Below are 54,485 nucleotides of genomic sequence, written 5' to 3'. Positions count from 1 at the left end.
ATCTCCCACCCGTTGTCGTGGATGCGATGGTGACAGGTCTCACACAGCAGCACCCCGTTGGAGAGATCGGTCGGCCCGCGATCGCGTGTCCACCAGCGGATGTGATGCGCCCTCGTCATCTCCGGCGGCAATCCGCACATCGCGCATCCCCCGTCACGCTCCACCAACGCCAGCCGTTGCGCCCGGGTGAACAACCGTTTCTCCCGCCCCCAATCGAGAACCTCACTGTCCCCACCGAGAACACACGGGATCACGCCACCCCCGGCCGCCATCCGCCGCGCCGCCCCGACACTGACCGGCTGATCCACACCATCCACGGTCGCCGACCCGGTCCCGGCCTCCAGATCATCCAGACCCACCCGCACGATCACCCTCGCACCCGCCACCGGAACCCGCCGCTCGCACCCGAGCACATGCGCGCAGAACACCGAAAGAGCATCTGCCTGGATCATCGGCACCGTCCGCCGATCCCCATCAGGAGCGCCCGCATCGGGAGCATCCTTCCGCGCCGCGAACACCGCCGTCACGAACCCCCGGATCGCCGTCACCACCGGCGCCGCGGTCTCCACATCGAGAACCGCGTTCAGATGCACCATCCCGTCCCGCTCGAACAGCGACAACGCCCGCCTGCCACGGCACTCTTCCTCACGCGGCTCCACCCCATCCGGGTCAAGCCACGCCTCCACCCGCACCACGAGCATGCGCACACCATCGAGCGCGAGCCCCGACGCCTTCTCCACCAGCATCCGCTCCCCCTCAGCGACGCGCTCCACCCCCGCCACAACCCGGCACCGATCCAGCGCCGCGATGATCACCGCCGCCGCCGGAGCCCCCAGCACCCCCGCATCCAACGCCGCACTCACCAACGGATACCTCGCCGGCAGACGCACCCCCAGAAGATCACTCCGCGGCGCCGTCGCCTCACCCACCCTGACAAGACGCGACGCCTCACCCGTCGACACCCCCGTCGCGGCCGCGATCAACGTCGCCGGACTACGGAAACCCTGCTGCTTCGCCAGACTCCCCGCACCCAACTCCGCACGCGACTCCCGAGCAATACACGCCGCCACCGACACATGCACCGCATCCAACCGACGCCGCAACACCCCGATCGACGCGCTCACCACGACCAACTGCTCCCGCGACAACTCCCCCGAATCCCCCACACCCGCCCACACCTCATCCAAGCGAGACATCGCCTCATGCAACGCGGTCAAATTCGACATACTCGATTTTACCGCGACCACCACCGACATTCGAAGCTTTATTCGAATGAATACCGGTGCACCGGCATCCCGAGAACACCGAGCGACGCCCGGCGGTGCCGGAGATCGTCACTGCACGTCGGCGAACAGCCCCATGATCTCCGGACCCATCTCGACCTGACTCAGCACGATCCCGAAGGAGCCGTCGGGATCGACCCAGAAGTCCGTCCCCTGCCCGCCCGACCAGCCGTAGCGACCCGCGTTCTCTCCCTCGGTCTGCACCGCGACGCCGAACCCCCAGCCCGTGCCCTCCCAGAATCCCGGGAAGAAGCTGTCGTCGGTCTTCGCGCTCGACGGCACCTGGTCAGTGCGCATCAGCGCGAGCAGTTCGGGGTCGATGATGACGTTGCCGTCATGCCGTCCCCCTGCGGCGAGCATCCCCACGAAAGCCGCATAGTCGGCCGCGGTCGACACGAGCTCCGAATGACTGAGGTCGAACGGAGCGGGCGCGACGGAGAAGCCCCCGGCGGCGGGCTCGATCTCGACCAGGGCGCCGTGCTCGTGACGATACGCGGCAGGCAGCCGGTGCGCCTGGTCGAGGGGCACCGTGTATCCGGTATCGACCATGCCGAGCGGGGCGAAGAGGTCGCGTCGCAGATGATCTTCCAACGAACCGTCGACCACCCGCGAGAGCAGGATCCCGAGGATCCCGAAGGAGTGGTGGTAACGCCATCCGGTGCCGGGTTCGAAGGCCAGCGGGAGCACGGCCAGCGCGTCCAGCCACTCCTGAGCGCCCATCGCGACAGGTTCCTGCCCTGCGGCCGTCCGGTTCCCGATCATCGCCTCCGCCAGCGGGGACGGCACGACCTGCACCCCGTATCCGGAGGTGTTCGTGAGCAGGTGCCGCAGCGTGATCGGCGTCGTCGCGGGTACGACGTCGTCGAGCGGGGCGTCCGGAGCGCGCAGCACCCAGCGGTCGGCGAGTTCAGGCAGCCACCGCTCCACAGGGTCATCGAGCCGGAGGCGCCCCTCCTGCACGAGCCTCAGCGCCGCGACCGCGAGGATCGGCTTCGTCATCGACTGGATGCGGACGATCGCATCCGCCGGGAGATCGCCGGCCGTGACGATCTCGATGGCCCCGCCAGGAGCGCCGAGCACGCCGATGATCCCCGGAGCGGTGCCCCGCGCGACGTGGTCTTCCAGGATCTGCCGGAACAAGGTCGTCATGCCCTCGATTCAACCCGGCGGCAGCACCCCGTGTCCACGCCTCGACGACGATCCGGCCGAGACGGGAAGAGGCCCCGGACGTCGCATCCGGGGCCTCTGCAGGTGCACGATCTCAGCGCTTGCCGACGATCTGACGGCCGACGAGATCGCGCATGATCTCGTTCGTGCCGCCGTAGATGCGGTGCACCCGGGCGTCGGTGAAGGCGCGCGCGATCGGGTACTCCATGATGTAGCCGTATCCGCCGTGCAGTTGCACGCCTGTGTCGAGCACCTCCCACTCGCGCTCGGTCGCCCAGAACTTGACCTTCGCCGCATCCTCCGCGGTGAGCGTGTTGTCCTTGTAGGCGAGCAGCGCGCGGTCGATGTACGCCCACATCGCATCGGTGGTCGCAGACATGTCGGCGAGCCGGAAGCGGGTGTTCTGGAAGTCGGCGATGCGCTCACCGAACGCCTCGCGATCCTTCGTGTACGCGATGGTCCAGTCGAGGGCGGCCTGTGCGGCTGCGGCCGCGGCGACGCCGATCGAGAGACGCTCGAGCGGCAGGTTCAGCATCAGCTGGATGAAGCCCTGGCCCTCCTTGCCGCTGATGAGGTTCTCGTCGGGGACGAACACGTCGGTGAAGCTGAGCTCGGCCGTGTCCCAGCCGTGGAAACCCATCTTGCTGAGCTTCTTGCCCTGGTCGAAGCCCTCCATGCCCTTCTCCACGAGCAGCAGGCTGAACGCGTCGGGACGGTTGCCCTCACCGGTCTTGACGAACGTGACGACCACGTCGGCCGTCGTGCCCGAGGAGATGAACGTCTTCGCGCCGTTGAGGATGTAGCCGCCGTCGACCTTCTTGGCGTTGGTCTTGATGCCACGCAGATCCGAACCCGCTCCCGGATCGGTCATGGCGAGTGCGCCGAGCACCTCACCCGTGGCCATGCGGGGCAGCCACTTCTCCTTCTGCTCCTGCGTTCCCATGTGCACGAGGTAGGGCACGGCCAGGTCGTCCTGGATGCCGAAGGCCCCCGCCAGCGAACCGGCACCTGCGGCGATGACCTCTTCCATGACGATCGTGCGGAAGCGGTAGTCCTGCAGCATCCCGGCGCCACCGAACTCCTCGGGGACCGACAGGCCGATCAGACCCGCTTCGCCGGCGGCGCGCATGGTCCCCCGGTCGATCTCACCGGCGGCATCCCACCGCTCGATCGCTTCGCCTGTCACGTGGCGCTTGACGAAGTCCTTGACCAGGTCCCGGAAAGCCTCGTGATCCTCGTCGTAGATGTCGCGTTCCATGCCGTCCTCCTGAACGTCTCATGCATCGTTGCTCCGGTGATTCTATGTCGCAGAGGGGACGCGGGACAGGACGTTGTGAGAATGCATCCCATAAATCGTGACACTGGGTACCGCGCTTGTCGGATGCCGCAACCGGGGCTCCAGCCCCCGATTCAGTGCGCGTAGTCCGGCGCGGCAGGAAGGCCGAAGAACTCTTCGAGCGTGTGGAATCCGCCCTCGTGATAGGCCGCGGCGAGGTCGACTCCGACGTAGCGGAGGTGCCACGGCTCCGGCGCATACCCCGTCACGGGGGTGCCGACCTGCTCGTAACGCACGATGAAGCCGTATTCCCAGGCATGAGCGGCGACCCAGTCGCTCTGCGCGGTCGCTCCGAAGCCGTCGAGGCCCCCGCACCCCGTGCCGCAGGCGACCACGTCGAGTGCGAGACCCGTCTGGTGCTCGCTGTGGCCGGGGCGCGCCGAGCCCGCATCCGCCTCGGCCTGCCCCTGTGATCGCACGTGGGATCCGTACGTCGTCACCTGCAGTCCGTAGGAACGGTAGCCGTTGTTCGCGCCGATGCGTCCCACGCCCGCGGCTGCGGCGGCATCCGCCATCCGACCGACCGCCGCGGCCACGTCGGAGCGCACGCGCCCCGAGGGTGTCGTCATCTGCAGCGGCACGGAGTCGAGATTCGCCGGCTCGTACTCGGGCGGGTTCAGCGGCAGCGACTTGTTCACCACGACCCAGAGGCGCGCAGGATCGGTGAGCGAGACGCACGGAGCGTTCCCCGCGACGACCGCCTCGCGGAAGGCAGCACCGCCGCCGAAGCCCGCGATCGCCGCCGCATCGTCGCCACTCGCGATCGCCTGCTGCACCGAAGGCTCGGCACAGGGGTCGGCCGCGGTCGTCGCGGCCACCCTGACCGGCGGAACCTGCATGACCGCGACCGGCACCGGCATCGGATCGGCACCTGAGGAGGACACCGGTCCGGAACCGATCGAGAGCAGGATGCCGATGGCAGTGAGGGCGACGCCGATCGGCAATGCGGGCCCGCGGATCGGGGACCGCGGAGCCGCATGCTGAGCGTGCGGCAGGAAGGGCATTGATCCATCTTCTCATTCGAAGATATGTTGCAGACTGTCTTGCGATATCTTCGTCTTTCTGTTCGAATGGTCGAATGAGGTGGCAGGGACAGAAGCTCGGAGAGACGGACGCGGCGGCGCTGCCCGGCCTCGAAGACCGCTCGAGTGTGCTGCGCTCGGTGACCACCCCCGAGTTCGCCGGCATGACGTTCCACGAGGTGCTGTCGAAGTCTGCTCTCAACCACGTCCCCGGTGCCTCGCGCATGCCGTTCGCGTGGACGATCAACCCCTACCGCGGATGCTCGCATGCCTGCGTCTACTGCTTCGCCCGCGGCACGCACGAGTACCTCGACCTCGACGGCGGGTCCGACTTCGACTCGCAGATCGTGGTGAAGGTGAACATCGTCGAGGTGCTCGCACGAGAGCTGCGCAAAGGCAGCTGGGAGCACGAGACCGTGGCCCTGGGCACGAACACCGATCCGTACCAGCGCGCCGAGGGGCGATACAAGCTCATGCCCGGCATCATCGAGACGCTCGCGGCATCCGGCACCCCGATATCGATCCTGACCAAGGGCACGCTGATCCGCCGTGACATCCCCCTGCTCGCGAAAGCCGCCGAGCGCGTGCCGATCGACGTGCAGATGTCGATCGCGATGTACGACGACGACCTGCAGAAGGCGATCGAGCCCGGAGCCCCGACCACGCAGGCCCGGCTCGACACCGTGCGGGCTCTGGCCGACGCCGGGTTCCCCGTGACCGTGTTCCTCATGCCGATCATGCCGCACATGACCGATTCGCTCGCCGCGATCGACAGTGCCCTCGTGCGCATCAAGGAGGCGGGGGCGCGCAGCGTCATCTACGGCGCCCTGCATCTGCGACCGGGCGTCAAGCCGTGGTTCTTCCAATGGCTCGACACTCATCGTCCCGACCTCGTCTCGTCGTACCGGGGGCTGTATCCCGGGGCTTCCGCCGAGGCGCCGAAGGGATACCGGCAGTGGCTCGCCAAGCGCACCCGTCCGCTCATCCGCATGCACGGACTGGACGGCCGCCACGAAGACGACTACCCCCGGCGCGGGCTCCGACCGGGGCAGGGCCATGTGCAGACGAGTGCTGCCGCCGCGACCGCGGTGCGGTTCACCCCCAGCGCCCGAGCCGAGGCAGCGCCCGCGCAGCCGATGCTCTTCTGACCCCGCGGTCGGGCGCGCATCCCGCAGCCGCGTAGGCTCGAGGATCATGGCGATCGGTTCGACAGTCCACACATTCGAGGTGCAGCTCGCTGACACCGATCGCGGAGTCTACGAGGACTACTCGTTGCGCGTGGCCCGGCATCCGTCCGAGACCGATGCGTACATGCTCACACGCGTGCTGGCCTACGGGCTCGAGTTCGCCGAAGGCATCGCATTCGGCGGCAGCATCTCCTCGACGGAAGAGCCCGCAGTGCTCGTGCGCGACCTCACCGGCCTCGTCACCGTCTGGGTCGAGATCGGGGCGCCCGACGCCGAGCGGCTGCACTACGGCAGCAGGCTCGCCGAGCGCACCGTGGTGTACACCCACCGCGACCCCGCCAAGGTGATGGCGCCGTGGACCGACAAGCGCATCCACCGCCGCGAGGACATCCGCCTCCACAGCTTCGACCCCGGATTCATCGAGACCGCGTCAGCCCTGATCGAGCGCCGCAACACCATGACCCTCACCGTGACCGAGAACGTGATCTATCTCGACCTCAACGGCACGAACCTGACCTCCGCCGTGCACGTGCACGAGCTGTCCTGACCGACGTTCCCGCCCCGCCCCCGCCCTGCGACGGTGCCGAGCGCACGGGTTGATGCCGAACGCACGGCTTCCACGCGCACGCATCCCGTGCACTCGGCGAGATCCCGTGCACTCGGCGAGATCCTGTGCACTTGGCGAGATCCGACGCGAAAGGCCCCACCCGCAGAAGCGGACGGGGCCTTCGTCACGAGAGTGGTCAGGAGGTGAGGTCTGCCGCGGTCGGAACGCGACCGGCGATCTCCTCGATCACGTCGTCGTCGAGACGGGCGTTCTCGAACGGCGCATCGATCTCGGCGCGCTCGAGCAGCTCACTCATGCGGCGCTGACGCTGACGCGTGATCAGCGTGACGACTCGACCTGCGCGGCCGGCACGACCCGTACGGCCCGAGCGGTGCAGGTACGTCTTGTACTCGTCGGGCGCATCGGCCTGGACGACCAGATCGATATCGTCGACATGGATGCCGCGGGCGGCGACATCCGTGGCGACGAGCACGCTCACGCGCCCCGACGTCAGACGCTCGAGGTTGCGCGTGCGCTTGGCCTGGTTCAGGTCACCGTGCAGTGAGACGGCCGGGATGCCGGCGTCGTCGAACTGCTCCGCGAGCATGTCGGCGTAGGCGCGGGTACGGGCGAACACCAGCGTCTTGCCGTCGCGATCGACGAGCGACGTGAGGATGTCGGCCTTGTCGCGGTGCTCGATCACGAGCACGCGGTGCTCGATCGTGCTGGAGTCCTGGTCTTCACCTGCGACCTCGTACACGGCCGGGTCGACGAGGAACTCGTCGACGAGTGCGGCGACCTCACGGTCGAGCGTGGCCGAGAACAGCAGCTTCTGGCTGCCGTCGGCGGTGTGACGCAGGATGCGCTGCACCGGTTCGACGAAGCCGAGCTCGCACATGTGGTCGGCCTCGTCGAGCACCGCGATGCGGCAGTCCGAGAGGTCGAGCTTGCCCTGGTTGATGAGGTCCTCGACACGACCGGGGGTGCCGATCACGATGTCGACGCCCTTCTTGAGCGCGCCCACCTGACGCCCCTGCGGCACGCCACCGTAGATCTGCGTGGTGAACAGCCCGACGCTGCGGGCGATCGGCTGGATGGTGCGGTCGATCTGGAGCGCGAGCTCACGCGTCGGAGCGAGGATGATCGCGCGCGGCGACCGCCCGAACTCACGGCGCTTGCCGGCCTGCGACTGCAGCACGCGCTCGACGAGCGGCGCGCCGAAGGCGATGGTCTTGCCGGAGCCGGTACGGCCGCGGGCGAGCACGTCGCGCCCGGCGAGGACGGCGGGGATGCTGGCAGCCTGGATCGGGAACGGCGTGGCCGCACCCATACCGACGAGGGTCTCGACGATGTTCGATCCGAGACCGAGGTCGCCGAAGGTCACACCGTCGACCTCGACCGCCGCGACGGACTTCGCCTCGAGGCGCTCGTGCACGACGTCATCGCCCGGCGTGAACTTCGCTCCGGTCGATGCAGGACGGCTGGTGGCGTTCCAGTCGTTGCGGCTCGGTCGCTCGTTGCGGGCCGGGCGCCCACGGGTGTCCGAGGTCAGCGGGCGCGGGCGCTCGGTGCGGTACGCGCCACCGGTCGACGGACGCGAACGCTCGTCGCGGCCGCCCTCGTACGAACGCTGTGTGCGGTCACGGTCGAAAGCGCGACGCGCGCGGTCGGCGTCGTATGAACGCTCGGGGCGCTCGGTGCCGCGATCGTTCGACCGGGTGCGGTCACCGGCGCGGTCATCGCGACGCGGGCGGTCGTCACGGTCGAACCGAGGACGCTCGGTGCCGCGGTCACGGTCGAACCGCGGACGCTCGGCACCACGCCGGTCGTCGCGACCCGGACGCCCGCCATCGCGGTGGTCGTTGTCACGGAAGCCCTGACGCTGGGTGCCGGCGCCGCGGTCATCGCGACGCGCACGGTCGTCGCGGTCGAACCGGGGGCGGTCGCCGCCGCGGTCGTCGCGGTACGTGCCGGGCCCGGTCGGGCGCTGTCCGCTCGGGCGCTGTCCGCCGCGGTCGTCGCGACGCGGACGGTCGTCGAAACGGCTTCCGGTGCTCGGACGGTCGTTGTAGCGCGGGCGCTCGGAGCGCTCGTCGTTGCGGTGGTGCGGAGCCTCGCGACGCCCGGACTCGGCGCGGTTGCGGATCCCGCGCGCCTCGTCGCGGCCGGCGCGCTCCGACGCACCCCAGCGCTGCTTGGGCGCACCCGACTCGGCTTCAGCCGGACGGTAGCCGCGGTGGCCGGCGCTGCGGCTGCCGGGGCGACGGTCGTACCCTCCCGCGGATGCAGCGGTGCGACGGTCGCCGGCATCCGCTCGTCCGCCGCGCTCATCGCGTGCGCCGTCACGGGCGGGGCCGCCGTTGTGACGGTCGTGGAAAGAGGTCTTCTTCGCGCCGTAGCGCGGTTCGAAGTTCGCGGACGGACGTCCGCCGCGGGGCTTCTTGTTCTTCGGCATTGCGGTGTCTTTCTGTGTTCTCGCACGAGAACAGCGCCGCGCGCACGCGCGAGCACCCTGCGCCTGGTCGAACTCGACCAGCGGGGTTCCGGACTGTCAGCGGCCGGGGCCATTCATGTGATGGTTGATTAGCGTCGAGCGACGCTCACCATCGGCCCCTGGACTCACACTTCACACACATAAAACGTCCGCGCCAACGCGCGGGTGTCCGAAGCCGACCGCTCAAGTGTAGCCGACGCTCCTGAGAGACCGCCGACCCGATCGTGGCCGTACGATGACGAGGTGAGTACCGCTTCCCCCACCGGCGCCCAGATCAGCCTTCGACGCGGCGAGGTGACCGCACAGATCGCACAGGTCGGCGCCTCCCTGCGTTCGCTGCGCATCGACGATGTCGACCTCGTACCACCGTATCCTCTCGAGCTGCCCACGCCGGCCTGTTCCGGCGTGGTCCTCGTCCCGTGGCCGAACCGGGTGCGCGACGGAGAGTGGGACGACGACGGCACCGCACGGAGACTCGCGATCACCGAGCCGAAGCTGAACAACGCGAGCCACGGCCTGTTGCGCTTCACCGCCTACGAGGTCTCGCACACCGAGGGCGAAGCCGTGCTGCGTGCGACCGTCGTCCCGCAGACGGGATACCCGTACCTGATCGAGACGACAGTGGAGTACGCGCTCACGCCCGACGGCATCGACGTGTCGCACACGCTCACCAACCGGTCGACCACGTCCGCGCCCGTGGCCCTCGGCACCCACCCGTTCGTGACGATCGGCGACGTGGACCCGCATGACCTCGTGCTGCGGATCCCCGCGCAGACGGCGTTCGACACCGACGACAGGATGCTCCCCACCGGCACCCGACCGGCCGATGCCGCTCTGCGCGAGGGCGTCCGACTGGGAGACGTCACCCTCGACACCGGCTTCACGGATCTCGCCCGTGATCCCGACGGACGTGTGCACCATTCGCTCACCGCACCGGACGGTCGCCGCGTGACGCTCTGGCAGGGCGAGGGTTTCGACTACGTGCAGGTGTACACGACACCCGCTTATCCCGGTCAGAGCCTCGCGGTCGCGATCGAGCCGATGACCGCACCGGCCGACGCCCTGAACAGCGGCCTCGGCATCCGCCGGCTCGCCCCCGATGAGACCTGGACCCTGCACTGGGGCATCACGCTGAGCTGACTCGACGCGCCGCGCCGCGAACTCCCCGACGAGAACAGAGAGCGAATGACGCCGCGCCGGCGAGTCGGATGGTGACTCGCCGGCCGCGGCGCACATGATCTCCGTTTCGGCCGGGCGGCGCCGAGAAGGCGCTACTCCCCGCGCTCGCGCAGCTCGCGGCGGGTGAGCTGCGGCGCATGCGGCAGACCCGAGGCATCGATCAGCACCGGCTGAGCCGACGCCACGGCGGCACCGGATGCATCCGGGCCGACAGGAGCATCCGGAGCCGAGGTTCCTCCGGCATCCGTTCCTCCCGCCTTGCGCGCCGCGCGTCGTTCCTTGGCCCCCTCGACGAGGTTGTAGAGCGTGGGCAGCACGATCAGCGTCAGCACCGTCGACGAGATCAGACCGCCGATCACGACGATCGCGAGCGGCTGCGAGATGAAGCCGCCGTGACCCGTGATGCCGAGGGCCATCGGAGTGAGGGCGAGGATGGTGGCGAGCGCGGTCATCAGGATCGGTCGCAGACGCTTCTCACCACCGGCCTTCACCGCCTCGATGGTCGACAGACCCTTCTCCCGGTACTGGTTCACGAGGTCGACGAGCACGATCGCATTCGTCACCACGATGCCGATGAGCATCAGCACGCCGATCAACGATGCGACGCCGAGCGGCACACCCGTGATGATCTGCAGCAGGATCGCCCCGGTCGCCGCGAACGGCACCGAGATGAGCAGCAGCAGCGGCTGGCGCAGCGACTTGAAGGTCGCGACCATGACCACATAGACGATCAGGATCGCCGCGAGCATCGCCAGCCCCAGCTGCGAGAACGAGTCGGCCTGCTGCGACGCGACACCGCCCACCTCGGCGGATGCACCGTCGGGCAGGTCGACCGCCGCGAGCGCGGTGTTCACGGACTGCGTGGCTGTGGCGAGGTTGTCGGACGCCGGCGGCACGGTGATCGTCGCGGTACGACGGCCCTGCTCCGTGGTGATCGAGGTGGGTCCGTTCTGCTGCTCGACGGTCGCGATGTCCTGCAGCTGCACGATGCCGGTCGGCGTCGGGATGGTGAGCTGCTTGAGCGCGTCGACCGTGGTCGGCGGGTTCGGGGTCACGATGTAGACCGTCAGCGCGGTGTCGTCGATCTCGACGGATCCTGCCTGCTGCGGACGCATGGTGCCCGACACGATGGCACCGACCGCGACCTCGGAGAGTCCACGCTGGGCGGCGGCTTCCCTGTCGACCACGACGGCGATGTACGGCAGCGACGCGGCGAGGTTGTCGCTCACCTGGCCGACGCCGTCCTTCCCGTCGAGTTCCTTGACCAGCGCGGTGGTCGCCGTCTGGAGGTCGTCCGAGCTCGAGGCGCTGACCGTGATCTCGATGTCGCTCGATCCGAAGCCGGCCGAGGCCGAGACCGCGACATCCCCGACATCGTCACCAAGGCCGTCGATCGCATCCTGCACATCCGCGCGGAGCTTCTCCTGATCGGCGTTCGAGTCGGTGAGCACCGAGTACGTGACACCCGCACCGCCCGAGAAGGCGTCGCTGAGCGCCGAACCGCTGGTGCCGATCGAGGCCTGTACGTGCTCGATGCCGTCGATGTCGAGCAGGGCGTCTTCGACCGCCACCGCCGCATCCGACTTTGCCTCGAGGCTCGCCGTCGGGCCGAGGTCCTGTGTGATCGTCATGGTGTTCTGGCCGGAGTCGCCGAGGAAGTTGACCTTCATCAGCGGCGCTGCGGCGAGCGTGGCGCCGAGCACGACGACCGCGAGGATCACCGTGACACCGGAGTGCTTGAGCGTCCAGCCCAGGATCGGCCGGTACTGGCGCTGCAGCCACGTCGGCGGCGCGTCCGGGTGCTCGGGGTCGATCGCATCGCCGTGCTCGTCGAGCAACGGCTTGCCCGGCTTGAGGAACCAGTAGGCGAGCACCGGCACGATCGTCAGGGCGACCAGGAGCGAGGCGACCATCGCGATCGTCACCGTCATCGCGAACGGCCGGAAGAGCTCGCCGACCATGTCGCCGACGAAGACGATCGGCAGGAAGACCGCCACTGTCGTGATGGTGGAAGCTGTGATCGCCATCGCGACCTCGCGCACCGCGAGGCGGATCGCATCGCCCTTGTCGGCATCGCCCACGTAGTGACGTTTGATGTTCTCGATCACGACGATGGAGTCGTCGACCACGCGACCGATCGCGATAGTGAGCGCACCGAGGGTGAGCACGTTCAGCGAGTAGCCGAACGCCTGCAGCCCGATGAAGGTGATGAGCACGCTGGTGGGGATCGAGATCGCGGTGACGAGGGTGGAGCGCACCGACATCAGGAAGACGAGGATCACGAGCACCGCGAACACCAGGCCGAGCATTCCCTCGGTGGCGAGCGTCTCGATCGACTGCACGATGAACGGCGCCTGGTCGAAGATCACGGTGAAGGTCGCGTCCGGGAAGGCGTCGCCGATCGTGTCGAGCGCGGCGATCACGCCGTTGGACACCTCCACGGTGTTCGCCGCGGGGAGCTTGGTGATGGAGATCGACAGCGCATCCTTGCCGTCGACACGGGAGATGGAGGTGACGGGGTCGGACTCCTGAACGACCGTCGCGACATCGCCGATCGTGACGTCGGTGCCGACCAGCGGAAGGGCGGCGATCTCCTCGACCGAGGTGATCTTCGCGCCCGTCTGCACCGTCAGCGTCTGACCGTTCTCGGTGATGTCGCCACCGGGGAACAGCGTGCCGTTCTGGTCGAGTGCGTCGTTGATCGCCGAGGTGCTCTGGCCGGCAGCGGCGAGCTTCGCGACGTCCGGGGTGATGCTGATGCGCTGCCCGACCCCGCCCACGATCTCGGCCGCGTTGACGCCGTCGACGTCTTCGAGTTCGGGGATCGCGACCGATTCGAGCTGGGCCTGGGCGTTGTCGGCATCCTCGAAGCCGGTGACGGCGACCTGGATCACGGGGAAGTCGTCGATGGAGACCGACAGCACCTGCGGCGTCACATCCTCCGGCAGCTGCGAAGAGATGCGGTTGATCGCCTGCTGGATCTTCTGCTCGGCTGTGGCGAGATTCGTTCCGTAGGCGAACATCGCCTGCACGATCGAGGCGTTCGTGGTGCTGGTCGCCGTCGTCGACTCCAGACCGGGCACGCCCTGGATCGCCGCTTCGACCGGCGTGGATACGTCGTTCTCGACCACCTCGGGCGAAGCGCCGGGGTAGGTCGTCATGACGACGAGTGCCGGCAGCTCGAGCGAGGGGATGAGTTCCTGCTTGAGATTCGTGAGCGCGAGCCCGCCGAACACCGCCGCGACGATGGTGATGAGGGCGATGAGCGCGCGGTTCTTCAGGCTCAGGATGGCGAGTTTCGACAAGGCGGTTTCCTCGGTGTCAGGGTATGGCTGTCGCTGCGGAAGGGGTGGAGACGTCGTCTCCGAGGATCCGCGCCAGTGCGGACTCGATGAAGGACTGGGCAAGACGGTCGTCGCGGATCTGCATGCTCCACATGACGCCGTCGATGAAGATCATCGCCGCTCTGGCACGGTCTTCGCCATAGGTCGGCGTGAGCAGGTCGACGAGGCGGTCCGACAGATGGCGGGCGAGATCCCGCAGGCGGGGGTCGTGCACGGCGGCGGTGACCACGGCGCGGTCGGCCTGCACGGCATGGTGGTCGTCCATGCTCTCGAACACGAGGGCGGCGATCACGTCGGGGCTGTCACCGCGTTCGGCGAGGGTCTGCCGCACGCCGTCGAGACGTGCGTCGACCTCTTCGGCGAGCGCGCGGAAGGCCGCGGCCCTGAGGTCGTCGAGGGTGTCGAAGTACTGCGTCGTCGCCCCGAGAGGCACCCCGGCACGCGCGGCCACCATGCGGTGTGTGACGGCGTCGGCGCCCACCTCGACGATGAGCTCGGCCGTCGCGGTCACGATCTCCCGACGGCGCGCCTCAGGGTCACGTCGCCGACGCTCCCCTTGCCTCATCCCGCCCCCTTGGACATCCGTACATGTACGTTTGTACATTTCAGGATTGTGAAGATGCTGGGAACGGACCTCGCCCTCGCTCCGCACGGAGTCGTGGACCTCCAAGGTGTCGGCGGCGAACGCAGGGCCGGCGGTCAGGATGATGCGGTGCCGCACCAGGTAGGCGGGCACGTATATCCCCAACCCCAGCACCGCGAGGGCCGCGGTGCACTCATACCAGCGCGGCCTCGACCTGCCCGCGCTCGAAGTAGGCGACGAGATCGGGATCCAGCGGCGGGATCTCGATCGCGGAGCCGTCACCCCGCAGCGACGCGGTGGCGAGGATGCCGGCGGCGACGGCCTCGCGCGCCGCGACGGGCGACGTCTCGGTGAGTCCGCCGTGGCGCACGAAGCGCAGGAACTCCGCGACGAGCAGGGCGTCGGCACCGTCGTGACCCGCGTCGGGCACCTCCGGGACGATGAAGGTCTCGTCTGCCGCCGCCGCTCCGGCATGACGACGATTCCACAGCTTGACCTCGCTGCCGGCGACATCGCCGAAGTTCTCGATGCGACCCTCGGTGCCGATCACGGTGTAATTGCGCCAGTAATCCGGTGTGAAGTGGCATTGCTGGTACGACGCGAAGATCCCGCCCTCCAGCTGCATGTTCACCATCGAGATGTCCTCGACGTCCACCACCGGGTGCAGTCCCGTCAGCGCGGTCGGCGGCCAGTTGTCCATGCTGAACCAGTCCGGCATCCGCTCCCCGGTGCGGTCACGCCGATCGGTGATGTCGCCGTACACGCTCAGCGCGCCCATCGCCGAGACCCGCTCGCTGTAGGCGCCGGCGAGCCAGTGGATGATGTCGATGTCGTGAGCGCCCTTCTGCAGCAGCAGTCCGGTGGTGCGGCGACGGTCGGCGTGCCAGTCCTTGAAGTAGAAGTCGCCGCCGTGACCGACGAAGTGCCGCACCCAGACGGCCTTGACCTGACCGATGCGTCCGCTCTGGATCAGACCGCGCATCAGCGTGATCACGGGCATGTGCCGCATGTTGTGGCCGATGTAGAGCCCGGTGCCGGTGCGGCGTGCGGTCTCGAGCATCGTGTCGGCGTCGGCGAGGTCGATCGCCAGGGGCTTCTCGCAGAACACCGGCACTCCTGCTTCGAGGGCACGGATGCTGAGGGCTGCGTGCGTGTCGTCGGGGGTGAGCACCATGACGGCGTCGACGCCGGAGGCCAGCAGCTCGTCGAGAGAGTCGGTGACGAGCGCATCCGGCACGAGAGCGCGGGCGTCGTCGCGAGCGCGCGGTGCGAGATCGCACACGGCGCTGATGCGCGAGCCGTGTCCCGGGCGATGCACCTCTTCCTGGAGGGTCGAGCGCGCGCCGAAGCCGATGATGCCGATCTGGAGATCCACGATGGTCCTTCTGTGTGATGGGTCTGTGCAGGATGCCGAGGTCAACGGGCCCGCGGTGCGGGGGCGTCGAGGTCGGTCGATCCGCCGGGGAAGAGCGTCCACGCGAAGTCGTGCAGGCGCCCGGGTGTGGGGTCGGTCTCGAGGGCGCGGTCGACGATGATGCACGCCTGCCGCTCGTAGAAGTCGGTGGGACCGACGGTCGTGAGCGTGGGCGCGATCAGGCGGGCGTCCGGGGTGTTGCCCACGCCCACCACCGCGACGTCGTGCGGCACCCGGAGGCCGAGCATGTGCGCGGCGTTGATCGCGGCGATCGCGGCGAAGTCGGTGGTGGCGTACACCGCTCGCGGTCGGTTCTCCCCCGACAGCAGCTCCACCGCGGCGGTGAAGGCGCTCGCCTGGGTGTCGGCATACGTCACCGTCCAGCTCGGGTCCGGTTCGATGCCGGCGGCCGCCATCTTCTCGACATAGGGCGTGTAGCGCGTGATCTGCGTGCCGGCGAGGCGCACGGCGCCCTCCGCGGCGATGCATCCGATCCTGGTGTGCCGCTCCAGCAGATGGTCCATCGCGATCTCGCAGCCGGGGATCGCATCCGAGCGGATCACGTCGAAGCCCTCGGGTTCGAGATGTTCGGAGAACACCACGAGACGCTGACCGCGACGCACGAGGTCGTCGAGGTTCTGCCGCGCCTTGTCGTCGAGGCCCACGCCGTCGAGGTACGCCACGTCGCTCTCGACCCGGTCCAGGGCCGCGTGCCAATCACCGTCGGCGAGGATCAGCGTGGTGAGCCCGTGCTTGTTAGCCTCGGCGTTCACCGCGTCGGCGACCGCCAACGACCACGGGTCGCTCAGCATGTGCAGCGAGAGCTGCACCATGCCGCTGCGTCCGGTGCGGATCGCCCGCGCTGCACTGTTCGGGCGGTAGTTCAGCTCATCGGCTGCGGCCAGCACGCGTGCGGCCGTGGCTTCGGCGACGCCGGCGCCCGACGCCGCCCCTGCGCGTCCGGAGAACACATACGACACGGTCGCCGTCGACACACCGGCCCGTTCGGCCACCATGCGCAGTGTCGGGCGCCGGGGCGCCTGGTGCTCGCTCTTCGCCATGTCTCAGCCCTTCGATCCGCTGAACGCGATGCCCTGGATGAACTGCCGCTGCAGGATCATGAAGGTCACCAGCATCGGCAGCGTCGCCAGCAGCGCGCCGGCCATCAGCACCGGGTAGTCGGTGCCGTGGATGCCGACCAGCTGCGAGAGCCCGACCGACAGCGGCATCTTCGCGGGGTCGGTCGTCACGATCAACGGCCAGAGCAGATCGTTCCAGGACCACAGCACGGTGAACACCACAAGTGCGATGATGCCAGGCTTCGCGAGCGGAACCATGATCCGCCAGAAGGTCTGCCACGGATTCGCGCCGTCGATGCGGGCGGCCTCTTCCAGCTCGGCGGGCATGGACATGAAGAACTGCCGCATCAGGAAGGTGCCGAAGGCGCTGAAGATGCCCGGCACGATGAGCGCCTGCAGCGTGTTGAGCCAGCCCAGCGACTGGATGATCTCGTACTGCGGCAGCAGGTACAGCTGCGACGGCACCATGAGCACCGAGAGGAACACGACGAACAGGGCGTTGCGGCCGGGGAACGGGATGCGTGCGAACGCGTAGCCCGCCATGGTGCACAGCACCACCTGGCCGACCGTGCGCCCGACCGTGAGCCACACGGAGTTCAGGAACATCTGTCCGAACGGCATCGAGTCGAACACCTCGGCGAAGTTCGTGAACACCCATTCGCGCGGCAGGAACGACGGCGGCACCTGCACCGAGTCGGACAGCGTCTTGAACGAGGTCAGCAGCTGCCAGACGAACGGGAAGACCATCAGCACCGCGCCGAGGATCAGCACGAGGTGCACGATCCAGAGGCCGCGGTTCCTCGGCTTCCCCGCCCGGGTTCCGGAGCGGCCCACGGGGGCGCCGACCACGGCGCGTGTGTCGAGCGAGACGTCACTCATAGTGCACCCACTTCTTCTGCAGACGGAACTGCACGATCGTGAGGATCAGGATGATCACGAGCAGGAGGAAGGCGATGGCGGCCGCATAGCCGCGGTCGTTGTCGAGGAAGCCCGCCTCATAGAAGAGATAGACGACGGTGCGGGTGTTCGGCATCGCGGGGTTGCTGCGGCCGAGCATCATGTAGATGAGGTCGAACACCTGCAGCGCTCCGATCACGCTGATCACGCTGACGAAGAAGATCGACGGCGACAGCAGCGGGATCGTGATCGAGAAGAACTTGCGCACCGGGCCCGCGCCGTCGAGGTCGGCCGCCTCCATGATCGTGTCGGGGATGCCCTGGAGTCCGGCGAGGAAGATGACGATGTTGGTGCCGAGCCCCGCCCAGATGCCCACGACGGCGATCGCGACCAGCGCGGTGTTCGGGTCGGTGAGCCAGCTGCGGCCCTCGATCCCGACGGCACCGAGGGCCGCATTGAACACTCCGTAGTCGCCGTTGTAGATCATGCGCCACACCAGCGCGATGGCTGCCGGCATGGTGACGACGGGGATGAAGTACAGCGTGCGGTAGGCGCTGCGCCCCTTGAGGCCGGCGGTGTTCAGCAGCGCGGCGATGCCGACCGCGAGGGGAATGCCGATGAGGGCGATGATCGTGTAGATCGCGGTGTTGCGGAGGGCTCCGATCAGCTCGGGGTCCTGGAACAGGCGCGTGTAGTTCTCGATTCCCACCCACTCGGCCCCGCCGAACGGGCCTGACTTGGTGAACGAGATGATGAGGGTGCGGACGGTCGGCCAGAGATAGAACGCGGCGATCCCGAGGGCGGTCGGGCCGAGGAAGACCAGCGCCCACCAGGGGGACGCTCCCGGACTCCGTCGGCGGCGGCGGGTGCCGGGGCTCTGCGGCTCCGGCACCCGCTCCGCCGTCTCGACCGCGCGCGGCGCGATGACGGTCATGCGGTCACTCCTGCTCGGCGTCCAGTGCCGCCTGCATCTGGTCGGCGAGATCCTGGAGGCCGTCCTTCGGGGACACCGCGCCCGACCACACCTGCGAGAGCACCTCGCTCTCGATGCTCGTCCAGGCGGAGGTGTTCTTCGAGGCCGGGTACGGCACGGCGTTCTCGAGCGCGTCGATGTAGACCTGAAGGTCGTACTGGGGCAGAGCGTCGACCCACGCCTGCTGCGTGCCCTCGAACGCGGGGATCACGGTGCCGGTCTCGGCCTGGATCTTCGCCGCCTGCTCTCCGGAGGCGAACTCGGCGAACGCCTTGGCCTCGGCGAGGTGTGCGCTCTTCGCGTTGGCGACGTTGCCGACACCGTGGATCACGCTCTGGTTGCCCTCTGCTCCGGCGGGGAGCGGGGCCACATCGACGCTGCCGCCGATGTCGGCGTTGTCCGCGTAAGCGATGGCCGCCCAGGATCCGTTCTGGAACATGGCGACCTTGCCGGAGAGGAAGAAGTCCTCGGGGTTGGTGTCGGTCATCTGCTGCGCCGTGGGCGAGGAGCCCGCCGCGATCAGGTCGGTCCACAGCTCGATGCCGGCGAGCGCTTCGGGCGAGCCGTATCCGCTCTTCGTCCCGTCGGCGGAGATCACCTCACCACCGGCCTGGGCGATCGAGTTGTAGAAGTTCTCCTGGCCGTACTGGCTGGCGGCGACCCCGAACTGGCCCTTCGCGGGATCGGTGAGCTTCGCGGCGGCCGCGGTGAAGTCGTCCCAGGTCCAGTCCGCGGAGGGGTACTCCACACCCGCCGCGTCGAAGAGCGCCTTGTTGTACCAGAGGGCGACGGTGTCGAAGTCCTTCGGGGCGCCGTAGAGCTTGCCGTCGTAGGTGTAGAGGTCGATGAGGCCCTGCGGATAGTCCGCGGCGTCGATGCCACCGTCATCGAGAGGAGCGAGCTGCCCGTTCGACGCGTAGAGCTGGAAGTTCGGGCCGTTCATCCAGAAGACGTCGGCCGCCGAACCGCCGGATGCCGCCGTCTGCAGCTTCGTGAAGTACTCCTTGTACGGCGTGACCTGAATGTCGATCGTGACGTTCGGGTTCTCCTTCGTGAAGGCAGCGGCGATGTCTTCCATCGCCGGTTTCTGGTTCTCGTCCCAGATGGCATAGCTGAGGGTGACCTCGCCGTCGGAGCTGCCGCCGCCCGTCGAGGAGGAGGAGCAGGCGCTGAGGGCGAGGACGGCGACCGCTGACGCGGCGAGGGCGCCGAGAGCGCGGCGGGTCGTACGGGGCATCGGTGTCTCCTTCGACAGGTGCACGAGTGCAGAAACGGATGTTAATCGTTTAGCGTTAATCGATTAGCAAGGAGAGTAGCCCGAGGGGGCCGCACCCCGCAACCCTCGATTACAGGGCTGAACCGAGGGCGAGACCGAGGCCCGCGGCGAGCAGACCGAGCAGCAGCATCCCGATCGCATTGAACGTCGACGCGGGGCGCTCGCCGTCGCGCCACAGGGCCACCGTGTCGAGCATCGCCGTGCTGAAGGTCGTGTAGCCGCCCAACAACCCGGCGCCGAGAAGGAAGGCGGCATCCGGCAGGGCGGTGGTGACCAGTCCGAGCGCGAACGAGCCCGTGAGGTTCACCAGCAGGATGCCCCAGGGGAACCGACGACCCGCGAGACGGGCGACGCCGAGATCGGCGAGGTAGCGCAGCACCGCGCCGACCCCTCCGGCGAGCGCGGCACCGAGGAACAGCAGCGGGCTCATGATGCCCGTCCCGTCCGGGGCCGGCCGAGACGCAGCCCGAGAGCTGCCGCACCGAGCCCGAGAACGAGGCTGCCCACCGCGTAGGCGGCGGCGAGAGCAGGCACGTCAGCCCACAGGGCGACAGTGCCGGTCATGAACGCGCTGTAGGTCGTGAATCCGCCGAGCACTCCGGTGCCGAGCATCAGCCGCAGGTCGGCCGATGCGGGCAGGCGGGCCGCCAGCACGCCGATCAGCAGGGCCCCGACGACGTTGGCGATGAGCACCGCGACGGGGATTCCGCCCCCATCCGGGAGCGCGAGGCCGAGGCCGAGCCGCGCGGCCGTCCCCACCGTGCCGCCGGCGGCGACGAGCAGGATGCGGCGGAGGTTCACGTCCGCCACTGTAGTCGCCGAGCAGCGCGGCGTTCGCCGGATGGCAGCGGCCCCTGCGGATGTCAAGGCGGTGGATACCGGGACGCGAAGGGCGTTGACTGACGACATGAATCCCCTGTGGAAGCTCGACCGCACCCTGCCCGTCGGATCCCCCTTCGAACCCGGCGCGCACCACGACGTCGTCATCGTCGGCGCCGGGATCACCGGTCTCTCCACGGCGGTGATGCTCACCAGAGCCGGGCTCGACGTGGCTGTGATCGAGGCGGGCGAGGTCGCCGAGCTCGCGACGGGGGCCAACACGGGCAAGCTCTCCCTGCTGCAGGGTGGCCAGCTCGCGACGATCCGGCGCCATCATCCGGCTGCGCTCGTGCGCGCCTACGTCGACGCCAACCGCTCGGGCATGGAATGGCTGCTCGCATTCGCCGAGCTCGCTGGAGTCCCCTTCACACGACACACCGACCACTCGTACGCGCAGGGCCCTTCCGGCATCGACACGGTCGACGAGCAGCACTCCGCGGCTCGGGAAGCCGGATTGCCGACGCGATTGGCGTCGCCCACCTCACTCCCCGCGACCCCGTTCCCGGTGGCCGCCGCCGTGGCGCTCGACGAGCAGGTCGCGATCGACCCCGTGGCCGTTTGCCTCGCCCTCACTGAGGAGCTTCTCACCGGCGGCGGCACGCTCCACACCGGCGTTCGCGCGACGGGAACCCACGCGTTGGCCGGTCGCGTCGACACCGCGCACGGGCCGCTCTTCGCCGACCACATCGTGCTCGCGACGGGCACCCCGATCACCGACCGAGGTCTGTACTTCGCCAAGACGCGGGGGCTCCGGTCGTACTGCGTGTCCTTCCGCGTGCCGGACGGCGTTCCGGAGGGGACGTTCCTCTCGGTCGACGGACCGACGCGCTCCATCCGCCCGGTGACCGTCGCGGACGGCCCCGGTGGCGGCGCCCGACTGATCGTGGGCGGCAACGGGCACCCGGTCGGCCGATCCGGCGGCGAGAGGGCCGCGGTGGAGGACCTCGTCGCCTGGACGCAGCTGCACTTCCCCGGTGCGGAGGAGACGCACCGCTGGTCGGCGCAGGACTACGAGTCGCACGACCTGATCCCGTTCGTGGGGGCGATGCCGCGCGGCCTCGGCCGCATCCGCTTCGCGACGGGCTACGGGAAGTGGGGGCTGTCGAACGCCCCCGCCGCCGCGCAGCGCCTCACCTCCGAGATCCTGGGCACGCCCCGACGCGATCGCCCGACCTGGATCACCATGATCGGCACGCGTCTGACCGTGCCCGCCGACCTCGCTCGCGGTGCGGTCGAGGGCGGCAAGGTCGCGACGGCGCTCGCTTCCGGTTGGGTGGAGGCGGAGACCCGCCGCACGCCGGTGCCGCAACCGGCCGAGGGCCAGGGCGTGGTGGCGAATCGCGCAGGGCGCCCGGTCGCGGTCTCCACCGTCGACGGTGTGACGCGGGCCGTGAGCGCGGTGTGCACGCACCTGGGCGGCGTGCTCGCCTGGAACGACGCCGAGTGTTCGTGGGACTGCCCGCTGCACGCCTCGCGCTTCGCGCCGGACGGCACCCGCCTCGAGGGTCCGGCGCTGCGAGACCTCACTCCCCTGACGCCGGCGGACCCGGAGTGATGTCGCCGGCGGGAGGCGCGCCGTCCCACCCCTGCTGCGGCGTCTCCCCGTTCTCGCGGAACACGTACTGCGACACGAGCTTGCGCTGGCTGCTCGACCAGTCGATCGCGGGGCGACGCTGTTCCGGCGGCAGGTAGCCCAGCCGGTAGACGGCCATGAGTTCGAGATCGTCCGGCACCCGCAACAGCTGCACGATCTCGTCCCAGCGGCCCGGCACCTCCATCGGGAACGAGATGAACTGGATGCCCATGCCGAGTTCGACCGTGGTGAGCCAGACGTTCTCCATCGCCGCCCCCATGCTGAACACCGAATAGAACGACGAGAGCTGCCCCGGCCGGTACTCGCTGCGGTCGAGCATCACGCCCAGCAGCAGCGGCGACCCCGCCACGAGCTTCCGGTTCTCGGCACCGAGGGTCTTCGGCACTCCGAAGGTGTTCATGAGCGTCTGCCCGCGCTTGGTGAACACCTGGCTCGTGAACGGGCGGAGCGCGGCGGGCAGCTTGTCGAACAGCATCCCGCTGCGCTTCTCCTCCATCTCGGCCTGACTGAAGCGGAAGTACGGTTTGTACCGCTCGAAGAACGTGCCGTTCGACATCGCCTCGGTCATGCTCTCGCCCGAGATGCGGGCGATCTGCTCGATCGTTTCGCGGCTCTCGATCACCACGAATCGCCAGGGCTGGCTGTTCAGCTGCGACGGAGCGCGGCCCGCGGCTTCGAGGAGGATGCGCTGATGGTCCTCGGAGACAGGGTCGGGCAGGAATGCGCCGTTGGTGGTCTTGCGGCGGCGGATGGCATCGAGCAGTTCCATGCGTTTCACTTCCGGTCGGCGGCGGATCGCGAGAGCACCAGCCCTGCGACGATGAAGGGGGCGGCGGCGAGCGCGACCAGCGGATGCCGCCGGCTGTGCGTGCCGAGGTACGGGATGGCCGCGAGCGGCACGGCGGCGGGGAGCAGCCCGACCGCAGCGCGACGGCCACCCGTGCGCGGCCCCCGCGACCAGCCCGCCACGACGGCGACAGCCGAGGTCGCACATGTCGCGATGTAGAGCGCGTGGTGCAGCCAGCGGAAGCGGCTGGTGTCGACCAGGCGCGCGGCGACGGATGCGCCGAGTGCGCAGTTCACGGCGTAGGCCGTGGCCGCAGCGGCGAACAGCGGCGCGTTGTTCGCGCGCTCACGGCGGTGGACCATGGCATGACCCTACGCCCGCGCCCGGGCCTCAGGCTCCCCCTTGCACGCGAGTGCGCCGGTCGGCTAGGCCGTGTGCCGGACGCGAACGACCCCCTCCTGCGCGGACATCGCTCAGGAGGGGGTCGGCTCGGTACGTGGCCTAGAGGTTGCCCTCCGCGTAGACGCGGAGCGTGTCGCGGACGAACTCCGCACCGTGCGTGCCGCCGGACGATGTCGCGTAGTTCGCGCCGAAGCGCGGATCCGCGACGTACATCTCGCCGAGCCCGATCACGTATGCCTTGACGTCTCCGCCGGGGACGGCGGCGGGTGTGCCCGGGATGCCCGTGAGCCACTCGACGTGGCGACGCGCGACCTCCTGGGCCGCGGGTGAAGCCGGATCGATGCCGCTCTCCGCGGCGGCGATCCAGTCGCGCCCGAGGTCGGACACGCGCTGCTGCCAGTCGGCGCGCGCGGCGTCCGTCATCCCGCGCCACCAGCTGTCGCTGTCGGCGTAGGCCTTCTTCCCCCAGCGTTCCTCGACTTCCTCCTTGTGCTGCGTGTGGTCGAAGCCGTCGAACATGTTCTCTGCCATGAGGTTCTCACCTCCTCTCAATGCCGTGATGGTGGATTCGACCGACGCGATCTGACGCGCCAGCCGGGTCTGCTCGTCGCGCAGCAGCGCGAGATGGGTTTCCAGGGCCGATGCCTCGCTCGCTGCGGCATCGCTGTCCGATGCGGATCCCAGCACGTCCGCGATCTTCGGGAGACCGAGCCCCAATTCCCGCAGCAGCAGGATGCGCTGCAGACGCACCAGCGCCGGGCCGTCGTAGTGCCGGTAGCCGTTGTGCGCGATGCGCGAGGGCGACAGCAGGCCGATGTCGTCGTAGTGCCGCAGTGTGCGGCTCGTGGTTCCGGCGAGGCGGGCGATCTCCTGGATCGACCAGTCATCCGTCTCCATACCGCCTCCTCTCGTTCGTGGTTGTGCGGTGATGTCTTGAACTCTAGAAGTTGACGTTGCGTCAAGGTCAACATCTTTCAGCGAATATTCGCGCTCCCTTCTTGACAGGATCGAGATATATCGTGTTATCGTGGCAACACACGATATATCGTGACCCTCAACCCAGGAGAAGCAGACATGACCGAGAAGTGGCTCATCGCCCCCGGCGAGGAACGCGTCATCGACATCGAATCCGTCACCCGCCTCAAGGTGGGCCTCGTCGGTGGACAGGTCGACATCGTCGCCCATGACGAACCGGGCATCCGCATCGAGGTGCACGGCGTCACCACCAAGGACCTGCGCATCGAATCCCACGACGGCGAGGTCGAGATCGACCACCCGCAGTTGGGCTGGGACAACTTCCTCGAGGTGTTCCGCAACTTCGGCTCCGGCGGGCCCCGCGCCGAGGTGAGCGTCGCGGTCCCCCGCGCGATCGCCCTGAACCTCGGCGTCGTCAGTGCCGGCGCTCTGGTCTCCGGGCTCCGCAACGATGCCCGCCTCAACACCGTGTCGGGCGACATCATCGTCGACACCCTGATCGGCGACCTCACGGTCAACTCCGTGTCGGGCGACGTGCAGGTGCGCGGCCTCACCGGCTCGATCAGCGCGAACAGCGTCTCGGGCGATGTGGCCGTCACCGGTGCCGTGCGCCGGGCGACCGTCGACATCGTCTCGGGCTCCACGCTGGTCGACGCCGCGGGCGACGTGAACACCATCAACGTCAACTCGGTCTCTGGCGGCACCACCGTGCGCCTCGACGAGTCGCTCGCCGCGAACTACGTCATCCGGTCGCTGAGCGGACGCCTGCTGATCGACGGGGTCGAGCGCAGCACCTCGGGCCCCAGCAACTACACGGGCACGACCGGGGAGCTCGCCGGACGCTTCGTCGACCTGCGCGCGAACTCCGTCTCGGGGGGCGTGACGGTCCTCCGCCGCACCCCGGCATCGATCGCCGACGACCCGGAGTGGGAAGCATGAGCCCCGCGGTCTTCTCCCACGGCGATCTGCGCCTGTACCTGCTGTCGCTGCTCGCCGAGGCGCCGCAGCACGGCTACGGCATCATCCAGTCGCTCACCGATCGCACCGGCGGCACCTACACGCCGAGCGCCGGGACCATCTATCCCCGGCTCGCGAAGCTCGAGGAAGAGGGGCTGGTCACCAAGACCGTCGACGGCCGCACCACCATCTACTCCATCACCGAGGCTGGGCGGGCGGAGCTCGCGTCGCGCGAGGGCGACCTCGCCGGCATCGAAGCCGGCCTCACCGACTCGGTGCGACTGATCGCGAGCGAGGTGCGGCAGAGCGTCCAGGACGCGATGAAGAGCCTTCGCGCCGATCTGGCAGCGGCCGAGAAGGGCGAGCGCACGGCGGCGAAGAACCGTCCCCGCACAGCGACCGACGACTCCCGGCTCGTCAGCCGCGAGGAGATGCACCGCGCCGATGCCGTGATCAACGCCTTCCGGGCACGGGTGCGCACCGATCTGCGCACCCACATCGCGAAGGGCGGCACCCTCTCCCCCTCGGTCGTCACCGAGCTCGAAGCGGCGCTCGACACCGCCGCACGCGGTGTCACGGTCGCCCTGAGCACGCCACGCCCGTGATCGGTTCGGAGCCGGGTGCGGCACGTCCGCGGCAGGACGACGCCCGCGCGCGGGTGGAACCTCTTCTGCCGGTGCACGCGCGACCACCGCAGCTCCGCACCCCACCCGTCGTGCAGACGTCACCCTCCGCGCGACGTCACGGCATCGTCATCCACATGCGGTGACGCCGCACGAGAAGAGGCCCCACCGGCAATCGCCGACGGGGCCTCTTCTGCGTCCGGGGAACGGCCGCTACTTCTCGGGCCAGATCTCCTTCTGCTCGTCCGGCACCGACTCTCCGAGCGGCACGACCAGGATCGAACGATGCTGCCGGTGCGCGAGGCGCGCGGCCACCGATCCGGTGAAGAACTCCCTGATCGACTCGCCGATGCCACGCTTGCGTGTACCGACGACGATCAGCTGTGCGTCGAGCTTGTTGGCGAGCTGCTTGATCGCCAGAGCCGGATCGCCGACCAGCTGCCGCGCCGTCCAGGTGACGTCAGTGCCCGCGAGCAGCGTGGCCGCAGCGGCCTCGACCGCCTCGAACTCCGCGGCTCCGGCGTCGAAGTTGATGTCGATCGGAGCCGAGTGGACGTAGCCGTCCGGGTCCTCGTACGTCACGAAGCGCGTGACGTCGACGTGCGCGACCACGAGCGGTGCGCTCAGCAGTCGCGCGTAGCGGACGGCCTCATCGATCACGTGTCGGTCCTGGTCCAGCTGCATGCCGACGATGACGGCTTTCTGCAGTGCCGCATTCTGTGCGGCCTCGTCGGACGGAGTGGAGGTGTTGTCGGTCATGATGATCGTTCCCTTCACCGGCCTGGCATCAGCCAGAGGGTCGTACCCGCGTGCTATTCTGAATGCTACTCTTACCGGCGTTCAGCCGGTGTCGTGAAATGCATCGGGCCTGAACAGCCCGCAGCTTAACTCGTGAGGGGGTCTCGCGCATGGGCCGTGGCCGTCAGAAGGCGAAACACACCAAGATCGCCCGCGAACTCAAGGCGTACAGTCCGTCGGTGAACTACTCCGCTCTCGAGCGCGAGTTGGGTCATCCGACCGACGAAGACGCGTATGTCGACAAGTGGGCCGATGACTATGCCGACGAAGACGAGGACGAACTAGAGAAGGCCTGACCGCCCCTCTGTTCGTCGCACCCGCACCACGTGCGGGTGTTTCGTCGTGCTCTGGCGCTGAGACGATGTGCTCAGCGACAGAGCACTGTCTGTCATGCCCCGACGTCGCCAGCTGAGAGGATCTCCTCATGGCACACGTCGTCGCCCTCTACCGTCACCCGATCAAGGGGCTCACCCCCGAGCGTCGGGACTCCCTGACCGTGCAGCCCGACGGCCGGATCACCGGCGATCGCGTGCTCGCCTTCCGGTTCGCGGATGCCGCCGAGCCGGAGGACCGCGACGGCTTCGACTACTGGCCCAAGGCCAAGGGGCTCGCCCTCCAGGACTTTCCCGCGCTCGCCGCCCTGCGCACGAGCTATGACGACGAGACCCGACGCATCCGCATCGAACACGCCGGCTCGGTGCTCGTCGAGGCGACCCTCGACGACGGCGGACGGCGCGAGCTGACCGATGCCGTCACCGACTTCGTCCTCGCGACCTCGGAGGGCCGTCGGCTGCGACGCCCCGGCCGCCTCCCGCTCGTGCTCGTCGGTGACGGGGAGACATCGCGCTTCCAGGACCGCCCGCGGGGCTACGTCTCGATTCACGGCCGAGCCAGCGTTCGCGCGTTGGGGGAAGCCCTCGGGACGAACGTCGACGACCGACGCTTCCGCTCCAACGTGGTGATCGACGACGCCTCTCCCTGGAGCGAGCTCGAGTGGACCGGCCAGGTGCGCGTCGGCGACGTCGCCTTCCAGGCCGCCGGCCCCATCGTGCGCTGCCTCGCGACCCACGCGAACCCGGACACGGGCGTGCGGGATGCCAAGGTGCTCACCACCCTCACGAGCGCCTTCGCCCAGCAGGAGCCGACCCTCGGACGCCTGCTCCTGCCCGGCTGGGCGCCGTCGGACGACGGCCGGCCCCCGGGTGGTGGCATGATCCGCGTGGGTGATGAGATCCACACCCACCGTGCATGATCGTCTCCCCGCGCGCACCGGATCGACCGTGGATGTCCTCACATGGGGCTTGTGAGCGCAAACATGCGTCGCTTCAGAGACCGGTCCCGACGGGCCCAGAGTTCGCGATCACTCGTCGGAGGCGTAGCGGGCACGAATCTGCCCGGTGATCCAGCGATTGAGTGCGGCGGGATCACCGAGCGGCAGACCCGTCCGCGGGTCCGGCGTCGCGTAGTCCGACGGTCCGAATTCCGCCAGGAAAGTCGGGCGACGGCCCTCGGAGCGCAGACGGTCGACGACGAGGTCCCACCATCCCCACTGCGCCTCGACAGCGGACGCCCACCGCGGAGATCGCGGGTCATCGATCTGGGGGGATTGCGCGTGCCCGAATCGCGCATGGATATGGTCGGCACGGTCGACAGCCAGCGCCATGGCCTCGGGCTGATCCTGCAACAGCGACTCGGCCGAGACCATCCAGTGGGAGACGTCGAGCGTCAGCCGGAGGCCCGGATGCCTCTCGAGCAATCGCGCCGAGGAGTGCGCGGAGGGGAGCATCCGCGCACGATGCGTCTCGACCAGGATGTCCATGCCGGTCCGCTCGCGCTCGGCGACGATCCAGCCGGCGAGCGCATCCAGGTCCCGCTCCCTCCAGTGGTCCCGACCGGCGTGCAGGGTGATGTGCAGCGGGGCGATGCCCTCGGCACCGATGGCATCCAGTTGCAGCGCGAGCGCGCGGCGGTGCGCCTCAGGATCGGATTCGACGCTTCCGACGAGCAACGAGACCGGCGCACCGGTCTCGTCTATCACCGCGACGAGCTCGCGCCGGGCGCTCGACTCCGAGGGAAGCCAGAGCTCCACCCCGTCGTAGCCTTCGCGGAGCGCGGTCTCGACCAACGCTCGCGGAGGCATCGCGGAGACCCAATCGTTCATCAGGACGAGCGGGCTTCGTGTCATCGGCGGATGTCCTCTCCGGTGGATCGGGGCATCGCCGCGAAACCGACGGTCGGCGTGTGCGTGTCAGAGCATGTCAGCGCTCCCTCGATGAGGCCGAGTATAAGCGTCACCGACTTCTTTTGTCGGTTGTGAGCGCAAACATTCTGTGGTTGGATGTGCTTGTGATCGACGGCGCCTCGGCGTCACCCCCGCCCAGGGCGATCCGCAGGAACATGACCTCAAAGAGGAGAACAGCATGGCAATCACCCCTCGCTTCACCCGCACCGCCGCGATCGTCGCGGTCGGCGCGGTGTCGGCCTTCGGCCTCGCAGCCTGCTCATCCGGCGACTCCGGTGACAGTGGCGCCAGCGGCGAGCCCATCACGATCGAGTACCTGCACCGCCTGCCCGACGGCGAGGGCATGACCCCCGCTTCCGAGATCGTCGACCGCTGGAACGCCGAACACCCCGACATCCAGGTGAAGGCGACGAAGTTCGACGGCAAGTCGAGCGACATGATCCTCAAGCTCGAGACCGACGTGAAGGCCGGCAACGGACCCTGCCTCGCGCAGACGGGCTACTCGGAGGTCCCGCAGCTGTTCGTCAAGGGACTGCTGCAGGACGTCGCGGACGAGGCGAAGAAGTATGAGGACGACTTCTCGGCCGGTGCGTTCAGCGGCATGAAGGTCGGCGACGCCATCGTGGGCCTCCCGCAGGACACCGGGCCCCTCGTCTACTTCTACAACGAGGCCGAGTTCACGGCGCTGGGCCTCGACGCGCCGAAGACGCTCGACGACCTCACGGCCGACTCCGCCGCAGCGGCCGCCGCGGGCAAGTACGTCACCGCGTTCACACCGGATGAGGCTCAGAACTGGCTCTCCGCCCAGTCGGCCGCGGCCGGCGACACCTGGTTCAGCACCGCCGGCGACGAGTGGAAGGTCGACGCCGAGGGCGCAGGCTCCGAGCGCGTCGCCGCGTTCTGGCAGGGCCTGCTCGACGGCAAGCAGACGTTGGCGACCGAGCGCTGGGGTGAGGGCTTCACCGCCGCGCTCAACGACGGCAGCCTCATCGGCCACGTCGGAGCCGCGTGGGAGGCCGGGTTCCTCCTCGATTCGCTCGACGGCACACCGGCCGAAGGGCAGTGGCGCGTCGCCCAGCTTCCCGACTTCGGCGCGGGTGCCATGAGCGGCCCTGACGGCGGTTCCGGTGTCTCGGTGATGAAGGGCTGCGAGTACCCCGCCGAAGCGATGGAGTTCAACGACTGGTTCAACACGCAGGTCGACGACCTCGCATCGCAGGGCCTCGTCGTCGCCGCCAAGGGCGACGTGGAGACCCCCGAGAAGATGCTCCGCCAGTTCGGCGGTCAGGATGTGCTCGCCGAATTGAGCACGGCCACCGAGAACCTGAACCCCGACTTCCCCTACGCACCGGGCTTCTCGACGCTGTCGAAGATGAACGAGACCGCCGCTGCGGCCGTCACCGGCACCGCATCGGTGGCCGACATCTTCACCACCGCGCAGGACACCGCCGTCTCCTCCCTGAAGGACCTCGGCCTCCCGGTCGCAGAGTGAGTCGACGAGAAGGCATCATCGGATGATCGACGGCGGAGTGCACGCGCAATCGTGCGCTCCGCCGTCGTCTTGACCTCGAGAGGCGACACCATGGTCACAGTGACCGAAACGCGAGGTGCGGCACCGGCGCCGACATCGCGCATCCCCGCGGATCCCACCCGCCGGCGCCGGTTCGGGACCCGACGCGAAGGTCTCACCGGATGGCTGTTCATGGCGCCGTTCGCGGTGCTGTTCGTGCTGGTCTTCCTGGTGCCGATCATCGTGTCGATCCGCTCGTCGTTCTTCGCGCAGGTGCCGTCAGGAGACGGACTCTACGGCGGCGGCGAACTCGTCGACACGTTCGTCGGTCTCGAGAACTTCGTCACCGCCGCGACCAACGGCGCGTTCTGGACGGGCATGGGTCGCGTCGTCCTCTACGCCGCACTGCAGATCCCCGTGATGATCTTCGTCGCGCTCGGCCTCGCCCTGCTGCTGGACTCGTTCATCGTGCGCCGTCCCACGCTCTTCCGGCTCTCGTTCTTCCTCCCGTACGCGGTTCCCGGCATCATCGCGGCGATGATGTGGCTCTACCTCTACACGCCCGAGGTGTCGCCCTTCCTGCCCTTCCTCCCCGAAGGCACCGACTTCATGGCACCGGGCACGATCCTGTTCTCGATGGCGAACATGACGACGTGGACCTACACGGGCTACAACATGCTGATCTTCCTGTCGGCGCTGCAGGCTGTTCCGCGCGACCTCTATGAGGCGGCTCGCCTCGACGGCGCATCCGGATTCCAGATCTCGATGCGCATCAAGGTACCGCTGGTGCGCGGGGCCGCATTGCTCGCCGTGCTCCTGTCGATCATCGGCACCATCCAACTGTTCAACGAGCCGGTGGTGCTGCAGGCCGCGAACTCGTGGATGGGCAAGGACTTCACCCCGATGATGCTCACCTACAACACGATGATGGGCGAGATCTCACCGTCCGGCAGCGGCCCGGCATCCGCTTACTCCCTGCTCATGGCTCTGATCGCGGGCGTGCTCGCGATCGTGTACGCGCTGCTGCAGCGCCGGAAGGGCGACGCATGACCACCACGCGCCTCATCACCACTGAGCCATCCACGCGCCGACGCCCCCGTCGCCCGCGCGACGTGGATGCTCCGCCGCCCTCCATCGCCCCGACCCCGGTCGCGCGCGCGTTCGGCATCATCGCGCTCGTGATCGCGACGCTGTACTTCCTGGTGCCGGTGTACTGGCTCATCGTCGCCTCCACGAAGAACAACACCGACCTCACCTCGACCTTCGGCTTCTGGTTCGCCGACTGGAACCTCGGCACCAACTACGACAGCCTGATGAACTGGACCCAGGGTCTGTTCTGGCGCTGGGTCGGCAACTCGATGCTCTACTCGGTGAGTGCGGGCGTCATCGGCACCCTGTTCGCCGTGATGGCCGGTTACGCGATCGCGAAGTTCGCGTTCCCCGGCAAGCGCATCGCCGTGGGCGTGATCATGGCCGGGCTCCTGCTCCCGGTGGCGCTGCTGACGGTGCCGCTGTACATCGAGTTCCAGGCGCTCGGACTGACCAACACCGTCTGGGCGATCATCATCCCCTCGGCGGTGTCTCCGTTCGGTGTCTTCCTCGGCATGGTCTACGCCCAGTCGTCGGTGCCGACCGAACTGCTCGAAGCGGCTCGCATCGACGGCGCCGGCGAGGCCCGCATCTTCTTCACGATCGTGATGCGCCTGCTGGGTCCGGCGATGGTGACGATCTTCCTGTTCATCTTCGTCGCGACGTGGAACAACTTCCTGCTTCCCCTCATGATGATCTCGAGTCAGGATCTGAAGCCCGTGACCCTCGGTCTCTACGGCATGGTGAGCTACTTCGCCCCGGACAAGGGTGCGGTCATGCTCGGCGCCCTGCTCGGCGTCATCCCGCTCGTGCTGCTGTTCTTCGCCCTGCAGAAGTACTGGCGTTCCGGTCTCGCCGCCGGCGCAGTCAAGGGCTGATCCCCCGTCTCATCCCTCACGTCCGCCCTCGGCCCATCGGCCGAGGGCGGACGTCTGCGCGCGGTGGATGTGTGTGGTTGCGTGGCTGCGCGGTGTGCGGGGGTTGCGGGGTGTGCGGGGGCTGCGGGGTGTGCGGCGTCGGAGGTCAAGCCGGGTCGGAGGCTCAGCGAGCGCACGGGAATCTGGCGAGCGCACGGAATCTCCACGCGTACAAGTCGTGCACTCGACAACGAGCCGTGCACTCGGCGGGGCGAGGGCGGGTGGGCGAGGGCGGGTGGACGCGAGGCGGGCGGACGCGAGGCGGGCGGACGCGGGGCGGGCGGACGCGGGGCGGGGCGCGGTAGAGACGGCGAACGGCCCGGAGGAGCACTCCGGGCCGTTCGGGCGGTGCGTCAGCTCAGTCGGCGTCTCCGCAGCCAGAGGACGAGGCCGAGCGTGATCGCGGCCAGACCGGCGACCGCCGCCCCTGCCCAGATGGCTCCGTCTGCACCGGTCGTCGCGAGGCCACCGGCGCTAGCGGCAGCACCGGCCGTGACCGTGAGGTCCCCGCGCGCCAGCTCCACGCCCTGGGCGTCGGTCGCGACGAGAGCGTGGGCTCCAGCCGGCGTCGCCGCGGGAATCGAGACCGTGGCCACGGCGTCGCCGTCGGCGGACACCGTCACCTCGCCGATCCGCACCGGCTCGGAATGCAGCCACAGCTGCACCACCGCGTCCGGCTCGAACCCGCTCAGCTGCACGGTCAGACTCCCTCCCGCCACCACCGAGCCGATGGAGGCCGTGACGGTCGCCTTCTTCCCCGGCTTCGCCTTCTTGACCTTCAACGGAGCGCTGGCGAGTTCCGCACCGGACGCGTCCTGGACGATCACCCGGTGCTTCCCGAGCGAGGCGTCGGTGGGGATCAGCAGTCTCGTCGACAGCGCGCCCTTCTCATCGACCGTCGCATCCGTCAGCTTCGCGCCGTCGAGCCACACCGACACCGTCGAGCGCGGACCGAAGCCCGTGAGCGCGACACCCACCGTCTCCCCGGCGCGCACCGAGTCGGTGTCGAGACCGATCTTCGGATCGATCGCCGGGTTGCACGCGCTCAGGTCGTCGGCCGGACGCGTCGCGGGCGCATGGCCCGCCTGCGGAGCCGAGGAGCCGTAGACGGCCATCTCGGCCACCGAGGCGAACTGCGTCCCCGAGATCGATGAGGTCGCGGTGACCCGGATGTAGCGGGCTGTGGTCTCGGCGAAGTCCACGTCCTGCCAGTCGGCGAGGTTCTGCCACTCCCCCGACGTGACCGGCGTGTACGCCTGCCCGTCCGTGGAGACCGCGACCTCATAGCCCTTGATCGGCCCGTTCTGGTTCGCGTTGCGACGCAGGTACGAGATGCCGTCGATCTTCTCGGCGGCACCGAGATCGAAGGTCATCACGTGCGGATACGAGGTCGCGTCGACGCTCCACCGGCTGTGCCAGAAGGTGCCGGCGTTGCCGTCGATCATGTTGGCGGCGGCGCCGTCTTCACCGGCCGTCTCCTCGGAGCTCGCCGACACCGTGATCTGCGAGTTGGGGATGCGTGCCCGCGAGGACACCGACACCTCCTGCGTCGTGCGGACGGTGCGCACGTCGCAATCCGCGAGGTACGTCGCAGCGATCCCGATTCCGATGCCCGTACCGGCTGCGGCTGCCGGCGCGGTGATCAGCCACGTGGTGTCCGCACTGTCCCCGGGAGCGACCGTCTCGAACAGGTTCGATGAGCCGTCGGCGACCTCCACCGCGTACCCCTCCGGCAGCTCGAGCTGCACGCCGATGTTCTCGACGGCGATGGACTCGCTGTTCGTGAAGGTGGTCGTGAACGCGGTCTGCGCACCGGGGCTCAGGACGCCCGCTTCGCCCGACACGGTCGCGCACGGGGTGCCGCCGGTGGTGGGACCGAGGTCGGTGACGGTGAAGTCGTCGAGCACGAAGTCCACTTCCGGCCCTCCCACCCGCTCGAGTCCCACCCAGGTGTAGTCGCCGCATCCGACGACGACGTCCTGCGAGAACTGTGCCGTCTCCAGCGCCTGGGTGATCCCCGTGCGGCTGAGCGTGGTCGACGTGACCTTGCCACCCGCCACGGAATCCGTCCCGGTGAGCCAGCGGTATGCTCCGCTCGCCCCGGCCTGGTAGTCGAAGCCGATCCGGTAGGAGTGCCCTGCCTGCAACGGCACGAGCGTCGGGTCGGTGCGATATATCAGACCGCTGTACTCCGAGTGCGACATCAGCGAGTGATCCCCCGACAGGGTGGAGTCGACCGCGAGCCCGGCCAGTGCCCCCGAGTCGAACGGGATGGCGGTGTTCCGCCATTCGCTCGTCGTGTAGGGCTCGTTGCGGCGCGAGATGCTCGTGCGGATGCCGCCGGGGTCGCCTGCGAAGACGAACGGCCCCCAGCCGGCCTGGTTGCCCTCGAAGTCGTTCGAGTAGACGGTGCCCTCGGAACGAGGCGAAGTCGTATCGCGCATGATGCGCGCGTTGTCGACCCGCACCTTCGGCTCACCCGCCACGGCGGACACGGAGACATCCACCTGACCGGACGCCGGTGCCAGGAAGGAGACCGATCCTCGCTGGTATCCCAGCCCGGCCTTCGAGTCCGACACCATGCGGTTCTCCGTCGGGGAGAGGTTCCAGGTGGCCGGAACGACCCCGTTCCCCGTGTCGACCGCCACCGTGACGTCTCTCGTCGCCGTCGGCTCGATCTGCACCTGGGCCGAGAACGAGTACCGCTCTCCCGGCTTCAGGCCGGTGACGGTCTGGGTGATGGACGATGCGGCAGCGCCGAGCACAGCGATGTTGTCGCCGCGGGACTCGGTCTTCGCCGTTCCCTGATCCGTGCGCTCGATCGTCACCTCGCCTCGCGGGTTCCAGACGTCGAGCGAACCGGAGTTGAAACCCGGGTCATCGAGACCGGCGTCGTGGTAGTCGACGGCTGCGCGCTGCGCCCCGCCCTGCGGCACCACGACATAGGCCGTGCCCTTGTCTCCCGTGAGCGTGAGCTCACCGCCCGTCGCGTTGACCGTGCCGACCTTGACGCGTCCCTGGTCGCCGAGCTCGAAGACGTCGAAGGCCGTGTTGCCGCGGAAGGCGTCCGTGAGACCGAACGTCTTCTCGCCGCCGGATGCGGAGTAGAAGTACATCTTGTCGGCGTCGACGGGCGACCCGGCCTCCTCGTTCGACTCCAGCGACTGCCACGGCAGCAGGTACGAGTCGCCTCGCAGCACCGTCGCCCCGTCCATCGTGACGACCCTGGTGCTTCCGTCCATGCGCACGGCGACGTCATCCGTCAGCGTCGCCTCGGCACCCGCCTCGTACGTGAGCAGATCGAAGTGCTGCAGGAACTTCGTCGGCAGGCTCTGCGTCCAGATGTTGCCCATGAAGCCGTCCCAGTTGCGGTTGCCCTGCCATCCCTCGGCGTCGATCAGCCGCTGCTGGCCCAACAGGGCGTCGTCGTTCCAGATGTCGGCCTGTCCGTTCTGGATGAAGCGCACCATGGTGGAGTTGATGCCCTTGTTGTCCTTGCCGCCGTAGGCGAGGTCGTTCGGCCAGTGCGACCAGACCGTGTTGTCGACGAACTTGTCGCCCCATTCGGTCGCGACTTCGAGGTCCATGCCGTTCAGCTCGTCCGCGAGCTCTTCGGCGACCCAGCCGTTGGAGTAGTAGACGTCGATGTAGACGCCGCTGAGCCCCGGTACCTCGTCACGCAGCTGCTGGAAACGATCGAGCACACGACCCGTGCCGAGGTCTGCCTGCTGATTGATGTAGTACGACTGGTCGAGCCATGCCCACCCCTTCTTGTACGGGGCGCCGCCGTCGAGGATCGCCGGGTCGAAGGCGTTGGCCTGGGGGTAGATCTCCGTGGCGTTGACGTGCACGCTCATGTCGGCGTTGAGCTTCGCGCCCTCGTCGACGAGGGTGTTCAGGTCGTCGAGACCTCCGGCACGCTCGTTGTCGTTTCCGCCGTAGTCGGTGTTCGCCGAGTCGTGACCCTCGCTGCCGTAGCCCTTGTTGAGCACCCACTGGCCGAGGCCGTCGGTCTGGTTCGCGATGCGCTTGGTGTTGTCGAGCACGAGGTCGAAGTAGTTCGTCGCACTGGACGCGAAATTGAAGGGGATGCGGCTGACGACACGCTCCGCGACCCGGTCGGCACCGAGACGCGGGGTGTCGACCTCGCGATAGCGGATCGCCGCGTCCTGCCAGTCGACGGTCGCGTCGCCGTTGCGGTCGGCGGCGAGGAGGACGGTGACCTGGGGCAGGGCGTAGGTGGTGACGCGGCTGTCGACGGCGGTGGTGGGGTGAACCAGCCAGGCGCTGGATCCGATCTCGGCCGTGCGCCCCGATGCCTCGGTCACGCGCGTGGTCAGGCGGGTGTTCCAGGAGGCGGTCCCCCCGGAGGCCTGGGTCGTCGCATTGGTGATCACGCTGCCGACCAGCGCTCCGTTGCCGAGGAACGCGAATGCCGCCCCTTTCTGGCCGGTCGCCGTGGATGCGTTCACCGCGATGTGCTCGTCGGCGTTCTTGGTGCTGTCAGGACTGATCACCGTGCGATCCAGCGCCGCCCCGCCGTCCGCAGCGCTCGCGGAGAGGAACGCGTTGTCCGGGAGCCCGAGCGAGGTCACGGTGGCCGAGCCTTCGACGGCGGTGACCTCGAACCCGACGGTGCCGTTCTTCGCGACGCGGATGCTGCTGCGCACCGTGACGTCGATGCCGGTGAGCTTCGACACGTAGTCGACTCCGGTCGCGGAGGAGGTCGAGGTGGTCTCCGACGGGTAGCTCGTCCCGTTCACGGACCAGGTCTTCGCGGAGGTGCGCTGCCCGGTGATGCTGTCGTCCCCCACCCGGTACTCGGCGATGCGGGGGAACTCGGTCGAGACGACCGCAGTCGTGCCGCCGTCGGCGATCTCGACCTTCTCGTCGGTGTCGGGGACCTCCGGCTCGGTGACGATGGGAGGCAGCTCCTGGTCCGACAGGATCTCGATCTCACCCCCACCGGCACCATTGCCGGTCATGTCCTGCGCATCGATGATCAGCAGCGCGACGTACCGACCCTCGACCGCGGTGTCGAGCGAGATGCGCTGCTTCTCACTGTTCGACGTCGGCGCGTGCAGGGTCGCCGTCGCGACCGCGGCCCCCCACCCGCCGTCCGCCGGCGAGAGGGTGGCAGCCTGGGCGTCGTCGGTCACGTAGACCTCGACATTCTTCGCGTCGATCCGCTGTCCGAGCTTGCCCGAGTAGTCGAGCGCCTTGACGGAGACGGAGCGCTGGAGGTCGATGGACAGCCAGTGCGGGAACGGCGCCTTCTCCGTGTAGCGCGAGACCCACTGCGTACCGAAATCACCATCGAAGGCGGCGAGCGCCGTGCCGTCGACCGATGGCGGAGCCGGGTAGGGGTCCGATTCGCTCGACACCCCGTGCAGGCGGTAGTCGGTCTTGGGGACGGGGATCAGATCGGCAGCCTGCGCAGCCGGCGCCTGGATGAGCACGCCGCCGAACGCGAGCGCCGTCGCCAGCAGGGAGCTGAGGGCGACGGCCGCGCGGGGCGGTCGGGAAGGTTTCGACACGTCTTGCCTCTCGGTCGGAGCGACGTCCGGGAGCACAGACGCCCCGATGCGTCGCAGATGATCATCGATGACACACCTCGATGTTTGCGCTATCACAATATGCAGACGGAGTCCGGTATATCAAGGCTCTGTTGTAAGCGAGCGCAAACATTGGCCAAAAGTCATCCGCCACAGACGAGAAGAGCCGCCCCGCGCACACGGTGCGAGGCGGCTCTTCTGACGTTCCGGCTCAGGAGCCGATGAACTCCTCGGTCTCTCCGAAGGAGGGCTCCTCACGGATCTCGACCTTCGCTCCAAGGCCATCGGTATCGAGCACCACGATCTCGTTGCGGCCGACCTTCCAGAGCGGTGCCGGCGCGTAGAGCGTCTCCTGCGGCCCGACTTTCCAGTACCGCCCCAGGAGGAACCCGTTCAGCCAGACCATCCCCTTCGATCCCGCGGGGAACGCCAGCCAGGCATCGAGCGGCTCGGCGACGTCGAACGAGGCGACGGCGAGGCCGTCGGAGGCGTCCGCCGGCAAGCCGGAAGCCGCCGAGCGGGGAGTCGCCGAGTGGGTAGTCGCCGAATGCGCGGTCACGGCAGGAGCATCCTGCGGGATGAGGCGATGCGTCCACCCGTTGACGAGCCGGCGGCCGATCATCACGCCGCGCATGATGCCCTTGCCCTCACCCGTGTACGGACCGTAATTGATGCGCCCGAGACTCTCGACCACGATCGTGAGCCGCCCGGCGCCGCCGCCTACGGGCAGGGAGAGCGAGGTATCGCCATCGCGCTCGAGCACGCCGAGCCGCAGCCCGTCGAGGGACACCACGGCACGGTCATGCAGTCCGTCGATCGTGAGCACGGCCTCGGCGGGAAAAGACACGTCCGCCTGATACGCGACCAGACCGTCTTCAGCACCGAGCTCTTCGAACGTGCGCGGTCGCGGCGAGACGTCGCCGGTCACGGGGAGAGTCGCGATCAGCTCCCCCAGCGAAACCCGTGGTTCGAGCGGTGCGGTCGCGGCGCTCTGCCGCTGCGGATCGGCGGGGATCGGAGGGAGCTCACCCGCATGGAACGGCGCGAACATCGACCGCAGCGCATGGAACTTCTCGTTCAGCGTGCCGTCTTCACCGATCGGTGCATCCGAGTCGTAACTGGTGACCGTCGGCTGCAGCACCTGGTCATGGTTCGCCCCGTTCCAGAGGCCGAAGTTCGTGCCGCCGTGCGCCATGTAGAGGCTCACGGATCCGCCCGCAGCCAGCAACTCCGCGATCGTGCCGCCGGTGCTCGCGGCGGAGCGCACGTGGTGCCGTTCGCCCCAGTGGTCGAACCAGCCGCCCCACAGCTCGCTGCACATGAGCGCATCGCCCTCGCGACGCAGCTCGACCGCCCGCGCGACGCCGGTACCGAAGGTGAAGGTCGCCATCGCACCCGGAACACTGCCGTGCTCGATCATGTCGCCGGTGATGCCGTCGGCGGTCGTGAGCATCTCGACCATCCCGCGGCGACGGAGCCCATCGCGCAGGTGTGCGAGGTAGGCGGAATCGCTGCCGAACGAGCCGTACTCGTTCTCGATCTGGATCGCGACGATCGGTCCGCCGTGCGACGCCTGCAGCGGAACGAGGCGGGGGATCAGCGCGTCGTACCACGCATCGACCGCCGCGAGGAAGTCGGCGTCGCTGGTGCGCAGCGCCGCGACCCGCCCCGACAGCCAGAACGGGATGCCGCCGTTGGACCACTCGGCGCAGATGTAGGGACTGGGGCGGAGGAAGACATCGAGTCCGACGTCTCCGGCGAGGCGGATGAAGCGCTCGATGTCGCGCCAGCCGTCGAAGCGCGCATCCCCCTCGACGCGCTCATGGAAGTTCCAGGCGACATACGTGTCGACCGTGTTCGCGCCCATCGCGGCGAGTCGACGGAGGCGGTCCTCCCACTGGTCGGGATGGACGCGGAAGTAGTGGATCGAGCCCGCCAGGATGCGGTGGGCGGCGCCGTCGCGGAGAATCTCCCCGTCGCGCCAGGTCATGGTGGGCGCGCCGATCGGCGACGCGGCGGCCGGGGCGTCGACGGCGACGGAAGAGTCGTCGAGAGCCGAGGCGAGAAGGTCAGACATAGCGCTCCAAGCACGAGTGTTTGCGTTCACATTATCGCATCACACGACTCGCCGCCTCCTGGATTCACGCCGATTGATCGCTACCATTGAGCACATGTCACCTCGTCGCCCGAGAGACGACCGCGCCCCCAGCCAGGTCGATGTCGCCCAGCTCGCCGGAGTCTCCACGCAGACCGTGTCGCGCGTCATGTCCGGGCAGGACAACGTGCGCCCCGACACCGCCAGGCGCGTGCTCGCAGCGGTCGAAGAGCTCGGCTATCGCGTGCACGCCGCCGCCGCATCCCTCGCCTCCGGCCGCACCCGTGTGCTCGGTGTGATCGTCGTCTCGACCGACCGATACTCGTCAGCGGCCCTCGGTGTCGGCATCCAGCAGGCGGCTGCGGCGAACGGATACACCGTCTCGACGGCGGCCGTCGCCGACCATGCGTCGGCCGAGGCGTTCCTGGAGGCCTTCGACCGGCTGGAGCGTCAGGGCGCGGAGGGCATCATCCTCGGAGTGCCGGTCGAGCTCGAGAGTCCGGCCATGCGGGCGCGCACAGAGCGCACCCCCGCGACCCGCAGCGAGCGCACCTCTCTCGACGAAGACGCCCCGCTCGCCGTCGACCAGCGCGCGATCGCGCGTCTCGCCGTCGAGCACCTGCTCGATCTCGGGCACAAGACCGTCTGGCACGTCTCCGGCGACGACTACTGGACCGAGACGCAGCAGCGCAGCGAGGCGTGGGAACAGACGCTCCGCGACCACGGAATCGTTCCCCCGCCGCTGATCCCCGCCGACTGGACGCCCGAGTCGGGCTACCGCGCCGGTCGCACGATCGCGGCCATCCCCGAGGCCACGGCCGTGTTCGTCAGCAGCGACGAGATGGCGTTCGGACTGATCCGCGCGCTGCACGAGGCCGGTCGCAGCGTTCCCGACGACGTCTCGGTGGTGAGCGTCGACGACATCGCCCTCGCCGCCTACGCCTCCCCCGCGCTCACCACGGTCCGCCAACCCTTCGAGGCGATGGGCCGCGCGGCCGCGCTCCGGGTGATCGCTCAGATCGAGGGACACGATGCGGTCGGCGAGATGCCCTCCACCGACCCTCAGCTCATCGTGCGCTCGTCCACCGCACCGCCGCGCTCCGCGTAGCGCCAGGCGCATCCGCGACCTCCTCCCACCCGCCTCATCGCGAGACAGAACTCATCGCGAGACCGAAAGCGAATTGATGCAACTGGCACCGAAGGCCGTGGTCGTCGCCGTTCTGCGGAGCGCAATACTCTGGGCGATACTCCTCATCGCTGCAGTCGGGCTCGTGCTCGGCATCCCTGCGATGCGGATCCCCATCGTCTTCGCGGTCCTCGGACTCGCCGTAGTCGTCGCGCTCATCGAGCTCACCTGGCTGACGCCGGCTGCTGTGCGGAGCTTTCGATACTCCGTCTCATCTGACGGGATCCATACCTCGGAGGGCGTCGTCTTCCAGCGAGAGAACTTCTTGCCGATGCAGCAGATCCTGATCGTCGAGCGGCGCCAGGGACCGATCATGCGGTCCGTCGGGCTCGTGAAGGTCCGATTGCGGGTTCCCGGATCGTACGTCGACATCGACGGTGTCACCGACGACGCCTTCATCGATCTGCAACGCGAAGTCCGATCGGCCCATGCTCCCGATGCTCATGGTTAGAAGGAACAGCCGCGTCATGATCGCGATCGTCGGTGTTCGCGCCCTCCTCGGCGGCATCGTCGGCACCGCCGTCTCCCTTCTCATCAGCGCACTGGTCGGCAAGCCCGTGCCACTCGTGGTGTATCTGATCCTGCTCGTCGGGTTCGTCGTGCGACTCGTCTTCGCGGTTGCCGAGTGGCGGAGCACGACGTATCAGCCCCTCGAATCCGAGCTCACGTACCGGTCAGGTTATGTCAACTCGAGTTCGCTGCAGGTGCCCTGGTCGAGTGTGCGGGGCGTCTATGTCGAAACCCCCTGGCTTCTGCGCCTGTTCGGGCGATCCGAACTCCGAGTCGCCCACGGTACCGGGCAGGCGAACGACATCCATTTCAGAGCACTCACCCCTGCGGCGATCGCAGAACTCCGCACCCATATCGAAAGCTCCCGCGAGGCGGGCGCCCGCGATGTCGACTTCTTCGACGACACGGAAGAGTTCACGGGCGCCGAGATCTGGCTGTACGCCTTCACGCATTCGCGGTGGTACGTCATCTTCCCCCTCGCCGTCGCAGCGATCGGATTGCTCTCGCAGTTCTTGGAACGCGACATCATTCAGACTTCCCTCTTTCTCTGGGAACGACTGATCCGGTTGCCGGTCGCGATGATGGTGGTCGCCCTGGCAGGCACGTGTGCGCTGGCCATCGCGACAGGGGTCATCTCCAGGATGGTGGAGATGTCGAACTTCCGGATCCGGCGGACGGCGGAACTGATCGAGACCCGACAGGGACTGCTGTCGACCAGGACGCGCACGATCGATTGCGCTGACATCACCCTGCTCGATCTGCAGCAGCCCGTTCTGTTTCGTCTGGCTCATCGCAGCATCGTGCGCGTGTCGGGCGGATCGGGTGAGGGAGACCCACAGAACTTCTTGTCTCCTCATGCCACGGCCCAAGAAGCGACTTCAGCGATTCAGAGTGTCTTCCCGAATCATCGGCAGGGCACACTCATCGCGCGGTCGAGGCTCTTCGGCGTGATCGCCATCGGTGCGATCTGGATCGGGGCGATCATCATCGTCCAGTCGTTGATCGGAGCGGCGTGGTCGGTGGTAGCAGGCACAGCTCTGATCATCGTCATCGCGTTGTGGAGCGTGCGCGCACCGTCCCGGTTCTTCCTCTCACCCGACGGGGTCGTGGAGATCCATCGAGGAATCCTGTTCCGTAGGCGGCTTCTCTTCCGAGCTTCTTCGATCCTTCACTACGAATCCGTCGTCAGCCCCGTGGGCCGATGGCTCCCTGCGAACAAGATGAAGGTCACCGTTGCCGACAGAGGCACACGAGAGATCTCGATGAGGGCTGTCCCACTGAGAGAGCTACGCGCGTTGGTCCAGGCGCTGACCCAGCTGAAGAGCGTGGGGACATATCGATACAGCCGGATTCCCGACGTGACCGAAGACACGACAGACGACGTCACCGCCGCCCCTCCGACGTCGACAGAAGCTGTTCTCACCCGCCCCACACCGCCCGGGCGCCGGCCTCGCCGATGAGCACGACCATGACCGTGCTCCCTGCGCCGCTCACCACGGCCAATGCGGCCAGAATCATGCGCGCTGTCCTGCGAGGCCCCTCGGTGAAGCGGTACCAGCACCACTGCACCGCGGCGACGACGAACATCGCCAGCGCCCATGGCCACAGGAGCCCGCCGAGAGCCGCATGATGGACGACGGCCGGCACCGGTCCCACCTGCTGCGCCAACGCCTCACCCGCGAGCATCGTGATGGGCACGAGCACCAGCACGGCCAGCGCGGCGATCGGTGTGACGACGCCGAGCCTCTTGCGCGCGGCGGGCAGGAAGGCGCCGAGGATCAGTGCCAGCGCCGTGAGCGGCACGAGGATGACCACCGCGTGGAGGATGAGCGGATGCAGCGGGAGGCCGTCGATCTCGAAGAGGTCCATACTCAGGACACGGGATGACATCGCGCGAGGTTCAGATGAACTTCTCGCCCGGCTGTCTCGTGTCTTCGGAGAGGACCGAAGGAGGTGGCGGATGCCGAAGGATGATGCGGCGCGTCTCGGCGCGCTCTACGACGCGCATGCGGCACCGATCTGGCGCTATGTCGTGCACCTCACCGGGGATCGAGCGGGTGCCGACGACGTGGTCCAGGAGACGCTGCTGCGCGCCTGGCGCACTCCGCGGATCCTCGCCGAGGATCCGAATCGACACGATCCTGGATGTACACGGTCGCCCGACACCTGGTCGTGGACGAGGTGCGCAGCGCCCACCACCGCCGGGAGATCACGACGGATGAACCCCCAGACTCCGCCATGCGAGACGCGACAGACGCCATCTTCGATGCGATCCTCATCGAAGAGGCGCTCTCGGCCCTCTCCGAGGCGCATCGCGAGGTCGTGATCCGCGCGTACTACCGAGGGCTCACCGTGTCGGAGATCTCCGACGAGCTGACGATCCCGGAGGGAACCGTGAAGTCGAGGCTGCACTACGGCCTGCGCGCGCTGCGTCTCGGGCTGCAGGAGAAGGGAGTGACGCGATGAACGCCGACCACGGGCGCTATGCCGACGGGGATGCCGCCTACGTACTCGGAGCTCTCAGCGCCGCCGATCGCGCCGAATACGAGGCGCACCTCTCGCAGTGCGCCGAGTGCCGCGCGGCCATCGCCGAGATCACGCCGATCCCCGGCCTGCTCTCCCGGGTACCCCCCGAGCGGGCGGAATCGCTGCTGCAGGCAGCGGGTGTCGAGACTCCGGCCCCGGAGCACCGCGCGCGCGTGCTGTCCCTGGCCACCGAGCGCGCCCGACGCCGTCGCCGTGCGCGGATCGTCGGCATCGCCGCAGCCGCCGCGATCGTGGTGGCCACCGTGGCGGTGCCCGTGATCTCTACTCTGCGTCCACCGTCGACGACGATCGCGCTCGAGCAGCTTCGAGACGCGCCGCTGTCCGCATCCGTCAGCCTCACCGATGTCGCCTGGGGAACCCGACTCGACATGATCTGCGACTATGGCAGCGAAGGCGACGCGCCCGCGGATGGATGGGCCTACGCGCTGGTGGTGGTGAGCGACGACGGCACCGAGAGCGTGCTGTCGACCTGGCGCGCGCACCCCGGAACCACGGCGCGCCTGAGCGCCGGCACCGAACTCCCGGCGTCCGACATCGCCGCCGTCGAGATCCGTGCCGTCGACTCCGGAACCGTGCTGATGCGATCGGCGCTCGACGGACCCTGAACCTTTCCCCGTCGCCTCTCGTGTACCCCATGACCGCACCCGCGGTCCTGCACAGGAGGTTCACCATGCTCTCGAGAGTCTCGAAGACCGCGGCCGTCGCCGCGCTGCTCATGACGTTCGTCGTCGCCGGCTGCACGTCGACCGGCGGAAGCTCCGGCGGTGGGGCGCAGGACACGGGCGGCGCCTATGGCCAGTCCTCCGGATCGAGCGCCCCCACCTCGGGATCGTCGTCCGGCTCAGGCACTCTGATGACCGCGGACTCGGATCTCGGCGAGATCGTCGTCGACGCCGACGGGAAGACGCTCTACATGTTCGACAACGACACGCAGGGCTCGGGGAAGAGCTCGTGCACCGGCGAGTGCCTGACGAACTGGCCGCCGCTGACCGTCGAGAGCGACGCGCCGGCCGTCGAAGGCGTGACCGGCGAAGTCGGCACCATCACCACGGCCGACGGCTCCACTCAGGTGACCCTCAACGGCTGGCCGCTTTACTACTTCGCCGGTGATGCCGCCGCAGGAGACGTCAACGGTCAGGGCGTCGGCGGCATCTGGTGGGTGCTCTCCCCCGCCGGGGAACGCATGGCCGAGTGACGTCGCGCAGGCGCCGGCCCGCAGACTCACCAGCGACCGTGCCGGTGCTCCCACTCGTCCTCGACCGTGCGGCGCCGCCCCGCGACGATGCCGGCGGGGATCGCGACGATCAGCACACCCGCGATGACGAGCAGCGGAATCCGCCAGCCCGCGGTCGTCTCGTGCAGCAGTCCGACCAGCAGGGGGAAAGTCGCCGCGATGGCGTAGCCGATGCTCTGCACGAAGCCGCTCAGCGCCACTGCGCTCTCCGGAGTGCGGGCGCGGATGCTGAGCAGCACCAGACTCAGAGGGAACATGATGGCTGTGAGGCCGAAGATGCTCACCCACAGCGGCAGGGCCACGGTCGGCGCGAACAGGAAGCCGGCGAGCCCCACCAGCCCTCCGCCGACCGCGACGAAGAAGAGCGGGCGCGTCGCCTGGAAGCGCACGACGAGGATCGGCACGAGCAGCGAGCACGGGAGACCGATCAGCGCGAAGAGGGAGAGCAGGAAGCCCGCGGTCGCGGGCGTGACGTCACCGATGTCCACGAGCATGGTCGGCATCCATGCGAACGAGACATACGCCATGGTCGACGACGCGCCGAAGACGATCGCGAGCGCCCAGGCGAGCGGAAGCCGCCACAGCCGGGCGAAGTACCGACGGTTCGCAGGGGTGGTCGAGATCGGACCGGTCGCGACGGCCACCGCATCCTGCACGTCGTCGACGCCGTCGGTCGGGTCGGGGGCCAGGAGCTCGTTCTTCACCGGATCGCGATTCACCGGCTCGACCGCCCGCGAGCCGTTCTTCAGCAGCAGTGCCACCCAGGGCACCAGCGCGATACCCGCGACGATGCCCCACATCCCCAGCGACACCCGCCAGCCGAGAGAGTCGGCCACCGGCACGGCGACCAGCGGAGGCAGGAACGTCGACACCGCCATCGTGGTCGAGTAGATGGTCATCATCACCCCGAGCCGATCCGGGAAGTACTTCTTCACCAGCGGCGGGAGGAGCACGTTGCCCGAGCCGACGCCCGCGAACACGACCGCGGTGGCCGCGAGCAGAGTCGTCGAATCGAACGCGAGGCCGCGCAGCAGCAGGCCCAGAGCCATGAGCGTGATCGCGGCGACCGCCATCCGCTCCAGGCCGAATCGACGCTCGAACAGCGGCGTGAGCAGACCGAAGATCGCGAAGCAGACCGGCGGTGCGGCACCGATGAGGCCGACGACGACCGGCGAGACCGGGAAGTCCTCGGCGACGTGGTCGATGACCGGAGACAGGGAGGCGACCGCCGAGCGCAGCGAGAACGCCACCAGGACGATCCCCACGAGTGCGAGAGCCCGACCCTGCCAGAGCGGTCGCGCACTCGGCATCGTCATGAGGTCTGTGACCCCTCCACCCAGGCCAGGTATTCATCCGAGACGGTGCCGGTCACGTACCGGCCGTCGAAGCAGCTCATGTCGAGATCGGTGAGCGCCGAGCCCTCGATGATCGCGGCCTTGAGGTCTTCGACCTCCTGGTAGACCAGGTGATCGCACCCGAGCTCCTCGGCGATCTCGGGGATCGTGCGCCCGTGCGCGATGAGCTCGTGGCGCGACGGCATGTTGATGCCGTACACGTGCGGGTGCCGCACGGGAGGCGCAGCAGAAGCGAAGGTCACCGAGGCGGCGCCGGCATCGCGCGCCATCTGGATGATCTCCTTGGAGGTGGTGCCCCGCACGATCGAGTCGTCGATCAGGAGCACGTTCTTGCCCTGGAACTCGGTCGACATGGCGTTGAGCTTCTGGCGCACGCTCTTCTTGCGCACCGCCTGTCCCGGCATGATGAAGGTGCGGCCGACGTAGCGGTTCTTGTAGAAGCCCTCGCGGTACTCGATGCCGAGCTTGCGGGCGACCTCCATCGCCGCAGGGCGCGACGAGTCGGGGATCGGCATGACCACGTCGATCTTGTCCATCGGCACGTGCTTGGCGATCGTGTCGGCGAGCCGGTCGCCCATGCGCAGACGCGACTCGTACACCGAGATGCCGTTCATGACGGAGTCGGGACGGGCGAGGTAGACGTACTCGAAGGCGCACGGTGCGAGAGTGGCGGCCGTGGCGCACTGCTTCGAGAACAGCTCTCCGTCGTTGGTGATGAAGATCGCCTCGCCCGGCTCGACCTCGCGCACGACGTCGTAGTCGCCGTTCTCGAGCACGAGCGACTCGCTCGCGACGACCCACTCGTCCTTGCCCTCGGCGCCGGGAACGGTCGAGGGACGACGACCCAGGATCAGCGGACGGATGCCGAACGGGTCACGGAAGGCGAGCAGTCCGTAGCCGGCGATGACGGCGATCACGGCGTAGGCGCCTTCGATGCGCTCGTGCGTGCGCGCCACGGCCTCGAACACCCGCTCGGGGTCGAGGTCGACGGTCGAGGTCGTGTTCTGCAGCTCGCCGGCGAGCACGTTGAGCAGCAGCTCGGTGTCGCTGGAGGAGTTGAGGTGGCGGCGATCGCGCTTGGCCATGTCGGCCGTGAGCTCACGCGTGTTGGTGAGGTTCCCGTTGTGGATGAGGATGATGCCGTACGGTGCGTTCACGTAGAACGGCTGCATCTCCTCTTCGTTCGAGGCCGTGCCCTTGGTGGCGTAGCGCACGTGGCCGAGACCCACGTTGCCGAGCAGGGCTCGCATGTCGCGGGTGCGGAACGCCTCGCGGACCATTCCCTGCGCCTTGGCGTTGTGCATCACGCCGTTCGCCTCGGCGGTGGCGATTCCCGTCGCATCCTGGCCGCGGTGCTGCAGCAGCAGGAGTGCGTCGTAGATGTCCTGATTGACCGGGGCAGAGCCCACCATTCCGACGATGCCGCACATGGGCTCTTACTTCGCTCCGTCCGCGTAGGCGCCGACCAGGCGCACTGCTCCACCGTCGACGCCCTTGGCGCCCTGTTCGAACTCGCCGGCCGGACGCGGCCCGAAGCCGACGGTCCCGACCTGCCACGAGGGCATGCCCTCGGCGTTCAGCGCCGCGATCGCGGCATCCTTCTTCTCCGCGGCGACCACGGCGAGGAAGCCGATGCCGAGGTTCCAGGTGCCCTCCGCCGACTCCAGCGTGGACCCGGCGATATCGCTGAGCACGCGGAAGACCGGGCTCGGCGACCAGCTGCTGCGGTCGACCTCGACCCAACTGCCCTGCGGGAGCACGCGCGCGAGGTTCGCCGCGATGCCTCCGCCGGTGACGTGGCTGAGGGCGTGCACGCCGCCGGTGCCCGTGGAGCCGCCGAGCTGCTCGATCAGGCGCAGCAGGGGAAGCGTGTAGAGGCGGGTCGGCTCGAGGAGCGCTTCACCCCAGGTCGTGCCGAAGTCGGCGGCGTTGTCACCGTAGCCGATGCCCGCGCGGGTCACGATGTGACGAACCAGGGAGTAGCCATTGGAGTGCAGTCCGCTGGAGGCGACCGCGATCACCGCGTCGCCGTCCTGCACGAGTTCCGCACCGAGGATCGCATCGGCCTCGACCACTCCGGTCGCCGCTCCCGCCACGTCGTAGTCGCGGGGGCCGAGCAGGCCCGGGTGCTCCGCGGTCTCTCCGCCGACCAGCGCGGTGCCGGTGGCCGAGCATGCCTGGGCGATGCCGCGGACGATGTCGGCGATCCGCTCCGGGACGACCTTGCCGCACGCGATGTAGTCGGTCATGAAGAGCGGCTTGGCGCCCACCACGACGATGTCGTCGACGACCATGCCGACCAGGTCCTGCCCGATCGTGTCGTGCTTGTCGATCGCCTGCGCGATCGCGACCTTCGTGCCGACGCCGTCGGTGCTGGTCGCGAGCAGCGGGCGACGGAAGTCGCGCAGCGCGCTGGCATCGAACAGGCCGGCGAAACCGCCGACACCGCCGAGCACTTCGGGACCGTGCGTCGCGCGCACGGAAGACTTCATCAGCTCGACGGCGAGATCACCTGCAGCGGTGTCGACGCCGGCTTCGGAATAGGGATTGGTGGGGGAGGCAGCCACGTCTCCAGCCTACCGCCCGCGGCCGGTCCGACTCTCCGCGAAGTCGGACCTCGGATCCAGAGCCCCGAGCCGCCTACGATGGGGCCATGGCCGACAAGCCGCAGTGGCTCATCCGCGAAGACGCGAGCGTACCCGTGCTCGTCGCGCTCGCGCTGCGGCAGCGCCTCGGCATCCGGGTTCCGGAGGACCTGCCGAGCCTCCGCGAACTCGCCGTCCGCGCGCCGGATGCCGTCGACGCCTCCCCCACGATCGAGGCCCAGTGGCGCGACTACTGGGACATGACGGTCGAGCCGCGCGCGCATCCTTCCGACGTGCCACTCGAGCTCATCGACGGGTTCGACACCCTGGTCGCCCTGCCCGCCCACGGTGCGGAGGAGCTCACAGCGGCCATCGCCCCGCAGGCGACGTCGGCTCTGCTCTACGCGCGCGCCGCGCACGACCGCTACGTGAGTTCGATGAAGAGCCACACCGGAGGCGACGCATACCGCGCCTATGCGAGTGCGATCGCGGAGTTCGAGCGCGAAGTCGGCCGACGCGCGCACTCGTTCGAGCTCAACGTGCAGGTGCTGCCGTTCTCGCAGCGCGGCATCTGGTGGATCGGCGCGCTCACGGTGGCGGTGACCGACGGTCTGCGCCGCGACGTCGTGGCGTTCGACGCCGCGATCCGTCCGGTGATCGCCGAGCTGGCCTAGCCCCCGCAGCTTCCGGGAGCCACCGTCCCCGCGAGTGCACGGATTGCTTGCGAGTGCACGGGATAGCTGCGCGAAGAAGCCGTGCACTCGGCGGCAGGTGAAGGGGTCAGTCCTCGTCGACGACGGTTTCGCGGTCGACCCGGACGACGCGGTCGTGACGGCGGGCGATGCGCTCCAGGATCAGACCGGTGACGCCGCCGAGCGCGATGCCGATCGGCACCGTCCACAGCAGCAGGAAGCCGAACACCTGACCGGGCGGGTAGACGACGTCGAGGGCCTGCGACTCGTCGAAGCTGCCGGTCCAGGTGAGGATGCCGGCGGCGATCACGCCGACCACGACGCCGATGCCCATGAGCACGCCGTACCGCGGCACACGGCGCACGGTCGCTTCGACGGTCTGGTGGGAATCGGTGGGGGCCATGCATCCATTGTCCCACCGCCGACGGATGCTGTGTGCCGGGGTCTGCGCACGCATCGGTCGGGAGATCGGAGGACACAGGCTCCCACAGGCCGATTCCTCCCTGCATCCGTTCATCGTCCCGACATCCGTACACCGGAGACAGAGAACGGCCCTCCCCGCGTCCGCCGCGGGGAGGGCCGTTCCATGTCGCGCCTCGACTAGACCTCGGTCGTCGTCTCGGCGGTCTCGCCCTTGCGGTTGCGACGGACGAGCAACACACCGCCGGTGGCAGCCAGCGCCACGACCACCAGGCCGCCCACGATCCACGGCCACACGGGGGCGCCGTCTGATGCCGCGGGCTCGGTCGCGGTGGTCACCGCGGCGGTGGCCTCGGAGTCGGAGGCGGGCTTCTCCTCCGCGACGCCGCAGGCCGCGCCCACCGGGATCACGGCGGTGACCGGGTCGAGCTGCTCGCCTGCGGCGTAGGTGCCGAATGCGGATGCTCCGGCCTCGGTCAGCGTGGTCGGGACTGCGTTGAGCGTCAGCACGCCGTCGACGACCGCCGCGTCGCCGAGCGCGAACTCCGCGAGGCGAACGCCCTGCTGATCGACGCTCTCGCCGCCCTGCGTGGTGCCGGTCACGTCGAAGACCAGGTAGCCCTTGTCTCCGGCGAGCTCGACGGCGGCGTTCGCGAGCGTCGTGTTCAGCGCACCGTCGTGACCCGTGAAGGTGATGCTGCCGCCGTAGGTCACGAGGCCCGCGAGGGTCTTGTCGTCGAACGATCCGGTGCCGTTCTCCCACACGTAGTCGGGGTACTGGTAGGCCACGTCGGTCAGCGTCCACCCGCCCTTCGCGATGCCCTCGATGTAGGTGCGGAACGACTCCTTGTATCCCCACTTGAGAGTTGCGCCCTCGACCGTGCACACACCGATCGTGGTGTTCGCCCTGTTCAGGGTGAACACGAGACCGCGGTTCACCGAGCCCTGGAACGTGAGGGTGTGCTCGCCGTCCTCGAGACTCGCAGGGAGGGCACCCGACCAGGTCGCGACACCGTCCGCGTCGGCCGTCACCGTCTCGAGCAGCACGGGGGTCGAGTACACGACGACCTTGATGCCGGTCTCGTTCGCGCGGAACCCGGATGCCGACACCGTGGCCGGCTGGCCCGCTCCGAGGGCTGCGAGGTTCTCGTCGTCTGCCTGGATGCCCTCGGTCGCCGGCGGGGCAGCAGGGAGGGTGGTCTTCGGCTTCACGACAGCGGCAGCAACCGTTCCGCTCGAACCGGCCGGCGCCGCCGCGACGGAGCCGATCGTGAATGTCACCGGGTTCAGCGCGGTGCCGTAGCCGGCGAGCACGCGGTCTCGACCGGCATCCGTCAGCGCCGCGGGCGCCGCCGTGTAGGTCACGGCGCCGTTGGCCGCGATGCGCGCCGCGTTGGAGAGATCGAGCGTCGCGAACGGCACCTGTGCGCCGCCGCTCGTGACGTACAGCGTCGCCGCCGATGCCGAGGTGATGCGGATCTGCGGGTTCGACACGGTCACATCGAGCACGCCCTGGTGACCGGTGAAGCGCACCGAGCCGCGATAGACGACGCTGCCGAGGCCGGTGTTCACGTCGAAGTCGCCGCCGACGGTCTGACCGAACTGGAACTGCCCGCCCGAACGGGTCGCGCCGTCGGATACCGCGATAGAGCCCTTCGCGATGTCACCCGTGATGTAGTTCGTGAACGACGAAGAGATCGCCCAGCGGAGTGATCCGCCAGGGACGTTCGTGGGCGGAGTCGTCGGGGTGACGGGCTTCTCCGGCACCGTCACACCGAACAGGTCGTCCCACTGCTGCGGGGTGATCGTCACGGTCGAGCGGGCGTAGATCGTGCTCGCATCGGGCATCGAATGCTGCTTCCACACGATCACCTCATACGACTTCGTGCGGTCGAGGTTCTTCGCCGCGGTCGTGAGATCGACCGCGAAGGCGCCGAACGTGACCTTCTGCACGTACTGCATCGCGAGGAACCCACCATCGGCACTCACGTTGCCCTCGGTGCCGGCTTCGATCAGGGCGACATAGGCTCCAGGGATCTCGCCGAGATTGGTGGCCGCTGCTGCGACGGTCAGGCCGTCCTTCGCGGTCGCAACCTTGACCGTCGTGCTCACAGTCGGCCCCGCCGGGAAGAGCGCGTCCCACTGCTCGTCACTGACTGTGATGGCGCCGCGAGCGTAGATCGTGTTCGCATCGGGCATCGAGTGCTGCTTCCAGACGATCACCTCATACGCCTTCGTGCGGTCGAGCTTGTCGGCCGCAGCCGTCAGGTCCACCGTGAACGTGCCGCCCGTGATCTTCTGCACGTACTGCATCGCGAGGAACCCGCCGCCTGCGGTGACGCTCCCTTCGGTGCCCTTCTCGATCACAGCGACGTAGGCACCGGTGATCGCACCGAGCTTCGAAGCCGCAGCAGTGATGGTCAGGCCGTCCTTCATGCTCGCCGACTTCACCGTGGAGGTGATGACCGAGGTGTCGCCGTAGTTCAGGGCGACGCTGCGCTCCTGGTCGGCATTGATCACTCCCCCGGCGGCATACGTGTAGATCCCATAGGAACCGGGGGCCGCCGCGGCGTCCTTCAGCGTCAGCGTCGCCTGAAACGTGCCGTCGGCGGCGATGTCGACCCACTGCGCACGGATCGCGCTCTGGTACTGCGCGGGAACCTGGTTCAGCACACCCTCGGCCAGAGCCCAGGCCTGCGCGCCCACCGATCGGGTCGACGATGCCGCACCCGTCGAGGGCTGCCATGTCGAGCCGAAGTTGCCGAAGACCACGTAGGTGCCCTGCGGAAGGTGCTGGGGGATCGGCATCCCGCGTCCACCGACATTCGCGGTCGGGTCATAGCCCGAGCCCTTCACGACGACCTTGTCACCGGCTTTGAGAGCCACGCCTGCGGCCGGAGTCGTGCCGTCGGCGAGGAACACCTCGATCGCCGCCGAGACCGGAGCCGGCTGCAGGCTCTCCCACTGTGCGTCGGTGACGGCGATGGTCGAGCGTGCATAGATCGTGCTCGCATCGGGGTTCGAGTGCTGCTTCCACGCGATGACCTCGTAGGACTTCGTGCGGTCGAGCTTGTCGGCGGCGGCGGTCAGGTCGACCGTGAAGACACCGCCCGAGATCGGACGCACCCACTGCATCGCCAGGAACCCGCCGCTGCCGGTGACGTTCGCCTCGGTGCCCTTCTCGATCAACGCGACGTACGCACCCGGGATCGCTCCGAGCTTGGTGCCGGAGGCCGTGACGGTGAGGCCATCCGTCGCCGTCGCCGTCTTCACGGCTGTGGAGACCGTCGGAGTCTCGGTGTAGTTCAGGGCGACACTGCGCTCCTGGTCGGCGTTGATCACGCCACCGGCCGCATACGTGTAGATCCCGTAAGACCCCGGCGTCGCCGCGGCATCCTTCAGGGTCACGGTCGCCTGGAACGTGCCGTCGGCCGCGATGTCGACCCACTGCGCGCGGATCGCGCTCTGGTACTGCGCGGGAACCTGGTTCAGCACGCCCTCGGCCAGAGCCCACGTCTGCGCACCGACGGAACGGCTCGAAGATACCGCACCCGTCGAGGGCTGCCATGCCGAAGCGAAATTGCCGAACACCACGTATGTGCCCTGCGGAAGGTGCTTCGGGATCGGCACACCACGGCCCTCGGTCCCGAGGTTCGCCGCCGGGTCGTAACCCGAGCCCTTCACGACGACCTTGTCGCCGGCTTTGAGCGCCACACCGGCGGCCGGAGTCGTGCCGTCGGCGAGGAACACCT

Annotated in this window: 44 protein-coding genes and 1 pseudogene; 18 read left to right on the top strand and 27 right to left on the bottom strand. The window is 68.5% G+C overall.

Going from position 1 to position 54,485, the window contains the following annotated elements:
* The 4 genes from GZ64_RS0104350 to GZ64_RS0104335 form a co-directional block, all read right to left on the bottom strand.
* Positions 1–1,256, bottom strand: a 1,256-nt coding sequence (locus GZ64_RS0104350; RefSeq protein ID WP_231479824.1) for an HNH endonuclease signature motif containing protein, incomplete at its 3' end; no start/stop codon positions are given.
* A gap of 78 nt (positions 1,257–1,334) precedes the next feature.
* Entirely contained in the window at positions 1,335–2,432 is a 1,098-nt protein-coding gene (locus tag GZ64_RS0104345; protein ID WP_036331084.1) for a serine hydrolase domain-containing protein, read from the bottom strand.
* A gap of 112 nt (positions 2,433–2,544) precedes the next feature.
* On the bottom strand, positions 2,545–3,708 hold the full coding sequence (locus GZ64_RS0104340; protein WP_029265285.1) for an acyl-CoA dehydrogenase family protein: 1,164 nt from the start codon (positions 3,706–3,708) through the stop codon (positions 2,545–2,547).
* A 152-nt stretch (positions 3,709–3,860) separates the two neighbouring features.
* Positions 3,861–4,790, bottom strand: coding sequence for a M15 family metallopeptidase (locus GZ64_RS0104335; protein ID WP_029265284.1), 930 nt, complete (start codon positions 4,788–4,790; stop codon positions 3,861–3,863).
* Between the two features lie 74 nt (positions 4,791–4,864).
* Here GZ64_RS0104335 and GZ64_RS0104330 point away from each other — a divergent pair, with 74 nt between their 5' ends.
* Positions 4,865–5,956, top strand: coding sequence for an Rv2578c family radical SAM protein (locus GZ64_RS0104330; RefSeq protein ID WP_029259836.1), 1,092 nt, complete (start codon positions 4,865–4,867; stop codon positions 5,954–5,956).
* 46 nt (positions 5,957–6,002) lie between these two features.
* A complete protein-coding gene (locus GZ64_RS0104325; RefSeq protein ID WP_029259835.1) occupies positions 6,003–6,542 on the top strand; it encodes a YaeQ family protein in 540 nt (179 codons plus the stop codon).
* Positions 6,543–6,738: 196 nt separating this feature from the next.
* On the opposite strand, the gene GZ64_RS0104320 is transcribed toward GZ64_RS0104325, so the two are convergent.
* Positions 6,739–8,997 (bottom strand): DEAD/DEAH box helicase, encoded by a 2,259-nt coding sequence (locus GZ64_RS0104320; protein WP_029265283.1) that lies wholly within the window; start codon positions 8,995–8,997, stop codon positions 6,739–6,741.
* Between the two features lie 282 nt (positions 8,998–9,279).
* On the opposite strand from GZ64_RS0104320, the gene GZ64_RS0104315 reads away from it, so the two are divergent.
* Entirely contained in the window at positions 9,280–10,176 is an 897-nt protein-coding gene (locus GZ64_RS0104315; RefSeq protein ID WP_029265281.1) for an aldose 1-epimerase family protein, read from the top strand.
* Between the two features lie 131 nt (positions 10,177–10,307).
* Here GZ64_RS0104315 and GZ64_RS0104310 read toward each other — a convergent pair whose 3' ends face one another.
* The 9 genes from GZ64_RS0104310 to GZ64_RS0104270 all read right to left on the bottom strand — a co-directional run bounded on the left by GZ64_RS0104310 (position 10,308) and on the right by GZ64_RS0104270 (position 20,582).
* Positions 10,308–13,520: an efflux RND transporter permease subunit gene (locus GZ64_RS0104310; RefSeq protein WP_029265280.1), complete on the bottom strand. Its 3,213-nt coding sequence runs from the start codon at positions 13,518–13,520 to the stop codon at positions 10,308–10,310.
* Between the two features lie 16 nt (positions 13,521–13,536).
* Positions 13,537–14,124, bottom strand: coding sequence for a TetR/AcrR family transcriptional regulator (locus GZ64_RS0104305; protein WP_029265279.1), 588 nt, complete (start codon positions 14,122–14,124; stop codon positions 13,537–13,539).
* Positions 14,125–14,335: 211 nt separating this feature from the next.
* Positions 14,336–15,517, bottom strand: coding sequence for a Gfo/Idh/MocA family protein (locus GZ64_RS0104300; RefSeq protein WP_197020504.1), 1,182 nt, complete (start codon positions 15,515–15,517; stop codon positions 14,336–14,338).
* Positions 15,518–15,558: 41 nt separating this feature from the next.
* A complete protein-coding gene (locus tag GZ64_RS0104295) occupies positions 15,559–16,617 on the bottom strand; it encodes a LacI family DNA-binding transcriptional regulator (RefSeq protein WP_029265276.1) in 1,059 nt (352 codons plus the stop codon).
* A gap of 3 nt (positions 16,618–16,620) precedes the next feature.
* Entirely contained in the window at positions 16,621–17,514 is an 894-nt protein-coding gene (locus GZ64_RS0104290) for a carbohydrate ABC transporter permease (protein ID WP_029265275.1), read from the bottom strand.
* Positions 17,507–18,466, bottom strand: coding sequence for a carbohydrate ABC transporter permease (locus GZ64_RS0104285; RefSeq protein ID WP_029265273.1), 960 nt, complete (start codon positions 18,464–18,466; stop codon positions 17,507–17,509). The genes GZ64_RS0104290 and GZ64_RS0104285 overlap by 8 nt, the downstream gene beginning before the upstream one ends.
* A gap of 4 nt (positions 18,467–18,470) precedes the next feature.
* Complete coding sequence (locus tag GZ64_RS0104280) at positions 18,471–19,742, bottom strand: ABC transporter substrate-binding protein (protein ID WP_029265272.1); 1,272 nt, start codon at positions 19,740–19,742, stop codon at positions 18,471–18,473.
* Positions 19,743–19,851: 109 nt separating this feature from the next.
* A complete protein-coding gene (locus tag GZ64_RS0104275) occupies positions 19,852–20,211 on the bottom strand; it encodes a fluoride efflux transporter FluC (RefSeq protein WP_029258389.1) in 360 nt (119 codons plus the stop codon).
* On the bottom strand, positions 20,208–20,582 hold the full coding sequence (locus tag GZ64_RS0104270) for a fluoride efflux transporter FluC (protein WP_036331090.1): 375 nt from the start codon (positions 20,580–20,582) through the stop codon (positions 20,208–20,210). The genes GZ64_RS0104275 and GZ64_RS0104270 overlap by 4 nt, the downstream gene beginning before the upstream one ends.
* A gap of 106 nt (positions 20,583–20,688) precedes the next feature.
* Here GZ64_RS0104270 and GZ64_RS0104265 point away from each other — a divergent pair, with 106 nt between their 5' ends.
* Positions 20,689–22,215 carry an FAD-dependent oxidoreductase gene (locus GZ64_RS0104265; RefSeq protein WP_029265269.1) on the top strand — a complete coding sequence of 509 codons (1,527 nt, stop codon included), beginning with the start codon at positions 20,689–20,691 and terminating at the stop codon, positions 22,213–22,215.
* Here the strand turns inward: GZ64_RS0104265 and GZ64_RS0104260 are convergent.
* The 3 genes from GZ64_RS0104260 to GZ64_RS0104250 all read right to left on the bottom strand — a co-directional run bounded on the left by GZ64_RS0104260 (position 22,184) and on the right by GZ64_RS0104250 (position 24,340).
* A complete protein-coding gene (locus tag GZ64_RS0104260; protein WP_029258386.1) occupies positions 22,184–23,023 on the bottom strand; it encodes a nitroreductase family protein in 840 nt (279 codons plus the stop codon). The genes GZ64_RS0104265 and GZ64_RS0104260 overlap by 32 nt on opposite strands.
* 5 nt (positions 23,024–23,028) lie before the next feature.
* On the bottom strand, positions 23,029–23,403 hold the full coding sequence (locus tag GZ64_RS0104255; RefSeq protein WP_021201496.1) for a hypothetical protein: 375 nt from the start codon (positions 23,401–23,403) through the stop codon (positions 23,029–23,031).
* Positions 23,404–23,542: 139 nt separating this feature from the next.
* Positions 23,543–24,340 (bottom strand): MerR family transcriptional regulator, encoded by a 798-nt coding sequence (locus tag GZ64_RS0104250; protein WP_029265268.1) that lies wholly within the window; start codon positions 24,338–24,340, stop codon positions 23,543–23,545.
* A 177-nt stretch (positions 24,341–24,517) separates the two neighbouring features.
* Between GZ64_RS0104250 and GZ64_RS0104245 the strand changes: the two genes are divergently transcribed.
* The gene (locus GZ64_RS0104245) at positions 24,518–25,357 is read left to right on the top strand and encodes a DUF4097 family beta strand repeat-containing protein (protein ID WP_029265267.1); all 840 of its coding nucleotides are present in this window, start codon (positions 24,518–24,520) and stop codon (positions 25,355–25,357) included.
* The gene (locus tag GZ64_RS0104240) at positions 25,354–25,980 is read left to right on the top strand and encodes a PadR family transcriptional regulator (protein WP_029259535.1); all 627 of its coding nucleotides are present in this window, start codon (positions 25,354–25,356) and stop codon (positions 25,978–25,980) included. The genes GZ64_RS0104245 and GZ64_RS0104240 overlap by 4 nt, the downstream gene beginning before the upstream one ends.
* Before the next feature lie 231 nt (positions 25,981–26,211).
* On the opposite strand, the gene GZ64_RS0104235 is transcribed toward GZ64_RS0104240, so the two are convergent.
* Positions 26,212–26,757, bottom strand: coding sequence for a universal stress protein (locus GZ64_RS0104235; protein ID WP_029259536.1), 546 nt, complete (start codon positions 26,755–26,757; stop codon positions 26,212–26,214).
* Positions 26,758–26,906: 149 nt separating this feature from the next.
* On the opposite strand from GZ64_RS0104235, the gene GZ64_RS0104230 reads away from it, so the two are divergent.
* Both GZ64_RS0104230 and GZ64_RS0104225 read left to right on the top strand, forming a co-directional pair.
* On the top strand, positions 26,907–27,092 hold the full coding sequence (locus tag GZ64_RS0104230) for a DUF3073 domain-containing protein (protein WP_029259537.1): 186 nt from the start codon (positions 26,907–26,909) through the stop codon (positions 27,090–27,092).
* Between the two features lie 128 nt (positions 27,093–27,220).
* Positions 27,221–28,048 (top strand): MOSC domain-containing protein, encoded by an 828-nt coding sequence (locus GZ64_RS0104225; RefSeq protein WP_029265266.1) that lies wholly within the window; start codon positions 27,221–27,223, stop codon positions 28,046–28,048.
* 108 nt (positions 28,049–28,156) lie between these two features.
* On the opposite strand, the gene GZ64_RS0104220 is transcribed toward GZ64_RS0104225, so the two are convergent.
* A complete protein-coding gene (locus tag GZ64_RS0104220) occupies positions 28,157–28,981 on the bottom strand; it encodes a sugar phosphate isomerase/epimerase family protein (protein ID WP_051667846.1) in 825 nt (274 codons plus the stop codon).
* A gap of 235 nt (positions 28,982–29,216) precedes the next feature.
* Here GZ64_RS0104220 and GZ64_RS0104215 point away from each other — a divergent pair, with 235 nt between their 5' ends.
* From GZ64_RS0104215 to GZ64_RS0104205, 3 genes are all read left to right on the top strand, one after another.
* Positions 29,217–30,530 carry an ABC transporter substrate-binding protein gene (locus GZ64_RS0104215; protein WP_036331083.1) on the top strand — a complete coding sequence of 438 codons (1,314 nt, stop codon included), beginning with the start codon at positions 29,217–29,219 and terminating at the stop codon, positions 30,528–30,530.
* Between the two features lie 90 nt (positions 30,531–30,620).
* Entirely contained in the window at positions 30,621–31,598 is a 978-nt protein-coding gene (locus GZ64_RS0104210) for a carbohydrate ABC transporter permease (RefSeq protein ID WP_029259541.1), read from the top strand.
* Positions 31,595–32,515 carry a carbohydrate ABC transporter permease gene (locus tag GZ64_RS0104205; RefSeq protein WP_029259542.1) on the top strand — a complete coding sequence of 307 codons (921 nt, stop codon included), beginning with the start codon at positions 31,595–31,597 and terminating at the stop codon, positions 32,513–32,515. Before GZ64_RS0104210 ends, GZ64_RS0104205 begins: the two co-directional genes overlap by 4 nt.
* A gap of 392 nt (positions 32,516–32,907) precedes the next feature.
* On the opposite strand, the gene GZ64_RS0104200 is transcribed toward GZ64_RS0104205, so the two are convergent.
* A complete protein-coding gene (locus GZ64_RS0104200) occupies positions 32,908–38,091 on the bottom strand; it encodes an endo-alpha-N-acetylgalactosaminidase family protein (protein ID WP_029265261.1) in 5,184 nt (1,727 codons plus the stop codon).
* Between the two features lie 229 nt (positions 38,092–38,320).
* The gene (locus GZ64_RS0104195) at positions 38,321–40,186 is read right to left on the bottom strand and encodes a glycoside hydrolase family 35 protein (protein ID WP_029265260.1); all 1,866 of its coding nucleotides are present in this window, start codon (positions 40,184–40,186) and stop codon (positions 38,321–38,323) included.
* Positions 40,187–40,280: 94 nt separating this feature from the next.
* On the opposite strand from GZ64_RS0104195, the gene GZ64_RS0104190 reads away from it, so the two are divergent.
* From GZ64_RS0104190 to GZ64_RS0104180, 3 genes are all read left to right on the top strand, one after another.
* Positions 40,281–41,312 carry a LacI family DNA-binding transcriptional regulator gene (locus tag GZ64_RS0104190; RefSeq protein ID WP_029265259.1) on the top strand — a complete coding sequence of 344 codons (1,032 nt, stop codon included), beginning with the start codon at positions 40,281–40,283 and terminating at the stop codon, positions 41,310–41,312.
* Between the two features lie 76 nt (positions 41,313–41,388).
* Entirely contained in the window at positions 41,389–41,841 is a 453-nt protein-coding gene (locus GZ64_RS0104185) for a PH domain-containing protein (RefSeq protein ID WP_029265257.1), read from the top strand.
* Positions 41,842–41,857: 16 nt separating this feature from the next.
* Positions 41,858–43,360, top strand: coding sequence for a PH domain-containing protein (locus tag GZ64_RS0104180; RefSeq protein ID WP_029265256.1), 1,503 nt, complete (start codon positions 41,858–41,860; stop codon positions 43,358–43,360).
* Here GZ64_RS0104180 and GZ64_RS0104175 read toward each other — a convergent pair.
* A complete protein-coding gene (locus GZ64_RS0104175) occupies positions 43,320–43,790 on the bottom strand; it encodes a DUF2231 domain-containing protein (protein ID WP_442922229.1) in 471 nt (156 codons plus the stop codon). The two genes, GZ64_RS0104180 and GZ64_RS0104175, sit on opposite strands and share 41 nt — an antisense overlap.
* A gap of 70 nt (positions 43,791–43,860) precedes the next feature.
* On the opposite strand from GZ64_RS0104175, the pseudogene GZ64_RS18975 reads away from it, so the two are divergent.
* From GZ64_RS18975 to GZ64_RS0104160, 3 genes and pseudogenes are all read left to right on the top strand, one after another.
* A pseudogene (locus GZ64_RS18975) lies at positions 43,861–44,366 on the top strand (sigma-70 family RNA polymerase sigma factor).
* Positions 44,363–45,052, top strand: coding sequence for an anti-sigma factor family protein (locus GZ64_RS0104165; protein ID WP_029265253.1), 690 nt, complete (start codon positions 44,363–44,365; stop codon positions 45,050–45,052). Before GZ64_RS18975 ends, GZ64_RS0104165 begins: the two are co-directional and overlap by 4 nt.
* 65 nt (positions 45,053–45,117) lie before the next feature.
* Positions 45,118–45,642 carry a COG4315 family predicted lipoprotein gene (locus GZ64_RS0104160; protein ID WP_021199187.1) on the top strand — a complete coding sequence of 175 codons (525 nt, stop codon included), beginning with the start codon at positions 45,118–45,120 and terminating at the stop codon, positions 45,640–45,642.
* A 26-nt stretch (positions 45,643–45,668) separates the two neighbouring features.
* Here the strand turns inward: GZ64_RS0104160 and GZ64_RS0104155 are convergent, their stop codons facing one another.
* Genes GZ64_RS0104155 through purM form a run of 3 tightly spaced genes read right to left on the bottom strand, consistent with a single transcriptional unit; the run spans position 45,669 to position 49,603 of the window.
* Positions 45,669–46,997 (bottom strand): MFS transporter, encoded by a 1,329-nt coding sequence (locus tag GZ64_RS0104155; protein ID WP_021199188.1) that lies wholly within the window; start codon positions 46,995–46,997, stop codon positions 45,669–45,671.
* Complete coding sequence (purF, locus tag GZ64_RS0104150; RefSeq protein ID WP_021199189.1) at positions 46,994–48,466, bottom strand: amidophosphoribosyltransferase; 1,473 nt, start codon at positions 48,464–48,466, stop codon at positions 46,994–46,996. The genes GZ64_RS0104155 and purF overlap by 4 nt, the downstream gene beginning before the upstream one ends.
* 6 nt (positions 48,467–48,472) lie before the next feature.
* Positions 48,473–49,603, bottom strand: coding sequence for a phosphoribosylformylglycinamidine cyclo-ligase (gene purM / locus GZ64_RS0104145; RefSeq protein WP_029259549.1), 1,131 nt, complete (start codon positions 49,601–49,603; stop codon positions 48,473–48,475).
* An 86-nt stretch (positions 49,604–49,689) separates the two neighbouring features.
* Between purM and GZ64_RS0104140 the strand changes: the two genes are divergently transcribed.
* Entirely contained in the window at positions 49,690–50,295 is a 606-nt protein-coding gene (locus tag GZ64_RS0104140; protein WP_021199191.1) for a hypothetical protein, read from the top strand.
* 106 nt (positions 50,296–50,401) lie between these two features.
* Here GZ64_RS0104140 and GZ64_RS0104135 read toward each other — a convergent pair whose 3' ends face one another.
* The gene (locus GZ64_RS0104135; protein ID WP_021199192.1) at positions 50,402–50,716 is read right to left on the bottom strand and encodes a hypothetical protein; all 315 of its coding nucleotides are present in this window, start codon (positions 50,714–50,716) and stop codon (positions 50,402–50,404) included.
* 197 nt (positions 50,717–50,913) lie between these two features.
* Positions 50,914–54,485, bottom strand: a 3,572-nt coding sequence (locus GZ64_RS19395) for an HtaA domain-containing protein (RefSeq protein ID WP_197020503.1), incomplete at its 5' end; no start/stop codon positions are given.

Source organism: Microbacterium sp. Cr-K32, assembly GCF_000708345.1.
Taxonomy (GTDB): Bacteria; Actinomycetota; Actinomycetes; order Actinomycetales; family Microbacteriaceae; genus Microbacterium; species Microbacterium maritypicum_A.
The sequence above is the reverse complement of the archived record's forward strand: the minus strand, read 5'-3'. Positions and strand labels throughout refer to the sequence as shown.

Bases quoted from the DNA above. Each gene is read 5' to 3' on its own strand.
- GZ64_RS0104345 (WP_036331084.1), bottom strand. From the start codon at position 2,432: ATGACGACCTTGTTCCGGCAGATCCTGGAAGACCACGTCGCGCGGGGC.
- GZ64_RS0104340 (WP_029265285.1), bottom strand. From the start codon at position 3,708: ATGGAACGCGACATCTACGACGAGGATCACGAGGCTTTCCGGGACCTG.
- GZ64_RS0104335 (WP_029265284.1), bottom strand. From the start codon at position 4,790: ATGCCCTTCCTGCCGCACGCTCAGCATGCGGCTCCGCGGTCCCCGATC.
- GZ64_RS0104330 (WP_029259836.1), top strand. From the start codon at position 4,865: ATGAGGTGGCAGGGACAGAAGCTCGGAGAGACGGACGCGGCGGCGCTG.
- GZ64_RS0104325 (WP_029259835.1), top strand. From the start codon at position 6,003: ATGGCGATCGGTTCGACAGTCCACACATTCGAGGTGCAGCTCGCTGAC.
- GZ64_RS0104320 (WP_029265283.1), bottom strand. From the start codon at position 8,997: ATGCCGAAGAACAAGAAGCCCCGCGGCGGACGTCCGTCCGCGAACTTC.
- GZ64_RS0104305 (WP_029265279.1), bottom strand. From the start codon at position 14,124: ATGAGGCAAGGGGAGCGTCGGCGACGTGACCCTGAGGCGCGCCGTCGG.
- GZ64_RS0104295 (WP_029265276.1), bottom strand. From the start codon at position 16,617: ATGGCGAAGAGCGAGCACCAGGCGCCCCGGCGCCCGACACTGCGCATG.
- GZ64_RS0104290 (WP_029265275.1), bottom strand. From the start codon at position 17,514: ATGAGTGACGTCTCGCTCGACACACGCGCCGTGGTCGGCGCCCCCGTG.
- GZ64_RS0104285 (WP_029265273.1), bottom strand. From the start codon at position 18,466: ATGACCGTCATCGCGCCGCGCGCGGTCGAGACGGCGGAGCGGGTGCCG.
- GZ64_RS0104280 (WP_029265272.1), bottom strand. From the start codon at position 19,742: ATGCCCCGTACGACCCGCCGCGCTCTCGGCGCCCTCGCCGCGTCAGCG.
- GZ64_RS0104275 (WP_029258389.1), bottom strand. From the start codon at position 20,211: ATGAGCCCGCTGCTGTTCCTCGGTGCCGCGCTCGCCGGAGGGGTCGGC.
- GZ64_RS0104265 (WP_029265269.1), top strand. From the start codon at position 20,689: ATGAATCCCCTGTGGAAGCTCGACCGCACCCTGCCCGTCGGATCCCCC.
- GZ64_RS0104260 (WP_029258386.1), bottom strand. From the start codon at position 23,023: ATGGAACTGCTCGATGCCATCCGCCGCCGCAAGACCACCAACGGCGCA.
- GZ64_RS0104255 (WP_021201496.1), bottom strand. From the start codon at position 23,403: ATGGTCCACCGCCGTGAGCGCGCGAACAACGCGCCGCTGTTCGCCGCT.
- GZ64_RS0104250 (WP_029265268.1), bottom strand. From the start codon at position 24,340: ATGGAGACGGATGACTGGTCGATCCAGGAGATCGCCCGCCTCGCCGGA.
- GZ64_RS0104245 (WP_029265267.1), top strand. From the start codon at position 24,518: ATGACCGAGAAGTGGCTCATCGCCCCCGGCGAGGAACGCGTCATCGAC.
- GZ64_RS0104240 (WP_029259535.1), top strand. From the start codon at position 25,354: ATGAGCCCCGCGGTCTTCTCCCACGGCGATCTGCGCCTGTACCTGCTG.
- GZ64_RS0104235 (WP_029259536.1), bottom strand. From the start codon at position 26,757: ATGACCGACAACACCTCCACTCCGTCCGACGAGGCCGCACAGAATGCG.
- GZ64_RS0104230 (WP_029259537.1), top strand. From the start codon at position 26,907: ATGGGCCGTGGCCGTCAGAAGGCGAAACACACCAAGATCGCCCGCGAA.
- GZ64_RS0104225 (WP_029265266.1), top strand. From the start codon at position 27,221: ATGGCACACGTCGTCGCCCTCTACCGTCACCCGATCAAGGGGCTCACC.
- GZ64_RS0104220 (WP_051667846.1), bottom strand. From the start codon at position 28,981: ATGACACGAAGCCCGCTCGTCCTGATGAACGATTGGGTCTCCGCGATG.
- GZ64_RS0104215 (WP_036331083.1), top strand. From the start codon at position 29,217: ATGGCAATCACCCCTCGCTTCACCCGCACCGCCGCGATCGTCGCGGTC.
- GZ64_RS0104210 (WP_029259541.1), top strand. From the start codon at position 30,621: ATGGTCACAGTGACCGAAACGCGAGGTGCGGCACCGGCGCCGACATCG.
- GZ64_RS0104205 (WP_029259542.1), top strand. From the start codon at position 31,595: ATGACCACCACGCGCCTCATCACCACTGAGCCATCCACGCGCCGACGC.
- GZ64_RS0104195 (WP_029265260.1), bottom strand. From the start codon at position 40,186: ATGTCTGACCTTCTCGCCTCGGCTCTCGACGACTCTTCCGTCGCCGTC.
- GZ64_RS0104190 (WP_029265259.1), top strand. From the start codon at position 40,281: ATGTCACCTCGTCGCCCGAGAGACGACCGCGCCCCCAGCCAGGTCGAT.
- GZ64_RS0104185 (WP_029265257.1), top strand. From the start codon at position 41,389: ATGCAACTGGCACCGAAGGCCGTGGTCGTCGCCGTTCTGCGGAGCGCA.
- GZ64_RS0104180 (WP_029265256.1), top strand. From the start codon at position 41,858: ATGATCGCGATCGTCGGTGTTCGCGCCCTCCTCGGCGGCATCGTCGGC.
- GZ64_RS0104175 (WP_442922229.1), bottom strand. From the start codon at position 43,790: ATGTCATCCCGTGTCCTGAGTATGGACCTCTTCGAGATCGACGGCCTC.
- GZ64_RS0104165 (WP_029265253.1), top strand. From the start codon at position 44,363: ATGAACGCCGACCACGGGCGCTATGCCGACGGGGATGCCGCCTACGTA.
- GZ64_RS0104160 (WP_021199187.1), top strand. From the start codon at position 45,118: ATGCTCTCGAGAGTCTCGAAGACCGCGGCCGTCGCCGCGCTGCTCATG.
- GZ64_RS0104155 (WP_021199188.1), bottom strand. From the start codon at position 46,997: ATGACGATGCCGAGTGCGCGACCGCTCTGGCAGGGTCGGGCTCTCGCA.
- purF (WP_021199189.1), bottom strand. From the start codon at position 48,466: ATGTGCGGCATCGTCGGAATGGTGGGCTCTGCCCCGGTCAATCAGGAC.
- GZ64_RS0104140 (WP_021199191.1), top strand. From the start codon at position 49,690: ATGGCCGACAAGCCGCAGTGGCTCATCCGCGAAGACGCGAGCGTACCC.
- GZ64_RS0104135 (WP_021199192.1), bottom strand. From the start codon at position 50,716: ATGGCCCCCACCGATTCCCACCAGACCGTCGAAGCGACCGTGCGCCGT.